This window comes from Gordonia sp. NPDC058843 (assembly GCF_042743165.1).
In the GTDB taxonomy this organism is placed as follows: Bacteria; Actinomycetota; Actinomycetes; order Mycobacteriales; family Mycobacteriaceae; genus Gordonia.
The window spans coordinates 6,344-56,542 of record NZ_JBHYNC010000030.1 but is presented as its reverse complement, the minus strand read 5'-3'; the positions used below and the strand labels follow the sequence as shown (position 1 = coordinate 56,542).

Sequence of the window (50,199 nt, the reverse complement as noted above, 5' to 3'; positions counted from 1 at the left end):
GCCACCACCCCGGCGTCGTAGTTGTAGTGGGTCAGCGTGCCCACCCCGCCGAGCGCGGCGATCGTCACCGTCCGCAACGGCGCCAACACACCGCGTCGCGTCGACAACCCGGTCACCCGCTTCACATAGGCCAGATCCGTGGCCAACGAACGTCCATCCCACTGCGCAACAGTCATCACGCTGTCCCTTCCTAATGACCCGGCAAGACCGACTGTCTCAACCAGAACTCACCCACAACACTAACCCCACCTACTGACAGTTTTCTAGCTGTCGCACAACGCAATACACCGGGCCGACCTCATACCGGGGTCAGCCCGGTATGACCGGGCGCCAGCACCCGAATGGGAGCGCTGGCGCCTGGTCCGGTGCGCCTTGTCGGTCAGGCGGTCTGACCTCATTCCGGTTAGGCCGGTGTGAGGTCAGCCGGACCGCGTCAGTTCAGTGCTGGGGGACCCCGTTGTCCCGCGCCCACGCCCGCAAGGCTCTCCCGTTGCGGCTCACCAGGTGCCCGAAGTGGATGCCCCCGTCGTGGGTGATCCAGTTGGGTTCGGTTACGCCGAAAGCCTGCACAAGCGGCAATGCGGCGTTATAGGCGACGGCGAGTAGATCCTGTGCGGCGGTGATCGAGGCGAGGTCGACCACGGTGGTCGCTTTCGGTAGTCGGCGGGTAGGCACCCTGCGGAGACCGAAGGCGTGGGTTCCACCGGTCTCGTTGAGGGTCACGGTCGCCTCGTAAGGAATCCCGGCGGCGGCAATGCCAGCAACGATCGACGCGTTGCCCCAACTTCCTGTGCGCTCACTCATCCAGTCGAGTGCGCACGTGGTGAGGCTGCGGATGTCGTCGATGAGGGAATCGATGCTGATGGCGTTTGTCTTATCCGACACCGATTCGAGCGCCAGCGCGGCAAACATCGACCCGTCCGCGTGAACTTCAAGGTAGGAGTCCGCTACCCCCGGGGCGAGGCCATCTCCGGTATCCACCAGGTGGGTGTAGACCACCCTGCCGGGCGCAGGGAAGGGGCGATTCAGGGCAGCCCCCCGCAACCCCAGGAGTGAGTCGGGGAACCGCCGCTCGTCCGCCCATTGCTCAATCTCGTTGCGCGCCTGAGGAGTCAGTCGACTGTCAGCAGCCGGGAGGTCCGGCGCCGCGGCGACCGCAATCCAGAGCCTCTCGCTGGATTCCAGTTCGTCGACACCGTCCTCCCACAGTTGCTCGAGGTGTTGTCGGCGTTGTTCGGCGCCTAGGGCGCGGGCTGCATATCTCTCGGCGACCTCGTATTCGGTGAGGGGCCGGATGTTGGTCTCGCCGGGTTGACGCAGGAAGTAGTACAGCGGTTTACGGCCATCCTTGACGGCCATGACGGCGTGGGGGGCCAGGGGGCTCGGTGCAATAACCACCACCAAATAGAACCCGCCGGCGGCGGCGTCGACGTAGATGACGTCGACGAGCGGCACAGGTGTCGCGTGCTCGCGGATCTCGCGGCGCAGATGATCGGCAATCGCGTGCCGGTCCTTGTCCGGGTTGTCTGGGATCGGCACCATCCGCTCGTCAATGACGGCGGTCTTCTTGTGGTCTTCGATGCCGTACACCAGGATCGCGCCACGGCTGTTCGCCGCTGCACACACATCGCGGGCATGTTCCTGCGCGCTCGTCCATCTCGGGTTCTGATCTGGCTCGATCAGGCCAATCCCGCTCTTGTAGTCAACGAACTCTGACTCGGCGGGCACCGCGGTGACCAGGTTCCGAAGGTCGTCCTCGGTGATGGCGTCTTGCTCGAGGGGGCCGCCGAGGATGGTCTCCAGCTCGGGGTTGCTCCATAGAGCCATGGGGTGGGCCTCGTGTCTGTAGGTGACGGCGTGGCGGACGTCGTAGGTGGTCAACGATATCGGGGCGACGTCCTGGGTAGTCGCGCGAGTTCTTCTCCGTGACAGCTAGATTGCGGGCTCCTCGTTGTCTGGTGCCGTAGCTGGTCGCACCACGGTTACCGGTGCGGGCAGCAGCCATTCCCACTGCGGGTTGTCTGAGGCTTGACCGGTCCAGTACTGCTCGGCTCGCATCGTCATGTCGATGAAGGTGCCCGCTCGCAGCAGGTTCATGTCCGCCCGGAAGGCCTGTGGGTGGGAGCGGCCGGTCACCGCCCAGATGTCGCCGGGGTCGTAGTCTGTGCAGAACTGGTGGGCATCGTCGTAGGTCTCCCAGGCGAATACAACCGCGAAGCGCGACAGCTTCTCGGGGTGGTTCGTCGCCCGGAACAGTTCCCAGAAGTTCTCTATCGCGTGACTGATGAACGGAGAAGGACCGGGGGTGCCGAGGACGTATCGCTCTCCGTGCCTCGACAGCGGGCCGATCTCGCCGATGAAGCGGGTACCCAGCGTCATGCCGGGGGTGAGTCCGCCGGTCCGATCGACGTGGAAGGCCTCATCAGGGACGGGGGCTGGGGCGCGTCGAAATCGCATGCGTTGCTCCATGTTCAGCGGTAGTCCCGTAATCGCGGTAGCGCTTCGGCGAGCCGGTGGTAGATCTCTGGCCAGCCGGCGGCCAGGCGAGTGATGTGGCCGTTATCGAGGCGGGTGGGGTCGACCATGGCGTTCACCCGAGCGGTGTGTGTGTCAGCGCCGAGGGATGTGAGTGTGGCGTAGAGCGGGTTCGGCGGGATGTCGCGGGCGGCGCTGTACTGCCACACCTGCTCGGTGCTCCAGTTCCAGATCGGCCCGAAGCTGATGGTGCCGTTCCCGCGGCGCACCATACCGCGCGGTATGTCGCCGTCGTGGCGGGCGGCTTGAGTGCGGTAGAGGTGGCGGCGGCCGGCGGATTCCTCGGCGCGTACGCCCCACAGGTTGGCCGGCCCGAACACGGCGTGCGCACGGTCGGCGGGGTCGGTGACCATCGCCTGGCGCATGTCGACCTCGAGGTGCCGGGTTGGTGCTGTCGGGTCGAGGTCGCCGGCCGCGATGAGCAGGGTGAGCAGATCGGGTTCAGTGGGCACCACGTGCAGGTTCAAGTTCCATGCGGCGGCGAGATCGGCTAGGTAGGTGCGGGTTTCGGGGAAGTCGACGCCGCAGTCGTAGAACACCACCGGCACTGCCGGGTCGACACGGCGAGCCATATCGACCACCACGGTGCTGTCTTTGCCACCGGACCAGGCCACCCACATCCCGCCGTGGCGGTCTCGGTACTCGGCGATCTGGGCGAGCACCGCAGTGGGGTCGAGGCGCGCACCACGCATCGCACGCAGCCGGGTGAGGTCCAACCCGGGATCGGTGCCGCCGGGCCCGCTCACCGTCTAGGTGCGCGGCCGGCGGCGCGAGGTGGCTGAGTTCGGTGTCGCAGTTTCGGGGGTTTGGTTGTCGGCGTCAGGGTCGCCGGGCTCGATCGAGCGGAAGTTGGTGACGCCGAACCGGATGTCGTCGTGCACACGGATCGGGTCGACCCAGCGGCCACTGCCAGCGGGCTCACCCTTCTTTTTGCGTGGCGGGAGCGGTGGGAGGCCCTTGGGTGGGCGGGTAGCAGACATGTCTAGGGCTCCTTGGTGTCTCGGGCCGCCGCGCGAGCGGCGGCGTCGGCTCTGCGGTCACGGAACAACCTGCGGCCGGTGACCGGCGGCTGATAGTCGGGGTCGCGGGCGGTGTCGCGCAGCTGCACCACCAGCGTGGAGTCGTGCCCGCCCGGTCGGGCGTAGTCGGCGTGCTCGTCGATGCCGGCCACCCGCATCCCCAATCCGCGGGGCAGCAGGTGGCTGGTGTCATCAAGGCTGTCCGAGCGGCCCAGATACATGCCACGAGAGGTTTCGATCTCCAGGATCACCGTCGACGCTCCAGACCCTTGTGCGCGACGATGCTCGGCGATGGCGGCGGCTTCGTGCAGGGTGTGGGTGGCCATCGTGTACTGGTCGAACGAGATCCGCGCCCCGGGCTGCAACGTCTCCGGGACATCACGCCGTCGGGTCACCGATGTGTCGGTGGGCAACTCGGCGACCGCGTACACCACATGCCCACGCCCACTGTCGCGTTCGTAGCTTTGGATCAACCGGTCCAGGCGCTGCACTGAGCGGCGATCACGCGCGGAGAGCTGCTGAGCGTTGCCCGTGGCCTCGCGCAGCGAACTGTTGAGATGACCCCATCGCTGCGGGTCGCCGGTGGCCCACCGCAATTCACCGACCTGGGTGCGGGGTGCACTGTCGAGGACACGACGTTTGGCCGCCGAGCGTTCCTTGCGTTGGCGTGACGACAGATCGGCACGGAACTCGCCGCGGTCCGGTAGCTGCCGGCGTTTGCGGTCATCGTCGACCGCCGAGGTGTCCCGGGGGAAGGCGCGATCACGATCGCGGGCCGCACGGTTGCGGGAGGTGTCGTCCTCGAGGACCCGGTCGGCCAGCTCGGCGCCGATGCGGGTCTGTTCCATCGCGTCGTAGAACTTCTCAGCCACCAGGCCTGCGGACTTGATCGCCGCATCGTCGACCGGCCCGGCCTCGAGGTCGATCACCCCGTGCCCGGTGTAGGCGCTACGCGTGGAACTCACGATGTTCAGCCTGGCAGATAGACCAGTCGCGCACCGTCAACTGTGGCCGCGGCGCGTGCCGCGCACACCTGGTGGGTCACCAACGGCAGCTGCGCATGCTGCGGCCATTGACGTTCCATCTGATCCTCAGTCGCGCAGACCCACACGATCGGATCGTCGCTGTCGACCCCAGCGGCCAACTCGTCGACGTGGGCGCGGGCGGCATCGGTAATCACCCGCAGCTCCGCGGCAATCCCCGGCGGCACCGGGCGGGTCCCGTTGAGCCAGTACTGGGTGGCCCGACGCGGCACGTTGAACCACTTCTGCATCTGCGCCTGCCCGACACCGAACGCCGCGCACACGCACGCCATCCAGGTCGAATGCTCCACACCGTCGTCATCGATACGGACCACACGAGCATCGGGTACCACCGTGGCCGCCCGGCCGGCGCAGACCCGGTGCACCCCCGCCAAGGCCAGCCGGCCCTCTGTCGCGCTCACCACATCGGCGTCGTCGAGGAACGTTCTGATCACGCCGGTCGTCGACGCATCCTCGATCAGCCGCACCGTCTCCCCCGCCGCTGCGGTCGTGAGGTCGGCGAGCAGCTCGGCAACCGCGGCGTCCACCGGCCGCCGGCGTTCCTCCCACGCCGCTACCGTGCCGCGATCCACCCCCAGCAGATCTTCCAGCTCGTACTCGCGCAACCCGATCGCCAACCGGGCGCAACGCACCTCAGCGGCATCAATTCTGTCCATGGTCATCAGCGCCATCATCGCGCATCCCCTTCATTTGTTCGGGCAAGACCGCATGTCTCAACCCTTCAACGTCGCCTACTGTACGCCGTCGGCTCGGAATCAGGCGATCCGTCAGGAAGACTCGTCATCGGCTGGCCCGCGCGGCGGTCGCGGAGCCGCAGTAGCTCGGCGAGCAAGTGCAGCGCCTGGATCGGTAGGTAGAGGGTGAAGTCCTCACGCGCAGACACGGTGTAGATCGGATGCTCTGGGGAACCTCCCGACCGGATGCGATCGGTGAACCCGAAGTGCGCCCACGGTCGGCCGTGAGCGAACCCCGAGGCGATCTGCCAGTCGGTGAAGACCGGTAGCTCGGTGAACTCGCCGCCGCCCTTGATCGGCGCTGTGGTGGCATATCCCTTCTGCGCCGCCGCAGCATCGATCCCACGGCCTTCGGCGATCACCGCGATACGTTGCATCTTCTCGTCGTGGGCGGCGCGGAACTGTTCGGTGTAGAGGCCACTGGCACGTGCATGTCCCGCCTGGTCGGCGTAGTTGCGAGAGTGCCACCGCAACGTCCGCAAGATTCTCTCGTTGCGTTGCTGCGGACCCAGAATCCATAACCCTGCTGCGGCGTTTTCCAATGCCGCACGGGCCAGCGTCGCGCTCACCGCGATGTGCATCTGCTCACCGTCATGAACTGCTGTTTTGACGCCGTGCAGCTGGTCGACTGTGGCGTTGATCAGATGGCGCAGAGTCTGACTGACCTCGAACGGGTGCGAGGCTCGATCGTCACCGGCAAGAGAGCTATCAGGTCGCACCTCAAAGTCGTTGGGGTCACCGATCCGCTCAGCCAGGCGCTCGATCGCCTCGGCGAACTCAGCCCACTTCGCCTGGATGGTCTCGCTCGAGGCCATCGGCGGCGTCGTTGAGGAATCGTCTACAGACGCTGCCACCACAGTTTCCCTTTCTGCCCGACCCCGGGGTTACGGCGCTCATTCGATCACACGCCACCGACGCCCTGAGTCCTTGAGCACCACGTGACTTAATGGGGTCAACCCGGTTGAGCGGGCGAGGGTGGAGGCGGGTGGTGATCGCCCGGCTGGGGTGTGGGGAAGGTAAGCGACGGGCTCGCTGAGTCGGGTATTGCGGGCCGGCTGTGTGGGTGGGCGCGCAGCGCCGTGGCTGCGGCCGCCAGCGGCGGCGACGCGGGGTCGTAGGCCTGTTGCTGGGTCACGGGTGTGCGTCCGTGGACCGGGATGAGGGTGTACCAGTTCTGCGCCTCGAGGTAGCGGGTGGCGAACAGGTACCACTGCCCCACCGTCAGCGGAGTGTCGCCGTTGACCGAGATGTAGACCCGGTCGGTGATCCCGCCCTGCTGGTTGACCACCACCTCCTCGGGTACGGAGCCTTTGATCGAGACGCCGGTGCGCACCAGGTACTGGGTTTCGGGGATCGAATCGAGCGCTGTGGTGCCGGCGCCGGATTCGACGCGGCCGGTGAACACGTGCGTGGAGATGGCCATCAGGTTGGCCAGGTCCGAGGTGTCGGTGACCGACGACGCCGACACCGTCGAGGTCGCCGTGGCGCCGTCAGGCACCTCGGTATTGGCTGTCGAAGACAACACCGACTCCGTGGCGGGGTCGACCTCCCAATCCGACCCACAACCGACCACAGCGGCAGCGATGACCGCGCACGCTGCGATACTCGCGGTGGTCCGCGGGGTTCGGCGGCCCCGTGTGCCGGTCACGATTGCGCCTCGTCGGGTGCGGGCAGGTACGCGGCGATCGCGTGGCGGCTGGGGTGGGCGTACGGCGCCCGGACCGCAACCCTCCCGCGGCCACCGTGAGCGATGTCCGGGTGGTCGATGAGGCATGGTGCCGGGGTGCTGCGGCCGAGGACGCCGGGGTGGTGTTCGTGACCGGCCGACCACACGTCGTCGCCGGGTGCCGCCTCGACAGACCAGCCGCTGACGCGACCTTCACCGCTGGTGCGGTACTTACCGATCTCGGTGACCTCGGCGAGCAGCCCGGCAATCTGCTCGGGGTCACCGACCGCCCGCCACGTCGCCATCGCAGTGACGGTCGAGACGGCGGGGATCAGCCGTTTGCGGTAGTGCCCGCGCGTATCGGAGACGGTGGAGGGTACCGAGGGTGCGAGGCGTTGCAGATCAGCGTGATCGGTGCGGCTCGACCTCATCCGCGCCTCCGGTTGGATGGTGGCGGGCGTGGTGTGGGCGAAGGTGCACATCCAGTGCCACGGCTGCCCGGCCTCGCAGCGGGCCAGGGGCAGTTCCAGGTCCTCCGGCACCGCGAGGGGGTCGTAGGTGAGTATCTCACCGCGGGCGGCGGCGGTGGCTTTGCGGCGGTGCCAGAGCACCGAGGCCAACAGACCGTCGAGGCTGATGCCCCACGGGGTGCCGACACACACCCCGTGCGGAAGGTCCGCGGTCACCCGTAGCGGCACCATTCCGGCGGCGGTCATGAGCGCGGGTGCCGGCGGCGGGCCGGGAGCCGGTCGGTGAAGTGCAGAACGACTCGCAGGGCAACGATCGCCAGGATCGCTATCCCGCACCCCAAGATCACGACGTCCCACACAGACCAGTCCCCGAAGAGGGCGGGCATGAGGACCGCGAGGAGCGCCAGCACAGCGCTGAGAGCGTCGCCGACATCCACGGCGTTGCGGTCGATCCGAAGCGAGGTCCACACCCCACCCAGGATGCCAACGCCGGGACGGGTCAGGCGAGCGCAGCCGAAGGGTGATCGGTTCGTGTCGTCGAGTACACGGCCGCAGCGACGGCGAACCCGCCGGCCAGCACCACCACTAGCGGCAGGCCCGGTCCCGCGATCGGGATCAGCACACCAAGGACCACCAGCGTGGCGATCGTGTTGGTGGTGGCGCGCAGGCGGGCTTGCTTGAGGGCCACCAGGACTGTGAGAGACGCGGCAGCCACCGCGAGGCCGGCCGGGATCAGCCACCGTCCGTAGGCGGCGCTCACGTCGAAGAGACCGCACAGGGTGATCACTGCCCCAACGAGCAGCGCGAGCGCACCGGAGGCCAGCGAGACGATCATGGCCAGGGTGAAACGGTCCTCCGGCGGCCCCAGATCTTCGCGCCGCCACAGGACCCCGATGACGACACCGATGACGGTTAGCGCCACGACCAGAGCAATCCCAGGGAACACGTATCCGATCCCGTCGGGGCACACCCACACCTGTTGCCCGTCGATGGTGTTCGATTCGCAGCCCAGGTGCAGCACGGATTCAGACACATGGATCAGCGGCCACGCGAGGGCGACGGCCAGCGGTATCGCGATCGCGACACTGACCAGGAGAAATCCGATCAATGTCGCGATCGCGCGCCGCAGTCCTGAATCCCTCACCAGATCAACCCTACGAGGTGATGATCGCATGGACGACGTTGTTTCCCATCGAACTATTTACCGCTGAGCGTGCAACATACCTGCGGTGCTTGCATTTTCAAACAAATCCGAGCGAGTCGAATCCTGAGATTGGTACGTACGTTCAGACCCAACGCCGTAGCCTCGGAGGCTGGTGACCGATTTGTGGGGTTCCGGGGGGGAAGGATGGAAGATCACTTGCTATGAGGGACGGAACACTGCGGACGTCTTCTACCAACCTGCCTGGACCGTCGCCCGATCATGGGCCTGGGGTCCTAAAGCCGTTCGGAACACGTCTCGATGGCGAGTTGATACGTCGTTTGAAGCTGCACTCAGCGTCGACGGGACGACCGGTCCAGAGCCTCGTGGATCAAGCCATAAGGCAACTGCTCGCCAGCACGCGCCAGCAGAACGGTCCGACGTAAGTCGTAAACCGCCTTCCGATTTTCGCCGCTTTTTTCGTTTTCGGGGCTTTCGTCGGGGATGTAATCCTGAGGGTGTAGACATGAGGCGTGGCGACATATAGTGACTACGCGTGGATCACTGAAGAGGCTTGGATTCAGGACGCGTACTGCCTCACTTTGATCAGTGCGATCCAGCCCGACGACGTTTTGGCGAGTCTGCACGCTGGCCATTCTCGTCCTGTCGCAGTGGGCGCTGACGATGCTCTGCTTGAGGGCGACGAGCTGGCCGAGGAGCAGCACCTGTCGGTGACTGATCACCAAGTCGTTGCTGTCGCAGACGCGGGGAACGGCTGGACGCTCATGATCCAGAGCAATGGCTACATCGGAACCACAGATTCTGTTATGGCCCCGCTAATCGCTGGCCACGAGGTCGTCGCGCATTCGCAGAATGTCAATGGCGACAACTATTTCGTGTGGTGGCGCGACGGTAGGAGGCAGGTCCTTTTCAGTCCATCCAATCCGGCCTGGGAGTTGGAGGGCGCAGGATCTGCGCACCAAGGATCTGCGGGCGCAGTAGCTCGCATCATCGAGTTGATACACGACGTCGGTGGTATCGAGCTCCGGGTCCCGCCCGAAGAACGCACCGAACACAAGCACATCGAGGGTGCATTCGCTCTCGCTGAGCAGCTCACGGGGGTCGCAGTCACGCCGCGTCTGCTCGCCACCTCAAGCTTCACCGTTGCCGTCGTACCGCTCAACCCAGCTACTGCGGGACACGACGACCCAGCAACTGACGAGCCTCCCCACGCCCTTGTCGACGAAGTCCCCACCTGGGAGCGGGTCGTGAAGCTACATGCCTCTTCGCATAAGTTGCCACTCCACGGGACGTTAATCGAGTCTGACCACGACATTGGAGAGACGAGATCAGTCGAGTTCTGGCGCAAACACAAACGTGCCTGGCGAATAGCTGACGAGGCGGGTGTACGCCGCATCGTGGGACGGCGCGGCGAGAACTGGTTTCGGGTTGACGGGGAGCTGACCGACGAGCCTGGCGATCGGTACACCGAAGGCCTGCACCCAATGCTCTTGCTGGAGATCTTCGACAACTGGACCTTCGGCCGCCACACCGCCCCGACCGTCCCGTGGGTGAAAGGAACCCCGGCGACCGTCGCGGGCAGGCCGGCATGGGAGTTCTCCGTCAAGGACGAGCACCGCAATCCCAGCGCGATTGCTTTTGATGCCGCCACGGGGGTAGCAGTCCGGTGGGCGCGAAACAGTGCAACCTATGAATTGACATCGTTGGAGGTGGGCATCAAGCTGCCCGACAGCCTCTTTGAAGGCCCCTAGTCCTAGCAAGGACCACCGATGACGGTCTCCGGCGCAATGGTGGGCGGATGGCTCTCAGCGAACCCGAGCCTCTCGCGTGGCGCTTGCTCGCTCTACGTGAGAGGCTCGGGGCCAGGGTGGAAACCTGGTTCTGCTTAGCGGATGCTGAAGGTGCCGATCCGCTGGTTACCCTCGCGGTTCCATAGCGTGATGTCGCGTTGGTCGGCAGCCTGCTTGGCGCTTTCCGGGTTCGCGGCTGGCGCCTTGTTCAGATCCGCGGTCTTGACGAATCCGACGGCTCCGTCGTTGCCGATGGCCAGGATGAGATCGAGATCGGCTTGCTCGTCGGCGTCAGCTGTCGCAGCTGACCCGAACTTCTGACCCCGGGCGTTCACTCCGGACTTGCGATCAGCATCGGTGATTATCGTCGGCGCTGATCGTGCCGACGACGCGGCCGGATCAGTCCAGTTCAGCGGATTCGACGGGAACGTCACGTACTCGTTGTAGGTGTTGGTGGATGCATTCCAGAGCGCAACGAACCCGTGGCTGTTGTATGAGCCGCTGCCACAGGTGTTCTCGGTCCCCGCGGTCAATTCTGTCGCGGTGTAGAAGTTGTACTGGTAGTCGCTCGCCTGACAGAGTGCTCCTGACTTGAACAAGCGGGGTCGAACTCCGAGCTTCCCGTCCGGTGAGGACTGGCCGAACGAGTGGTAGATCTTCGATTGGGCAGTCAGGTCCGGGGCGTTGATGATGGTGGAGGTGTGCAGATAGCCAGTGGTGCCGGCGGGGCCCACCCATCCGGTGACCGTTGCTGCAGAGGCACCACCAGTGCCGCCGAGTAACGCAGCCACGCCAATGGCGGCGGCGGCACACCCAGCTCCGAACCTCTGGATAGTACGATCCTTCTTCATTCTATTCTCCTTGACGGTTGATGTATTTCTGCGCTATCGCTGTGGATTCAGGGTTGAACGTAAAACCAGTCACCCACGAGAAGTCTGTTCGATGAATACCAGTTCCGTAGAACGGCGCCTTGACTGTCGTTCTCCCATTTGGGCACCCACTTGATGACACCGTCTGACCGGCCGCCGTCGGTGGTGCTCGCAAACGGGTATTCGTCGCACTCCCAGGGTTCCCCAGTGTCTGGGTTTGGAGCTGGCCTCGCACCGATCAGAGCGAGCGTGCGAGCATCACTACAACTGAACTGCTGGTTAGAGCCGTTGCGGCCACTATCGGCGCGGATCAGGGGCTGAACTCCAGGCGCTCCCAGGCCATTGAGCAGGCTCTGCCCGTTCACGATGTTTGCGCTGATGAACGGGTAGGTCGCCGCAGGGAAGGAGACCGTCGGCGTCCAGAACACATTGACACACCCAGGCAGGCGGTTCGAGGGCAGAGGGTCCGTATTGTCATCGCAACGTATCAGGGTTTGTTGCGTGCCGAACTCTTCGACTTCGGTCCCATGCTGGTAGGTGAAGTGAATTCCGGACACTTCATTATTTCCTTCGGATATCGGAGGCGTGACCGTCTTCGTTTTTGTCGATGTTCCTGTCGCAATTCTGAACGGGATGCTCTCGAAGTCCTTATCGCCAATGCCAATCCCGTCGGTGCGGCCGTCGAGGTAGATCAAGAGCCCGGCAGGGTTTGTTGAGTTTTCCTGAATAGGTACGAATGTGACCTCGAAACCAACCGTCGCAGTCGTCTTTGAACTGTCAAGCGTTCCCCTGACCTTGATCTCGACGCGCCACAAACCTCTGGATTGACCGTTGAAGGCCACCCCGGCCTCCTTGTAGAAGGTGCCTTCGCAGATACTGAACCGGCCGGTAGCGCAGCTAGTCGTGTTGCTTTGCATTCTCGCGGAGGGGGTTTCAGGTGTGTAGGCAGTCCACCCCCTGGCGTCGCTCACAGGCGGCTTACGAGAGCTGCTGGAGGACGGGGCGGCAGGGGGCTCGCTGCCGGGGGTCGAAGGTGAGGCAGAGTCGTCCGGCGACGCGCTGGAGGGGCCTGTGACCTCGGGAGTTTGAGAGACCGACGGCGTCGTCGATATAGAAGGCGTGGTCGACGTGGAGGGGGCCGCGGCCCCAGATCCCGCGGGGGCCGTTGCCAGCACGAGCGCAGCCGATATGACTACTAGTGCGGCCGCTCTTACACTACGCGCCATCGCGTTCCCCTATCTGACATGTGCATCTACACACGAATTATGAATCCAGCCGAGGTCGTACAGAAGCGCCGTGATGATCAACGCAGATCGGCGAATTTCACGGTGTGCACCACTGACACACCAGAGGTTAATCCGCCCATTGGGGTCACGCCCGGCGAAACGCGAACTGCGAGGGCATAAATGTACGTAGACCGAGGTCAGGGGCACACTCCTGATTGTTATTTTGTTAACTTCCTAGCAAATCATCGATATGCTTGCCCAGTTCTTTCGCAGGGGATTTTTTGTTTCGCGCGCCAGGCCGACAATTGCGCCGACAGCTTTTCTCGCTCCATCGATCGCGATCGACTACGGGCAGCGCCTACTCTCGCGCGAACCGGGCTTTTGCTCGTCGCGGTACCGTGCGGCCGGACGCGAAGTGCCCTTAGGTGAGGTTAGTGAGGGCGATGATCGCGGCGTCCCGCCTGGCGGCGACGGCGGCTCGCCAGTCGACGCCGCTAAGGGCTGTGCCGGAGGTGATGATCGGGTTGAGGGTGGCGTGGATGCGGCCGTGGCCGGCGGCGGTGCGGCCGCCGAGGTGGCCGTGGGTGGCGAAGTGCTCGAGGATGTCGGCCAGCAGGGCGTACTCAACCGGTGTGGCGTGGGTGAGGCGGATCTGTCCGGACAGGCGGGTGCCGGCGATGAGGGTTTCGGTGTCGAGGCGGATCGGGCTGAACCCCTCGCCGGTCTCACCATCAACGGTGGGATTGGTGTCGGACAGGTCGTTGCTGTGGCTGGTGGATTCCTGGCCGAGGACGGTGTGCACCGATGCTGGTATCGCCACGCCGTCCGGTGGCGGGGTGGGCAGCAGGTGCAGGGTGTCAGCGGTAACCGGGACGACCTTGGACACCACCAGTTTCCCGGACATGACCCGCCCGTTCGCCGCACCGCCGAACAGCCCGATCAACGGCACCAACGTCTTCAACTCGCGCTCTTGTTCGGGGGTCATCTCGCGGGTGGATTTGCGCAGGAACCCGCCGTTGCGCAGCAGGTGCGCAGCCGCGGGGGTCAGCTGGCCGTCGTAGTCGAGGACCTCGGCGAGCAGTGTTTCGCCGGTGCGGCGCAGGATGCCGCGCCAGGCGTTGCCGGAGATGATCGGCACCACCGCCACCTCCCCGGCCGGGGTCAGGACTTTCTCACGGCGGAACAGGCTCTGGATCGAGGCTGCGTTGCGGGTGTCGTCGCGGTGCACGATCGACGTCGTGGCGGTGATGTCGAGATCGAACACCGCGCTGATCAACGGCTCCCCCATCACTTCTCCCCTGCCCGTGCGGATTCGGTAGCTGCGCGGCGATTGTCGGCGACGGTTTCGGCGATGATCCGCACGCGCAGGATCAGGGCGGGTAGTTGGTCGCGGAGCAGGGTGAGGACCGGCGCCGACGGCTCGGTGAGGAGTTGGGCGACCTCGAGGCGCCGCGCCCGGTCGGTGACCGTGATGGGCAATGCCTGGGCCAGCAGAGACCACCAGGTGGCCAGGCTCTCAGCGCGGTAGGTCGCCGCCCGCACCCGGGCCGGGAGCAGCTCGTCCCAATACCGGTGACGGTGATCGCCGATCCAGGAGTCCCAGTCCAGGTCGTAGTGCACCAGCAGCAGCAACCGTTCGGCGCAGATGGCGGCCGGCTCGGTCAGGACGGGGAGTTCCGGGACGGCGGACCGCCATCGCATGGTCGGCGCCGACTCCTCGTCGTCGGTGGTGCTCACCCTGCCCGCCTCGTCGCCGTGGCCGGCGCCGTACCGCCCGGTGTGGACAGGGCGATCGCGGCGTCCCACCACGCACCGGGGTGGGTGCGCCACACCGTCAGGGCATCCCAGGCGGTGAGCAGCTGGGGCCACTGGTCGGCCGGCAGGGCGCGTATCAGCGTCATCGGTGGGACGGGGTCGGTGAGCATGGCCGCACGTACCCCGGGCAGGGTGCGTAGCCATCGCAGAGCGGTCAACAGCGCCACCGCGGCATCATCCCACCGGATGGCCGTGTCGTCGGTGCAGACATGCCCCCACCGTGCGGTCGGGAGGATGTGGCGGCGACCACGGACCGGCACCACCGCCATCCGGTCGACCGGTAGCGGGCCGGCGGCCAGCGACTCCCCCAGCTCGGTGCGCTCAACGATGGTGCGGGCGGGGCGGTGTTGGTCGACGAGGTAGACGCTGCGGCGCAGTTCGGCTGTGCTGTAGGCCCATCCGCACGCCGCGCACAACCAGTCCCCGCCATACACCCAGGATTCGGCGTCGGTGAACTTGCGGGAGACCACCGAAAGCGCGGCCACCAGCGGTAGGTCGGTGGCCCCGCAGCAGCAGCACCACTCCCCTTGCTCGGGTGTGTGCGCGGGCCGCGGGGTTGGTCGGCCGGCGGCGGTCCAGGCCGTGAACGCAGGAGACCCGGCAGCCGAACAGGTCTGGGACCTCCTCGGCTGCCGGGCCTGTCGGGAACGCGATACTACGGGCGAACCTGATATGTGAGAAGTACCGACCATTCTAGTGAGGCGAGATGCGTAGCGCAGCAACCAACTCGCCGCAGTCCAGGCATCGTGGGGTGCCGCACCACCCGGTCACCGCCCCGTCCGCGGACAAGGTGACCGCGCCGGCATCGCGGTCAAGCCCGGCGTCGCGGGCATCCAACTCGAACCACTCACCCCCACAGTTGGCGCACCCCAACACCTCCCCACCGCTACGAGCTGCCTGTGTTGCCACCCGGCGGGCAGCGAGGTCAACAACATCAGCCATGGGTGGTGTCCTTCATCGTGGCGGGAAAGCAACGCCGCAGGTATCGACGTCGAGGTAGTCATCGGCGTCGATGTCGACGTCGCTGCCGTCGTCGTGCAGGGCGATCAGACGCACGGTGGCGGTTCGTTCGGTGATGGTGAATGCGTCGCTGTCGCCGTAGACGTCGTAGTGGCGGGCGGTGATGCGTACATATCCCGCGCCGGTGGCGGTGTCGGTGAGTGTGTGGATGGCGGTGACGTGTGCTGGCTGCGGGCAGTCGAGGAGGATGTCGCCGACGGTCAGTTCATCGGCGCGGCACTCGAGTGCGTCAAGCGACGCCGCGGTCGTCATCGGTGATCCTGCCAGCGCGGTGTTGGCGTGAGGGGGGTGCGCTGATTGACCGACCGCAGAGCGCGGTCGGAGCCGACCAATCCGATGCCGACGGAGATGGCGGTTGCCGCGACGAGCACCACGGCCAGGGGGGCGGTCGCATGCTGCCAGTGCACGGCGCCGGTGGCGGTGTACACCGTGGCCATCGCGACGCCGGTGAGTAGCACCAGCATCCACCGGTAGTAGGTGCGCGGTGGTTCGACAGTGGCCATCAAGCCCAGGAGCAGACCGGCTGCGGCGACGACACCGGCCACCGACCATCCGATCGCTTCACCAACGGGTATCGGCAGACGGGACCAGACGCTGGTGGGGTCGATCTGGGCGAGTACGGAGTTGGTGCAGTACACCGTGAGCCAGACGGTGAGCGCGACTGCTACCGCGGTGACCGCGACGCCGGCGGCGAAGCTGGCCGGGTGTCCGATGAACAGACCGGGCCGTACCGGCGGTTCTGGTTCTGGGTCGGGGGTGAGCCATGGCGGGGCCGTCGGTGAGGCGCTGGTGGGATATGGGGCGGGTTTGTCGAACGCAGCGGTCGGCGGTTGGTGTCGGGTGGTCGGGTCTTGTTGTGGGAGTGCGGAGTAGGCGACGGGCTGACGACCGCGACTGGGTTCGTGGGGTGAGGCGGTCATCGCTGGTGAACCTCCGCAAGGGTGAGGATGCGGTCGGTGTTGTCCGGGTCGGTGATGTCGATGCCGGCGGCGGCGAGTTCGCGGGCCAGGCCGGCGAGGTCGACTTCGTGACCGTCGGGCAGGTCGAGCAGTTCAGCCAGCACACTGTGATCAGTAGTGGTGGTGGTCATTGGTGTCGCCCTCCCCTGGGGTCGCCGGTTGAGTGTGTGGGTTTGTGGGGCTCGGGTGGCTCCCGCCGCTCGTCCTGCGACGGGTGCACAGTGCGGGTCCGGTTGGCGGACGGGCCCGTCCTGTCGTCGATGCCAGGGCGGCGCGGGAGCCACCCGAGCTTCCTCGTCTCCGTTCCGCGTCGACCTAGTTGGGGGCCAGACCATGTCGCGGACCGGAGGGGTCTCTATGGGGTTATGCCGACCAGGGGCTGATGGCCCACCATTGGCCGTTGCCGGCGCGGTAGCAGGCCCCGAAGCGGGGACTGAACTTCTTGGCTCCGAAGCTGGTGAGCCGGTTGGCGGTCGGCGCGCATTCTGCGGCGCTGGCGTGCGGGCCGACTCCGAATGCGCGGTGTCCGTCGACGGTGCCGATCGGGGTGACCGCAGCCGACGCGGGTGCGGCGGCGAGGCCGAGACCGGTGGCGATCGAGCCGGCCAGCAGCGCCGCGGCTACGGCGCGGCGCAACGGTGTGTGATTGGTGGTCATTGTGGTCTCCTCGTGAGTTCGTGTGACCTGCTGGGGGTCAACAGGTTCGATGCGCGACAGCCTGATCGGCGGTGGTGATGGGCAGCTGGTATTTCACGGCGACGCGCAGGTAGGTGGCGATGTAAATGCAGGTGTAGGCGCGGTTGGGTGGCAACCAGTCGGCGATGCTCTTGGAGCCTTTGGCACTGTTGCGTGAGCCGTCGACGGCGAGGAGGTTGGCGGGATCGTTGGCGAAGCTGATCCGTGTGGCCAGCGGCCAGTCGTGGGCGCCGGCATGCCAGGCCGCCTCGAGCGGGAACACGTGGTCGATCTCGATGTCGCTGCTGGTGGTGCCTTTACGGAACTCAAGCACCGCGCCGGTGTAGGGGTCGGGGTCCAGGACACCGGAGAGGACTTTGCAGCCGCGGGTTTTCTGGTCGAGCTGCACGCGCGTGAGCTGTGACCTGAGGATGTCGTTGCGAGTGTCGCATCCGTTGTGCGACATCGCCGCTTCCGAGTCATCAGTCCAGGCCGGACCGAACACGCACGCCTTACCGCTGCGGCAGGACCGTTCGTACCCGGAGTGTTCGGGCAGCGAGCCCACCACCCGCACGGTGGCGAGTAGCTCGTCGACCTCGGCGCTGGTAGCTGGGTGGTGTGGTGCGGCGGTGACCGGTTGAGCTGTCACCGGCGGGGCGTGGGTTACGACGGTGTTGTCGATCCAGGAGGTGACGGTGTGTTTGGCGGCGTCGGTGGATTCGGTGCGGATCACCCCGCCGGCCACCCCGAGGCCTACGACAACGATCGCACCCACGAGTAGCGCCACCAGCCGACGCACGATCATCACGACGTCACCACCTCGGGCATGCGGTGCAGCTGGTGCCGTACCGCTCGCTGCGCGAGAACCAGGGTGGCCAGGGTGACGAGGATTGCGAAGTACAGCGCCCCTGAGACCGATACGACGGCGTTGACCCACACGGCCAGCGTCGCCAGCCACACGGTGGCCGGGCGCAGCAGATGTCGTTTGTCCCAGCCCACGGCAACGAGCAGCAGCACCGTCAGTGCCGTCCCGACGCCGATGAGCAGCATCGTCACAGCGCTCTGCCACGGCTCGGTGAACGACACCGCGGCGAAACCCACAAGCCCGCCCACCGTGACAACCGCGGCGATCGCGGCGTCCAGCCACGAATGCAGCTGCGGCAGCGACAGTTGGTCAGTCATGTGCAGGTCGGTCCTTTTCGGTGTCGACGGGGGCGGTTGGTGGGTTCGCGGTCAGTTGGCGGACGGAGCAGGCGTCGCGCTGCTGGTCGTGGGTTGTTCGCGCAAGGCTCCGTTGGCGTGGGCGCCGGCGGTGACACGCACCGTGACCGGGTCGGCCGCCGGGCCCGTGTTGTCGGTGCCGGCGGTGCCGAGGTGGGTGAGGGTGTAGACGCCTTCGGGTAACGCGAGGGCAATCGGTGCGTTGGCGGTGATCACATCCAGACTCGCCCCGACAGGGAAGGCGAGCTTGGCGCCAACTCCCCCGCCCTCGGCAGGTGTGGGAACCTGCGGGGACGTCGTCGTTCCAGTGCTCGGCGTCTGCTCGGTGCTCGACGATGCGGGCGTCGAGGGCTCAGCGGCATCGTCGCGGCGCTCGATGTGGATGACGGCGTTGGGCACCAGCCCCCCGGTCGCGTTGACATGGCTGATGGAGACCAGCCCGATCTTGTCGGTGGAGGCATCGGCGATCACCGCCGAGACATCAGCTGTCGAGCTGCTGGCACTGGTGCTCGGCGTGGTGGTTTCGTCGGCGTGAGCGAGCCCGACGGTTGTGGCCACAACCAGCCCACCGAGCAGCGCCGCGGTAGCACCCACGCCGATCCGGCGGCGCCAGGACTGGGTGGTGTGGGGGTGGTCGTAGAACTCGGCTTCGTGATCGTCTCTGGCAGAGCGCTTCATGAGAGGTCTCTTTCGCTGGTTCAGGCTTGTACGCGTTGGACTTTGAGGGTGATCCACTCGGCGAGCCATTCGATGGCTGAGCGCCCGGAGTTGTCGACTTTGTAGTTGCCGTAGGCGACGTGGTTGCGGGTGGCGCCACCGACGAATTGGGACACCTCGATACCGGCGTCGACGAGACCGGCGAGGTTGTTGGCGTCTTCCGAGGACACGAGCTGGATCATGGAGTTGGTCAGGCCCAGGAAGTCAGCGCCGGCGACCTGGTTGGACAGGGTCGTCCCGGCGACGAGGTTGGGTTGATATCCCGAGGCGGGGGTCTTGGTGCCGCCGTTGAGGACTCCGGAGGCCACGGTCGCCAAGTCAAGGCCGACCGGCACGAGGTCGGCCAAGCGTACGAGGTTGCGTTGCTCGAGGACGTCGAAGGCGATGCCCTCGATGCGCTGGACGTTGTTGACCAGCCGGATGATGTCGAGGTTGCCGACGAAATCCAGGACGGTCGCGGCGATCTGGGTGTACCCCGACGGGTCGGGAATCATTCGCAGGATGCTGGCGATCCATTTGAAATCGACCTGGGCGGCCATTTTCACCAGTGGTGCGATCGCTTCGTTGATCTCCTGTGCGCTCTTGCGCACCCCGGGCACGTCGAGGGCGACCGCGCGTTGCACGGTCATGCTCAGCCCGTTGACCATGCCGATCCAGTTCGTCGAACCCAGTCCCACAACGACGTTGAGGACTTGTTCGATGACCTTCTGCGGCGCCAGGACGCTGAGAACGTTGGATGCGGTGGCCATTGTCGGCGCGGGGGTGGCGGTCAGCGGGGCGGTCTGCTGGCCCAGCTGGTTCGACAGCGACGACAGCTGTTGTGCCTGAGCCGGGTCGAGGCTGCCCGACCCGGACTGCTGGGCCAGGGTGCCAGCGGTCGTGGCGAGCTGCTGGGAGGTCGTCACCGCTCCGGACAGGTCGGCCTTGTTCGCGTTGTTGAGGACTGTGAGAGCGGCGCGATCGGGTGAGCCCGCCGGCGCCGCGGACAGGTCTTTGGTGGTGGTCGGGTCCACGGTGCCCGAGCCGATGAGCTGCTGCAACGGTTGCAGGGTGTTGCTCACCGAGGACGCGGTGGTGGCGATCTGGCCGAGGTCGACGGCCCGTCCCCCGCTGGGGGTGTTGGCCAGCGATTGGGCCAGGGTGGACACATTCGAGCCGAGCTGCCCCAGATCCGCACTCGACCAGTCGGTGGTCATCGCCGAAGTGAGCTGCGACGGCGACTGCTGCCCGGTCGGTGACACACCCGTGGCGCCGGGCAGGCCGGCCATCTGCCGTTCGTTCTGCTGTTTGACCCCGGCTTCGGCCGGCGTGGTGGCCAGCATCTGCGAGATACTCGAGACCAGCGGGTACTTCTGCCGGTCGAGGTTGCAGTACATGTCGCCGGGCGTGGTCTTCGTGCCGGTGTCGCAGATCGTCGCGACCCGCCCGGACAGTGATCCCATCCCGCCGGGACGGTTACCGCCCATTCCCACACCACGATTGGCGTTGGGGCCCACGAGCGCTTCACCGGGGGTGCCGCGGCCGGGATCAGCCAAGAGCGCGACAGCGAGGACCTTGTCGGCCGGGATTGGGCCTCGGTTGTTGCCGATATCAGAGGCCACGTCACCGGCGATATCGGCGCCCTGGCTGTAGCCGCCGAGCACGATCTGGGTGTTGGGGCACTGACTGGCCTGGCTGGTCAGGGTGTGTTTGAGCGAGTCGATGCCGGTCTGCTTGGACTGAACGTAGTTGAGTCCCTTGTTGAATGCCGACGCCGAGTAGGCCGGGAAGATCACCGACACGTTGTCGCCGACAGAAGCTTTCACGCGATCGGTGACGCCCTTGAGCATCCCCACCGGCTGGTTCGGGTTCGCCGCGGCGTGAGTCTCCCCGGTACCGGCCATCATCACGATCGTCACCGGCGCACACCCCGCCGGAGCAGCGGATGCGGCCGGCACAGTCACCAGGGATGAACCCGCAACCGCCGCGACGACAGCACCCGCAGAGACAACCTTTGTGAACCGTTGCCGGAGAAAGACTCCCACCCTCGTGACCCCTCGCTGTCCGGATCGTCACGCGACGTGCCGATCGACCTATACAGCGAGTGTCACCCGGATTCTCGCGATTTCAACGCACGACTAGGACCCAGTTCCGCGCTGGGCCGAGGTGCAATTAGCGGTTGCAGGTCCGCTAGTGAGCGGAGACAGCAATACAGGTCAGCAGAGGCCTCGGGTGACTTCAGTGGGCAGCGTGCCGTTCATGACCACCGACGTCCCGTCCCAGTGGAAAGAGACAGATGCTTCACCCTGCGGGGTGGCGTTCGGGTCGCCAGGCGTGAGGTAACGGTAGGTGACGAACACAGTGTCGTCGGTAGCGTTGGTGACCGACTGGAACGCGGTGTTGCACTTGATACCGGTACCAACGAACTTCCCCTTATGGAACAACAGCAGTTGTTCCGGCGAGGAGGCGGTGGCGTGATCGACCGTAATCTCGGCGTAGCTCAAGGCCGCGCACGCGTTGTAGTTGGCCTGGTAGGGCCGCGGCGCCCAGGGTATGTCCGCGTTCGGCGACCCATCCGGGAACGGCGGGGCGATGAGGCTGATCCCGCGCGCGACTTCCGCCCGCCCGTTAGTCGAACATTCAACACGCGACGTCGACGGTTGTTGCACGGATGCTGGCGCGGGCGCAGGCCCAGATGACTGACCCGGAAACGAGGACGACCCGATGGTCCCCTGTATTGAGCCCGACGACAACGACTCTCGCGCTGTGCTGTCACCGTCGCCGCACGCTGTGGCCACCACAGCAATCAGCGCGACACCAGCGGCTACGAGGCCTCCTCGCAACCGTCGGCCCTGCTGAGCGTTCTCGCGCATGCCCGCACTCTAGCGCGACGTACCTCAAATCTCGTGGTGTGGAAGTGGCGTGTGGTCGAACCTCAGAGGGAGGCTAGTTCCAGTCAATGCGGAACTCGCGGACGCCGTCGAAGTGGAATCCGGTGTCGTCGTCGAAGTCGTCGAAAGCGGCGAAGTTGACCGAGGCATGTTCCTCGAGGATGGCCGCGACTCGTGCGTGATCGTCGCGGGCCAACGCGTCGCCGAGGGCGGCGATCTGTTGACGACTCATCTGGGTGTGGTCGAGACCCTGGGGTCCGCCGAAGTCGAAGGATTTGGCCATGCGGTAGTCGTAGTTGCCGCCGTCGGTGCGGGCGTGGACGTCGGCGGTGAAGTGGATGGTCGGTCGCATGCGGGAGACGTCGACGCCGCTGTCGATGAGGCGTTGGGCGACCTGGGCGTCGACGAGGCGGCCCTGGGCGTCGGGGCGCAAGCTCTTGGTGCGCCCAGCCCGCCAGTCGTAGACGGCACTCGGTGATCGGCCGAGCTGTTGTGCTGCACCGTCGACGCCGCCCATCCGGGTGATCTCGGCGCGGCGAGCGACGAGGTCGGCGGTGCGGTCATCGGGAATGCGTCCCTGCTGCTTCCAACGGCGGAAGGTTCGACGCGAGGGTGGGCGACGGCCAGCGTCTTGGGCGGCTTTACAGGTGGCGTCGTAGCCGATGGTGCCGAGGTGATCGGTAGGGGTGCGCTCCCCCACCAGACCGGCATCGGCACGAGCGAGATCAGCCGCGGTCCCAGCAGCGACCGAGACCTGCCGGCCGGCCGCCGCAGTGGTGGTCGCGGTGGGTTCGTCGCGCCGTTCGCGCCGACGTGGCCGGAACTGGGCCATTAGCTCACCACCCCTTCGCTAGTCACCGTAGCGTCATCAGGAGTGAGATCAACTGCGCCGGAGTCAATTACATTGTTGTCGATGTTTTCGTTGCCGTCTGCGTCGTCGTCTGGTTGGCCGGAGGCGGTGTAGGCGGTGTTGATGGCTTTGCGAACCTCGGTGGGTGTGGTCGCCGAGAGTAGAGCCAGGATGACGTCGTCGTCGAGCGGTCGTCGCTTTTCGACCACGAACTTGCCAAGGTAGGCCAGTTCGTCGGCGAGATTAGCATCTGCGGGCGCGAGATAGGTCCAGGCGTCGGTGAGGCCCTTGATGGGCCAGATGTTGTGTTCGCGTGCAAGTTTCATCGCTTTGGCGCGGGAACGGTGGCGGGCGTGAGCCTTAATGGCCGCGGCCCAGATCGGCTGGTAGTGGTGACGCATGTGCGAATCCCAGTTGCGATCACCGGCGATGCGACCGAGGTACCCCTTGTAGATGTCGGTGACCATCGACTTGAGGATCGGGTCATCGGCCTCCACGGCGGCTTTGCGGGCGCCAGCAAGGAGTTCCTTCCACCGCTTGAGCACCTGCCCTTGATCGGTGGTGGTCCAGGCCTCGGTGATCGCCAAATCCGCCATATCGAGGCCCGCTCCCCCATCCGGGATGGGCGCGGTCAGGCTGATGATCGTTTCGGTCGTCACCCAGGTCGTCACGGGCCGGTCGGTGCGCATCCGCGGGTGCGGGAGCGGCAGCTTGTCCGGCAGGGCCAGGGTGTCGGCGGCCGGAAGCGTGATCTGCCAGACCCCGAACGGCAGAACGGTGCTGGTGTGGGCGAGTTCCTCGGCGCCGGACCCGTGGTGGACGAGTTCGCCGTAGCCCAGGTTGATCATGCCGGCACTGGCCAGATAGGAGGCGCGTTGGTCGATCGTCACCAGCTCGTCAGCGCCGTCGACTTCGTCGGTGTCGATCCAACCCCGCGACCACACGATAACCGGTTCGAGTTCGTCGGCATCTTTTATGTCAATGGGCGGCAACGGAACTGGCGCATCGACCACGATGCCGCGCCCGGTCTTGCGGCGGTCCCGGAAGACGCGATCGAGGATGACCGCCCCAGTGCGCGCCGGGGTGATCCCAGGCAGGACGCCGAGATGGTCGACATGCCAGCACAATCGGCGGGCCAGTTCGCGGGCGGTATCCATCTCATCCTCGAAATCGATAAGGGTACCGGCGGTTTCGGAGCCGAGGATGCCCATACGGTCGTGGTTGATGCGTGCGGTCCACGCCCAGCCTTCGAGGATCACATCGACCATCAGCTTGCGGTTCCCGGCCGTGTGGGACAGGTGCAAGCGGTATCCGATCTCCTCCCCCGGCTGGTACAGATGCCACCCGTCCTCGCCCTGTGGCGCCAGGAAGGGGCCCAACAGCTCGCGGGTGGCGTCATCAAGCCGTGCGATCACGTCGGTCTTCATTCGGCCTTCGCGCAGTTCCTCATCGGAGTAGTCCGCCTCGTCGCCGGGGTCAACATCGTCCGGGCCCCAGCCGAGCTGGGCGCACGCGGCGTCGACGATCCACACCTGCGCCGGTAGGCCGGCCGGGGACAGTCGCTGCCTGCGCTGGCGCCACTCCAGCACCTTGAGGAGCTTGTCGACCGAATCAACGGGCTTGTCCACCAACACAATCCCCGATGGGGATAGCACCTTGTCCGACGTGATGATCATGGCGTGATCGTCGGCCGTTTTGCCGCTCACGGGTCACCTCTGCGTTCGCATGGTCGCTTTAGTCTGGCTCTCTTTACCGCGGTAAACCGATTCGGCCGCTTTACCGCGGTAAAGAACGCCTCAGGTGCGGTCTTGGAGCTGTTTGATGAGTGCGTCGATATCTTCGGGCGGCCAGACCTCGCGGATTGCGATCGCCACGGTGCTCGGTTCGGCCTTGAACCTCTTCAAAGCGCGTTTCATTGCAGCAGAGGAGTGTTCCGGGGTTCGCGCTTGTTTACCGCCCTCTCCTGCGCCTGTGGGCTTTTCACGCTTCTCATTCGCGGCCTGCCAAGCGGCGACCTGCTCCTCCATCGGGACCTTTGCAAGAGTGCGCGCATGCCGCACCGCTAGTTCCCCACTTCGCAGCTTCGCTTGGAGTTCTGGGTCCAACTGGAGAAGGGTCCGCCGCTGCGACACCCAGCCCTCGGTGCGATTGAGACGTTCGGCGGCCGCTTTGGCGCTACCCAGCTCGGCAACCATCGCCTCCACCGCATTCGCTTCTTCGATGACGTCGAAGTCCTGGCGCTCCAGGTTCTCAGCGATCGCGGCCCACAGCAGCGTCGCCTTGTCCGCTGCAAGCCCGTCACGAATCACCATGTCGAGGCCTTCGCGCCCAAACTGTCGAGCGGCGGCGAGACGCCGGCACCCATTGATGATCACGTACTGCGCGTCGCGGATCGCGTCCTGATCCTCGGGATACAGCCGGAGCCAAGCTGAACGAGAGATTGCTGTCGCCGGCTGGAGCTGGCGATCGCGAATGCTCTCCAGATCGGCGAGATCCCCCAGATCAGACCGGGGGTTACGAGGATTTGGTGCCAGTTCGTCGATACGAACGTTCGACCGATAGATGCCGTCCACCGCCGCGGTGGGGTCCACAGTCGAATTGACACCGACTGAGGATGCGAGCGAACTCAGATCGACTCGTCCTCCATTCTTGCGTGCCATCAGCGGGCCCCCACATTCAGCTCAAGGCACAGGCGTTGGAAGTCTTCCCGGGCCTGTAGCGCCACCCTGTTCGTCGGGTACTCAGTGACCACCTTCCCGTCCGCGGCCGCGCGAGTGTGGAGCTTGTACCGGCGTATGACGGTGTTCGCCAAAGGCCACCCCATCGATCGGGCAAATTGCTGCGTTTCCTCTAAGTCCGCTCGGCCGTCTCGTGGATCCCAGTTGTTAATCACGACCTTGAAAGCCACCCCACGAGGCTTGAGTACCTTTTCAATCGTCCGGGCTGTTGGGTCGAACGCAAGCACTTCCGGAGTAAGTGGAACTACCGCAAGGTCCGTGACAGAGAGCAGCGCATCCAGAACCAGCCCGGTGTTTCCGTTCTCAGTCGTCCCAGGGTCATCGCCCAACCATCCTGGGGTATCCACGAACACGTGCTCGACGCCGGGCAAGTCGCCGAGTGAACGTAGTAGCTCGGGATTGCCATCGACTTGGGTGATGCGGAAGGGGAGATCGTCAACCCTGTCTGCCCACCACACAGCCGATCCCTGGGGGTCGGTAGAGACGGCGAGGACCGGGGAGTCCTGCTCTTGCGACTCTGACGTGGGGTCGTTAATCACATCGGCTGTGACTGCGGCGCAGTTGACTGTGGCGGTGGACTTTCCCACGCCACCTTTCTGATTAATGAAGGTGTAGACGGTCATTCTGGGTGAGCCTCCGTGTGCTTCGTCGATTGACTACTTCGGTGGGCGAGGGCGGTTGAGTCTTTACCGCGGTAAAGACGATGACGCCTCGGATCAAAGGATACACCCCTTCGGGCGTATTTCAATACAGGGGCGAGGTCCCTCGTGATGAGGTTTGGTGCGGATTGCCTGACGCGGACCTACGGCGTCCATGGTCATGTTCCACTGATGGGGCCATCCTCGCCAAGGCGACAGGCCGAGCGACGCGCACTTTACCGCGGTAAAGACTCGCCGTCTGGGACCGGTTGTCGGTCGCGAATCCACTCGTCCACGGTCGATTCCTTCCAGCCCCTTGTTGAGCCGGTGAGCGCATCGTAGGGCGGAAGCATCCTCTTGCGGTCGTAACTCTTGAGCGTATTCACGGACAGGTTCGCCTTCACGGCAAACTCGCTCAGAGATAGGTACCGTTCCATGACTCGTGCAGTCTATCCCTGGACGGCCCGAGTAGGCATTCATGCAGAAACCGCGACATGGTCGCGCTGGCCGGCGCCGAGTGCCTTTATCCGATCGGGCCGAAAGCCGGACCAGTGTTCTGCGCCGGCCACGACGACCGGGGCCTGTAGATAGCCCAGCTCCATCACGAAATCGCGCGCCGCGGCGTCTTCAGAGATGTCGACGATCTCGTAGGTGAGGCCTTGCTTGTCGAGAGCTTTGTAGGTGGCGTTGCATTGGACACAGGCTGGCTTGGTGTAGACGGTGACGTTCATTTGATGCTCCTTGGGTTGACTGTCGATGGGTTTGTGTTGTGGCGGTGGGGGAGTGGACTAGTCGTTGCCACCTCCCGATGCTTTGTTCCATCCGCAGGCGGCGGCCGCGATCTCGTAGGCGTGGGCGCGTAGCGCGCTGTCGGCCGCGGGTTGGTGGGCTGTGGAGGATCGGCGACCGCTCTCATCGACTCGCGGGGTCTGGGCGGGGGTAGAGCTCGGTGTGGCCCAGTCGATTTGCCCGAGGCGCCACCGCAGGTAGGCCGCGGGATTGTCGATGGTGTTCGGCCAGGTCAGGTTGGCGTTGCGGCCGTGGTCGTTGAGTCGTGCGACTACCGCTGCCGGGGTCCAGGTGGTCGGGTCAATGCCGACGTCGGTGAGGACGTCGCAGATCCGGCCGAGGTGGTGTTTGCGCTGGAAATCGGGGCGACGCCACGACTCCGGTACGACCCTGCGGGGTGAGGCGAGTGCGTCGGTATCGGGGTCGAGCCCGCGGCAGCGGGCCACGATCCCGGCTGCGAGCTTCTGGAGCGGCAACGAGCGGCCTCGCGCCCGGTTCTTCGACGGGAATGTCCGTTTTTCTCTTGAAAAAGTAGAACTTTTAGAAAGAGAAAAAGCTCTACTTGACCCCTGACGGGATAGGGGTGGGCAACCCTTCGGCTGCTGGTGACGTCCCTGGTCCGTCCCCTGTGATGGCTGGTTGGGCGCGGGTCTCGGCTCGGGGACGGCAACAGCTGCGACAGCGTCCTTGGGCATGGTGAGGGAGATCTGTGAGGCCACGCGGAGCTGCGTGCCGCCGTGGTGGGCGCGGGCGGCCATGATCTCGATCCCCGTGAGCCGCTGTCCGTAGGCCACGTCGACGAGCAGGCCAAGGGTGCGCAGTACGCGGCGGCCGTCCTTGATCTGGTCGAGGCTGAGCCCCGCCTTACCTGCGAGCTTTCTCAACGAGGCCGTCATGTATCGACCAGTGCTGGTCTCGGCGTAGTGGGCGTGTGCCGCCGCTGCGGCCATGACGGTCGCCGCAGCCACGCGGTGATGACGTCGGCGAGCAGCTGTGCCCTCGGCTGTTGCGAGGAGGGCCGCTACCGCTTTAAGCCAGGCCTCTCTGCTCGTCCAGCACGGCACCTGCGCCGGGGCCCGGCCGTCGGTTGTGCGTTCGGGGGTAGGTCGTTGCCACGTCCGCCTGCCTCGTTGCTCGGCGTTGAGGTCTTCAATCTCGTTGCGCTGCCGTGTTTCTACCGCGTCGAGTAGTCGACAGGTGACCGCGAACGCGAGAGACACCCGGGCAGTCAGGCACAAGGGCTCGAGCAGCGCGGCCATGGCTGCGGTGAACGGCCCCGCCGGTTGTTGCTCGGCCGCAATCAGTCCCGGCGCGGTCACCGGATCACCACCCCGGCCCGTGTGGCACCAGATCCGGTGCGATCACCGTGGCCGTCCAGGAGGCCGACGACGAGGTGGGTGTCGACGTGATGGCTCCACAGATCGGCTGAGCCGGCCTCGACAAGCCCGAGTACGGCGTCGATCACCACCGATGGTGGTGCGTCAACAGCTGCGATCAGCTGAGCCAGGCTCAGCGTGCAGCACCGGGCGAGGATGTCGGCAATTACGCGCTCGGCGCGCGCGATCGCCGCTCGAGGTGTGGTGTGTGCGCCCCCGTGCAGCTGAGCTGAACGGTTACTCCCGCATGTCGCCGCACACGATGGTGCGGCGACATAGGGGGTGTCGAAGACAACGCTGGTAGGGGCATTCGCCCCGACAGTCACCGCAACGGTGGTCGGAGCGTTCCCGCACTGAACTCACCCAACGCCCCAATAGGCGTTGCGAACTGCGGTGATGTCTCTGCGGGAGGTGCGTATGGCGCGACACAGGGCAGGTAGTTGCCCGTGTCGAGGGTGTGCTTTACCATCAGAAGTGCCTAGGGCGGCAATTCCTTCCTGTTTGGGAGGCTTCCGGGGTCTAGCTGGTAACTAGATTCCGACCCGTTTCTCGGGGTGAAGCGAAGCTGGTAACTTCGCTCCCCACTCGAAAATCCGTGTACTCCCCTTCGGGGGGACCGGTGTCTCCGTCGCTGTGTAGTTGTTTCGTTCGCTTGTGTCCTACGGCGGCTCCCATTCCGCCCCGGTACGGGCAAAACGGCTGCGACGCAAGACATTCGCGTGTTGTTCGCTACATGACAGGGGCCTCCTCGCTAGGTGTAGACACAGGTCCAAGCGTGATCGTTTCACGTTCGTTACCTGCCCCATCGGAGGCGCGCCGCCGCCCTTCGATGGAGGTCGGCGGGGCAGGTCGGATGCCGCATGACGTTCGGTCACGATGCGACGGCCGTCTGCGGCGAGTCGGAGACGGGGCGGCCGGGACTCTCTCGGAGTAGCCGGCGCTGTTCGCGATTGCGGGCGGCGTGAGCAAGTCGTGCAGAGTGCGCGACGTCGGTTATCCAGGGCTCGCCGCGCTGTCCCCACACCAGGCCGCCCCAGATGACCGATCGAGGAGCGCTACTTTCGCGCTCGCCACGCCGCAGGGCGCCTTCCCGGCAGGCAGTGAAGACGGGGCATCGCTCGCATAGGGCGACCGCCCGATTGATAGCAGCGACATCATGAAGGACCACGTCGAGGTCCCAGCCGTACGGATCTCGAGTGCAGGGCTCTTCGCTGAGAACGCCCGTCGTCTGGGTAGCGGTGTCGGTGAGCGCTTTACGGCCACGACGGGCGGCGGGGGACTGGGTAGTGGCGGGGGAGGCGTGAAGGTCACTCAGGGACCTCTCGCGCGGTGGAGTAGATGCGACGAGCGTGTTGCGGCTACCGCCAGAACTCGAGTCGGCGGGTTGCGGATGGTTCACATTTGCCCCCAAGGGTCGACGATGAACGAATACGTTTCGGTGTCGACAGGCCGCTTGTCGTGGCCACTGACCTGTGGGAGCGCGTAAAGTCACGCACGTCCGTCGGTTCGTGCCTTTGCTTAAGGGCCGGTCGGACTATCGGGCTCGCGGTCCCGGGGTGTGGATCGCCAAATCAACTTCCCCGGGCCGCGAGATTCCTCATGTTCGGTCTCGAATCACTTCGCTGTGACAGCACGCCTCCTCTCTGAACCGGCTGACAACGGACGGTGAGAGCGCATCTATATTCCTCTTATAAAATACTCTCAGGTCCGAATCGTACGGCGGAGGTGCCAGAGTGTCTAGCGATGAGCCGAGACTTTCCGATCGAATGAGCCGCAGCGTCCTCCGGGGATTCGCGCCTGCGGAGTTCCGTCGGGCCCGTGAGCGCGCCGGCATGAGCCGCAGCGACTTGGCTCGACTGTCGGGGATCAAAACCGCCGAGACGATCCGCAGGTGGGAACTGGGGCTGGCATCTCCGCAGGTGGATATCCTCGCCGGAGCGATCCGCGCTCTGGCGATCGCCGCGGACGAGGTCATCATTACCCAGCCGACCACGCGATCCCTTGCGGACTGGCGCCACCTGCGACTGCTGACCCAGCCCCAGCTTGCGTCTGCCGCCAACATGTCCACGAGCCTGGTGCAGCAACTCGAGTCGGGGCTCGGGACGCTCACGACTGAGCGCGCGGAGCGCCTCGCCATTGCGTTGGAGCTGGACGTGGGTGAAGTGCAGAGAGCCCATGAAAGAGCGCGACGCCGACCTCCAGGGGCTCCGGCGTAGCGCGACCGCGCTAACCGGGCATCTGGAACGCAAGAGGGGGCTGCGACAGAGCGGGTCTGTGCGAGCGGTGATGAAAACACGAAAACCCTCCCCGGGTGGCTGGAATCTGCGAACGAGTCAGTAAGAAAGCCCTCGGGCATTGCCCGGTTGCCTAGATAAAACTGCACTCTGTGTTCGCGACCAGACCCGAAAAGGGTTCGTCAGGGACTGGGAAACTTCCACCGGTGAGGGTGCGCGTTGTAGCTCGGAGCATAACACCGGATCGAGGAGCTGCACTAGTTTGCGGGCCTCGTGGCGTCGCCGCGGCCCGGGGTTAGGAGGCCATGACTTCTGGCAGTGGTTCGACCGTCAGGAACCCCAGGCCGTCTTCGCCCTGCTTGTCGGGTGTGATCGTGATCTGGGCCATGTGCCACAGGTCAGGCGGGCTGCCGGCGAATCTGACCCGAGCGCGATAGGTTGCTCGCTCTTGGCGACGGGTGAGCAGTGCAAGCTGTGCCGCCGCGATCTCTTCCCGATCGTCCTCATGGAAGATAGGGCTGTCGGTGAGCCACGAGTCGAGTGGTGGCGGAGGTGTCCGCAGCCAGTCAGTCACCAATCCGGTAGCGAAATCGATTCGCCCCAAGCCGGATTCGCGCTCCTCGAGGTTGGCGATGACACGGGCGGTGTGCCGGTTGAAAGCAATGAACTCGGCGGGTTCGACATCGTTGATGTCGTGCACAACACCACGCAGGGCCCATCGCGAGGACAGGTGTACAGCTCGCATCGTCATGTAGCAGCGGTAGCGCAGCTGGTCGTCTCTGTCGCGCGCATGTCGAACGGTGAGTGGGGAGTCGAAAGTAGCTCCGTTGTCCAGGCGTCCGGTGTTCATATCGCGGACGAAGGGCCCGATGTCTGATTCTCGGGGGAAGTCGTAGAAGTACTGGAAGACCTCGGGCGCAACGCGGATGACCTCTCCAGGAGAGTCGTCCATGCCAAGGATGTCGCGTTCGATGTTCGGGCCGTCGTGGATGTGGGCAACATCGCGGTCTTCGTCATAGATGAACTCGAAAGCCCCGACGAGGCGCCGCGGAGGGGGAGTGGTGTCGGCATCGCCGATCCACAGCTGCACCGCGAAGACCACCTGGCTGGGCCCGAACACCGGCTCGGCGATGATCCGCACCTGCGAGACCACCACCGACTGCGGGCGCCCGGTCGCGGCGGCCTTGCCCAGCACATCAAGGACTCGTGCGTAGACGGCGTAGTCGCCGTTGGGCACCTCCTGCCGCAACCTCTGTACAGAGGTGTATTGGGAGCGTCGGCCGTCCTTGAAGACCACCGAGGGTTCCACCTCGCCGCGGGCGCCGATTCCCATCGTCTCGACAACAATCCAATGTGACATCAAACAACCCCCCGAGCCCACTGCTTCTTAGCGGCTCTGTGCATGATCCTGAATCAACAATTTACTCCATGTGTCTGGTGTCTATCGGCGCGGGTTCCCGGCGGCCGCTAGGTGCTCGTACTGGCCGCGATCGTGCGAACAGATGACGAGATGTCCCTGGTCGGCTGCGGTGCGGAGTGCCGCGTGGTTGTGCGCGAGGTTACTGGGGTCCATCGCGAGCATTCTTTCGACCCTGTCCATGGAGGCGTCAGACGCTGACGTGAGCGCGGTGTGGTGCAGGAAGGCGTCGCCTGCATGGATTAGCCACCGGCCCCTCTGGTTCGGGTCTCGGATCGCGACGGCGGCGTGTCCGGCTGTGTGACCGGGCAGCGGGATTAGGAACAGATCGTCGGCGTCGGTGAGCGGGTGTCCGTGGAAGTTCATGATCGGGATTGCGTCATCGGGGGCGTAAGTGTGTGCACGACTAGTGATCGAGGTGAGGTGGTGCGGGCGGTAGCGGATGCGGCCGCGGATGCCTGGACGGCGCGCGGCGGCGAACAGTTCAGTCACGGTGAGGTGGACAGGGGCGGTGGGGAAGTCGAGCGCGCCGCTGATGTGGTCGTAGTCCAGGTGAGTAGCGATGATGCCCACGACATCGCCGGCGGCAAAACCGAGGCCGGCGAGTTGCTGGATGGCGGTGTCGGTGCCCCTCAAACGGGGCCGTACCGCTCGCAGTGCTTGTCCCAGACCTCGGATGGGGTGGGCGACGTCTTGCTGTCCGAGACCGACATCGACGAGGACCAGGCCGTGATCGAACTCGATGGCGAGGATGTGGGTGACGCACTCAGGAATGCCCACAGGTGTGAAGGTTCCGCAGTTGAGGTGGTGAACATGACGAATCGATCCGATCTGGGGGAGCACCGCCGTAAACCCATCCTTCAAGACGACATTTGCAACCGGCCAGGCGATCTACCTGCTTAAACTGCTCTGCGCGCCGAGGGCCGAAAGTGAGAGCCTGCGATCAGTTCAGCGAGTCCGCCGGCAGGCTGGTCACCCGATGCGGCCTGGGTGAGGTAGCCGCGAAGTGCGGCGATGCGCACGATCTGGTCGTCAACCTCATCCCGTCTGCCGGGGGCAGGTGTGCCGAGGATGTTGACGACCCTGCGGGCGCTGCGCAGCAAGGTCGCGCCGATCTCGCTCAGGATGGCATCGAGGTCACGGCGAACCTGATCGCGCTCGGCAGCTGTTGACCACACATCCAAGTCGTCGATCTGGCCGGCCACTTCTCCGGCTACCTCCATGACGGCCCAACAGCGCAGAGCGCGTTGAGGATCGACGGTTGGCAGCCAACTACCGCGCGAGGCGTTGCGCCATTCCTTGCACACCGACGCATCGGACACGTGGGTACCTAGAGCGGCTGCCACAACTCTCGCTGCGTGGCGAGGTGGCATCGCGGCCAGCATCGCGCCGGACCATCGGGCTTCGAGGGCAGCGACATCGCATCGGATCGATTCGGTGAGGTCCTCGGTACGGGTTTCCTGCGCGACATTTGACATGGCAACCACCTTGATGACGAGACGGGTAGATAGTCGCGGCGTGACACCTCAGTGGACTGAGGGCGCGCGCGACTCGTAGTCGTCATCCAGTGCCGAAAAAAGCATCGAGGCCCGGAGAGGTCACCACGGTAACACGCGTGCGACTCCGAGATCCGACCAGCGCGAACCGTCGAGCCCTGGTTGTTCGACCTACTGGGGCCCGTCTGTGTCCAACTCGTGCCCATTCACGACGCCATCCCAGCGGACCGCCATGTGTTTGTTCAACGCGGCAATCGTTGCGGCCGGAATGCCGGTGGTGGTAGCCATCTGCTCGAGATCGGCTCGCCGCCAGGTCCTTCGGCTCTTGCGGGCGCCGGTCACAATCGCGACAAACACCTCGGGGTCGACCGCGGAGGCCTGGAAGAACAGGTCCGCGCGTACCCCAATGCCCACCGAGGTCAAGACCGGTCGCCACACCACATCCAGGGTGTGGGCCAGCGCCCACGCACGCTGATCGTCGTAGAGCAACGGCTCCAACCGGAAATCGATCGGGGTCGGGCTGCTGACTTTCGGCGGCGGCTGGGTCAGATCCACACTGCTGGCCCGTGTGATCACGCTGCTGCATCTCGCCTGTTCGGCAGAACGTGCATCGTTCCTGCCCGGGACTCTCGTAAAGGACTCCGCAATTTCGTGCAGCCATTTCACCACCACGCTGACCCCCTAAGTCGTTGTCGATGTGTGCTGCCCCACACGCTGCGCTCCCACCATCATGTAAGTCGTACGGAATGCAAGGACCTTGCATGTGCCGACACGACAACCTACCTGGTGTCGATTCGAACCATCGATTGCAGGCGGCGCAGCTAACGTGCGACGGGGCGATTGACCTGGCGACACCCGATTCGTTTGAGTCGCCTAGGCCGAATCACTCACCGCCGCCACAATTGATATGCATGTCCATTTTGAACTCAGGGGTCTGGTCCCACTCTGGGGGAAGTTTGTCCTCGTGCACGGTGATGTCCACGTCGACGTGTCCAGAACTGGGGTAGTCCCAGTTGATACCTGTCACGATTCCGACTTCCTCCAGATACTCGTTAGTCGACTGAGGAGGGATCGTGATTGGGCCGGCGGGAAATTCGATATTGGGGTTTTCAGCGGTGAAGGTCTGCGAGCCGCGAGTGAGCTCGATCTTCCATCCGTCTGTCGTGACGACGGTGACAGATTTCGGTGGCGTCCCCTTCGCTCCGTGACAGGTGGCTGCGACCTTGCTTCCTGCGGTGATCGTGAGGTAAGGCGGGGGGAGATGGCTGTCATCACCTACACCGACGAGAACCTGGTCCCGGTCATCAGGGTCAAGTGTCGACACGACCCCGGCGTAGCTGTCCCCGTTCCCGCTGTTTCCACCGATTCCTCCATCTGAGTTAGAGGTTCCACATCCGGTGAGGGCGAGAGCGACCGTGGCGGTCGCCACGGCCGCCCAGGTGATGGCACGCACGGGCCTAGGTGATGGGTGTGAGGGTGTCGAGGCGGTAACCCATGCCGTCGACGACGGTGAGGGTCGCTGAGACGGCGATGGTGTCGAGGGTGGTTCCGGGTGCGTCATTGTCTGCTCCAACGGGCACCGCCTTCCTGCTGATTTGGTAGTAGGTCGACTGGTTCTCGGCTTGGATCGTAACGGTGGCCACGACTCGTTTGCGGGAGGCCTTCAAGTTGGCCCATTCGGTGTTCTGGGAGCCCTTGGTGGGGGCGACGATTCGGCCGATCATCGCGGAGGAGAGCAGCGGCACCGCGCGCAGGACGGCGTCCTGGCTGGAGGTGTCGCGGGTGGGGTTGGTCGAGTACATGGTGCGTAGCGCTGTCAGCGCGACGGCTTCCTCATTGCAAGCATCGACATCGGTGAACGGTTCAGGCAGTTTCGCGCACGAGTCGGGCTTCGCGGCTGGAGGTTTCTGCCCTGCGGAGGGCGTGACACCGCCCTCGACCTGCACCTGGGTGGAGGTCACAACTGAGGGGTACTGATCGGTGTCGTCGCTGCCGGCGCCGCAGCCGGCGAGGAGTGCGGCCGCGGCTGCGGCGGCCGCCACCATCTGGGTGATGCGGGTACGGGTGCGGATCATGAGAGCGGTGTCCTTTCTCGAAACATGTTGCTAGGCAGCGTCTTGGTGTCCGGCGTTGGTGCCGGCGCCGACGTAGCGGCGGCCGACGCCGCCGGGACGCAGTGGGGAGACCTTGATGAGCGTCCCGGATTGTTGGGCTTCGACCATGGTCTTGCCGTCGCCGCGGGCGATCGCGACGTGCCCGGGCCAGAGGATGAGGTCGCCAGCTTGGAGCTGGTCGAGGGGAACGGGGGTGCCGCCGGCCTCTTGGGCGCTGGTGTGGCGGCCAATCTCGATCTTTCCGCGTGAACCTTGGTAGATGGCATAGCGACTCAGTCCGGAGCAGTCGAATCCGATCTTGTTGTAGTCGCCGAAGCTGTCGGCGGTGCCTCCGTCGGTGATCCCTTTCGACGGTCCGGTCAGCGAGCCGCCTCCCCAGGCGTAGGGCAAGCCGATCTGGGACATGGCGGCCAAGACGACGTTCTGCCCGGGTGTCTTCGACTGGTCGTAGCGGAACGGGCCGCGGGGGCTGCCGGTTTCGGCGTTGCCGGTGAGTCCGCCGTCGGCGGCGGTGAACTCTTCGACGTAGGCCAGGATGCGGGGGACGTAGATCTCGGTTTCGCCGTTGGCCGGCACTTCGCATCCGGAGACACCGCCGGGGCCGGCGTTGTACATGGCGAGCATGACCTTGACCGCGGCCTCACCGGTGCAGCCGCGGTCGGCGGCGATCTTGAGCATGGCGCAGTCGTATTTGGCCTGGGCTTTCACCGCGTCGCGGGGGTTGTTCGGATCCCCACCGTCGCCGTAGGCCGCCCAGGTGCCGGGCATGAACTGTGTGTATCCCATTGCCCCAGCGGGAGATACGGCGCCTTTGCGGAAGCCGGACTCGGCTTTGATCTGCGCGGCCAGCAGGGGCGGGCTGATGCCCTCGCACATGGAACCGAACTCGGTCAGCGGTCCGACGAACTCGGCGGGCACCGCCGCGGTGTTCAGCCCGCCGCCAGCACCACCACCGTTGCCCTCGGCGTTGTCCCGGATGACGACCACACCGCTGGTGCAGCCGGCCAGGATCAGCACCGCACACAGCGCGGCGAGTAGCTGCGCGAGGCGGGTGGCGCGCGAGGGTCGGGACAAGTGGGTCATCGCAGCGCCAGCACCAGCGTGATGTAGCGGTCGGTTTCGCCGTTGGCCGGGACCGTGCAGCCGCGTACCGCGGCCTCACCAGCGTTGTACATGGCCAGCATCACCCGGACGGCATCCTCGCCGAGGCATCCACGTGCGTGGGCGACGGCCAGCAGCGAGCAGTCCAGCTCGGCGAGCGCCCGCACGGCATCACGCGGATTGTTGGGGTCACCGCCGTGGCCGTACTGTGCCCAGTCCCGCGGCAGCATCTGTGCGTAACCCGTGGCGCCGGCTGCCGACACGTGACCTTTCTCGAACTTGCTCTCGATGTGCACTTGGGCGCCCAGGAGTGCCGGATCAACACCGTCGCAGAGTGTTCCGTACTCGGTCAGTGGTGCGGTGAACGCGGCCGGGACATCGAGTCGTGGTTCGGCGTCGGCGGGACTCTTCGTGGTCGTCAGAACCAGCACGGCCGCGAGAGCGGCGAGGACCAGTACCGCGGAGGCCGCCGTGGTGTAGATCCACCGCAGCAGACGCCGGGCCGGGGGCGTGGCGGAGGGGGTGGCCATGTCGGCTCCTTTGCTCAACGGGGTGGTGTTCAGCGGCGCCCGGGCAATGGGCCTTCGAGCTGTGGGATGGGGATGGGCCCGCTTTGCGGGGTGGGATCAGCTGGGCGGGCCGGCGCGGTGGACGTGACCGCCGGCGGCGGTGTGGCCGGTGTTGAGGGCGGCGGCTCGGCCGAGGAGGTGGTCGTGGGCGCCTCGGTGGTCTCGGGGACGGCGTCCTCAGTGGTGGTCGGTGTGTACTCAGGGAGGTCGAGTTGGGGCAATGGGGTGGTGACTTGCCAACCTGCGGCGGTGGATTCGAGATTGACGGTGAGCTGGCCGGCACTGGTGGGCACGATGACCAGTTCGCCGCGTGAGTTGCTCGAGGTGGGTCCGGAGATGGCGATCGGGACGACGGGTCGTGCGGCGACGACTTCCCCGGCCACCGCGCCCGGTGCCGCGAACGCCGACAGCGCGGTGATCCATTCGCCGGTGGTGGCGTCGAGGTCGGTGTAGGCGATCGCGTACTTCATCGCGACGATCTGGGGGCTCTTGCGTGCCTGGGTGTCGTCGGTGACGGCGGCCGCATCGTCGCGGGTCACCTCATCACCGGCTTTGAGGACCTGCCGGGTGGCGGTGGTGCTCGTAGTCGCCCCGCCGGCTGCGGTCGCGCTGCTGAGAGCGCCGGGCGCGGGGTCGGGCATGAGCTGGCCGATGAGGATGCATACCCCGATGAGGCCGGCGGCGAGACCGATCAGGCGTTTTGGGGAGTAGAGCACCCAGCGCCGGAGCGGGGTCAGGATCGCGTGCGAGCCGCTGTGGGTGCGGCGGCTGCTACCCATCGAGGTGTCCTCGATCGGTCAGCGACGAGTTGTCCCAGACGTGCGGCCGGGGGGCCGAGGCCTCCCGTGCGGGGCGGTTGATGGAGATGGTGGGCAGCAGCCGTGCCGGTGGCGTTGCCGACGAGCTGGCGCCCGACGGGGCCGAACTGCCGGCCGGGAGTTGTAGCTGGTCCTGGGACGGTCGGTAGAGGCGCATCGGGGCGATGGGGGAGTCGTCGCCGCCGTCCCACACATCCGGTGCCCGCACGGGTGCTGGTGTGTGGGTGTCGATGCGGTCGCGGTGGGGGACTGCGGTGTTGGTGAACCCGCCGGCATGTTCGTCGGCCGACATCCCCCCTGATCCGCTGAGGTGGGAGGAGAGCACTTCGCCGTCGACGATGACCGGGTCGTCGATCCGCGGCCCACTACGGCCGGTCTTGTTCCAGACCGAGTCGGGGTTGTTGACCGAGTTGATGTAGCCCTGGTTGGACTCGCCCTGGGACAGGCGCATCCGATCGAATTGGCCTTCGGGGCGCCATGTCGACGGCGCTGACGGCTGGTAGCCGCCCATGACCTTGAAACCTTGTTTCACGTTGCCGACTTCGTCGCCGATCGCGTTGCCGAGGCCTTCGGCGGCGCCCTGGATCGGGCCGCCGGCCCATTGAGCGCCCTTCCATAGCTTGCTGCCGGCGCCGCGGCCGCGGCGCAACGTCTTCTGGGTGATGGAGGTGGCGTCGCTGCGGGCGACGGTGGAGATCCGTTTGAATGGCCGCATGATCGACCAGGCGATGACGGTCATGATCAGCAGGAACCACAGCCGCCATGCGCCGTCGATACCTGGGGTGACTCCGGAGTACAGGCGCACCAGCGCGACCAGGTAGATACCGAGGATGCCGGCGGCGGCGATCGCCCACAGCCAGGCGCCCATGATGATGCGGAACGCCCGCTCGAGCAGCCCACCCGACATCGCTACCCAGGGCACCCAGATCGGGGCGAACAGGATCGCGAACCGGATCACCAGCAGGCCCAGGATCTTCAGCAGTGATCCGCCGGCCCACACCAGCGACGGCATGCCGGTCTTGACCATCGCCATAAACCCGGTGCTGGTGCGCCCGGAATCTTTGCCCTGAAACTGCCGGTACGCGCCAGTGTCCCTCTCGCCCAGCGTCGTAGCGATCTTGCCGAAGTCTTCGGCCTTCTTATTTGCCTTTTCGTTCGCTTTCTCACCGTCGATGGAGTTGGTGCCCGGTTTCAGCACGTCGCGCTGCTCGTCGTAGCTGAACGCCAACGACTCGCGTAACGCCTTATCGATGGCCTGTCCCTCGGTGGAGGAGGGGTCGTGGTTGGGGCCGAACCAGCCTTTGTAGTAGTCGGGGAGTAGGACGTTTTCGATCATCACGTTGCGGGGGTCGTCGGCGGTGATGCCGCCGCCGACCTGCAAGATCGTGGATTGGGTGTCGGTGATCAGGGATGCGAAGGTGTCATCGGCGACGCTGATGGCTTTCTGGGGTGCGCCGATCATGAGCCCGCCGAGCAGCATCGTCGCACCGCACAGCATGACGACCTTCATCACCGCTGCGGTGTTTTGTTGCAGCGCACGGTATCCGGCGACACAGGCGGCGACCATGAACGCCAGCCCCACCCACGGGGTGAACACCCGGTCTTTCAACGTGGTGGCTACGGCGGTGACGATGTTGTCGAAGTTCTTCCACATCGGGGTGATCCCGCGGGCCTGGGCCTCGGCGGGGGTGGCGGCTTGGTCGTCGAGCCAGAACGCCATCGCCATCAGGTGCTTACCGATCGACAGGAAGGCGTTACCGACCTTGGTGTCGGCCACGGCATCCGGTGCGCGGGTGGGATCGGGTCCGCATCCGAGGTCGTAGGTGTGCCAGCTCAGCCCGGCCCATCCGTACACCTCGTAGGGATGGGCCGGGTCGCCGTTGCCGGAGTTGTTGCGCGACTTGGATTGTTCGTCGAACCACGCCTCATTGGGTTCGCGCGGCATCTGCGGCCGCGGGGACTCTTTGCACTCATACCCCGACTTCAACGCGTCGAGTGGATTCGGGATCGCGTTCGCCGAGGCCTGGGGGCCGAACACCGTCATCGCCAGAATCCCGACCACCAGCACCAGCCGCACCCACCGCGACGTCCGTTGCGCCACGGGTACTCGGCGGCCCATGCGGGGCGTGACGGGGGTGGGGTGTGTCCGGATCTGGCGGCGTGGCATCAGGCGACTCCCCGCGCGGTGGTGGGTCGTGCGGTGCGCGACGCGGTGGGGTCCGAGCGCAGGATGTCGAAGACGTGGGCGAGGTGGGTGAAGTTGGACCAGTCGGCGGTGATCAGCTCGATATCGTCGCCCATCTTCACCACGAACTGGCGTGGCCGGTCGCCCTGGCGGCGGGCGGCGCGCACATCCTCGTCGTGGGTTTGGTCCTCACTGCCACCGATCCCGCGTAGCACCGCTTCATAGCCTTGCCCGACAGGCAGACCGAGGAGTTTGAGGGCGCCGGCGATCGCGGTCTCGCTGGAGCCGACGTCGCCGACGAACACCTCGTAGGCCAGGGCGGATTGGTCGTCGCCGCCGTCGGTGAGGCCGAGGAAGTCATCGGCGAGCTGGGAACCGACGAAGGCGCGGACGTTGAACTTGCGGGTGTCGCGGTTGATGCGCTGGTTGAGGGTGGCCCCGGCGCCGGTCTCTTTGAGGTACTTGTTCTCATCGAGGAACAGCACTTTGCGCACCCAGCGCGGCATGTCGTAGATCATCCGGTTGGCCAGCCACGCCGCCAGGTGCATCAGCGGCCCGGCCATACGCTGCTCGGGTGACCACTGCTCCTCGGGGATGCGGTCCGAGGGCAGCTGCAAACCCGGCATCGTCAGGATGGTCAGACGGTCGCTGTCGTGGGCCTGGGGAACGCGACCGGTCGAGCCAGTCGGCGGGAACAGCACTCGGGCCGACGGCAACTGACGCATCGCTTCGAGCTCGTCGAAGATCGCGCGGGCGGCCTCCCGAAATTCCTCACTCGTCGATCCACTGAGGTCCTGGGTGTAGCGCCCGATCATCTCCAAGGGTTCGAGCGCGGAGTGATCGATGCTGCCGCCGACCTCGGTCGCAGCACGCTGCAACACCTGGTTAGTGGTGCGCAGTCCCCGGGTTTGGGGGGTGAGCATCATCCGGAACACGGTGACGACAGTGGAGATGCGTTCGGATTCGGCGGCGTGACGGTCGGCGGCCAGGCGGTTACGTGCGGCGGCCACCCGGGAATCCCAGTCGGGTTCGGTGCCGAAGTTCTCGTCGTTGTCGGGGTTGTAGTCCCAGTCCTCGGGATTGGGGTCGCGGATGACGTGATACGGGTTGAGCGCACCCGGCTGGGAGCGGGCGCCGGTGAGTTCGTAGACGCGGGTGAACGGTGTGAGTTCGGGAATGAGTTTGAGTCGCGACAGCGGCCCGGAGGGGTCGAGGATGACACCGTGCGCCCCGGCCCGAACCATCTGGTAGACGCAGATCGCGGCCATGAACGTCTTACCCGAGCCGAGGCCGCCGACGATCGGGGTCAGACCGGACTTCTGGATCAGGGGATCTTCCATCGCGGCGAACGAGTTCCAGGCGACCGGCCGTGCCGCGATCGATGCGGTGCGGCCGAGGATGATGCCGGTACGGTCACCGACCCGATCACCCACGGCGGCCATCCCGGAGGCGGCGGTGCGGACCGGCATGCGGCGCTGGTGAGCGGTGTTGGCCTGGGGTTCGCACGGCAAGAACTCGCGCAGCAGCTGCACCTGGCCGTGCTCAACGTGCAGCTCGATCGTCGGTTCGTACACTTCCCGCAAACGGGCGACCTTGTTGCGCACCTCTTCTGGGGAGGAACCCACAACAGCGATGCGCCACCAGCCGTGCACCCGGGTGACGAACCCGGTGTGATCGTGATCGGCCTCTTCGATGACCTGCTTGCTCATCTGATACTGCTCCCGCAATGCCTGCGGGGGGTCTTCGTCGTGTTCGACGGTGTAGTGATCGAACTGGGCTTTGATCTTGTCGGCTTGGCGCTGCATGACCTTTCGGGCCTCACCGGCATCGAGCAACCGCACCCGCTCGGACCATTCCAGGGTGGCGTCGACTCCATCGCCGAGAACCTGCCAGGGCAGCATGCGTTCAGGGATGGGCAGCGCACCCATGCGGCCGACGGTGACCACGATGACAAACCCGGTGTGGCGCCGGCCGTTGACCGTTCCACTGACCTGCACGTAGTCGTCACCGGGCACGATCGCGAGATCGGCCAGATCAGCGAGCGCGGCGACGTCGTTGACCGACCAATCCCCGGCGGTGCCAGCCGACCGGCTCGGCGGCGCTTCCAGGGGCAGCCCGAGACTCGCCGAGCGGCGGAGCAGGTAGTCGAGCTGCCCGGGCTGGGCGGGGCGTGCACCGAACCCGCTGGCAGCCATGACGCGTTCGATCTCGGCGAGGTATTCGCGCCGAGACTGCAACTCAGTGTCGGCGACGCTGTCAGCGAAACGCCGCAGCCAGGCGAACGCCCCGAAACCGTGCCGTTGTCCGGTTGCTGCGGCGGCGCGTTCGACTAGCCGTGACGTCGCCGGTCGGGTGGGTAGGTAGATCCCCCAGAACCGCAGCTTGACCGTGGGGTGTTCATACAGCAACGCGGTCTGCTGACCGGCGAGGTACTCATCCCACGAGAGGGCGCCGGGGACATCGGGCAGCGGCGAGGACAGTTCCTGGCTCCCGGGCTCACCGGCATCGGCGTGCGGGTCGCGGCCGTAGGCCCAGTTGTTGTGCTGACGCGCCCACTGCTGCACCGGCCAGGTGGTGCGCACGGTCCGGCGGTGCAACTGCTCGACGCCGAGGTCGGCCAGGCGTGCCATCACCCGCGCTTCGGTGTCGATCATCTGACGCTGACGGGCGTTCTCACGCATCGTCCACGCCCCCGGGGGTTGGACGAACCAGGCGATCGCTTCGGTCTTGGAGAACGTGACGTGCCCCAGGGTGCCGGTCATCTTCGGCTTCAACGCCCGACGACCCGCGGCCACCTGGTAGTCGCTCGCCGCCTGGACATCGGCCTGACGGCGCTTACGCACTGCGCCCGAGGACTTCTCCGTCGTCTTGCGCGACCCGCCTCGTCGACCCCACCGGCGTCGGCGAGGCGACGCCTCATCGGCCTCGCTGTCGGGGACCTCGTCGTACCTCTCGACGTCGTCACCGGCGTACACGTCCTCGGCGCCAACATGGCCGGCGGTCGTCCACTCCCCGACGACGGTCACCGGATGCTGCTCGGCCGGTTCGTCTGCCGAATGCCGCGGCGCCGCAGGCGCGGTCGGCGGCTGCATGGCCGCAGCCTGCTCTTGTTCGCGTTCCTGGGCGCGTTTGCGCTTCTCTGCATCGCGCCATGACGGCGGAAGCGTGACCGCCAGCTCGCGAGGCGGCAGACCACTCGGTGGCGCCGGCCGCCGGCGCGCGGGGTCGAAGAGATCGGCGAAATCGTCACTCACGCGGCATCACTCCACAAATCGGCAGGTGCGTTGGGGTCGTCGGTGCCGAAATGGCGCATCCGATGGGCAGGTAGTGGCGCCACCGGCACTGCCGTTCCGGTCTTGGGTGGGCGCGGCGCGACGAGGTCGTTGAAGGCGGCGGTCAGAACCGAGCGCACGGTCACATCGCCGGTGATGAAGCGCATCAACCGGGCGGTGATGAAGATCGTGATTCCGAACAGGATCAGCGTCGAACTCGACGACCACGGGATCGACAGCAAACCGCGGAGGATAACGGTGGTCGTCACGAACACCAGAGCGCCGACACCGTAGGCGGTGTAGCGAATCTTGACCGGCGCGGTCTTGCCGGGCGGGCCAAGGTAGATGCGATCGACCCGGTGCAGCAGGTCATCGGTGTGATACATCGCGCAGCGCCTGGCCTCAGAGTCCGATCAGGCTCAGCGCCCACTGCTGGACCGTCTGCTGGGTCGCGGCGCTGCCGGCGATGCCGACGATCATCAACACGATCACGCTCAGCACGAAGACGGTGATCACTTTCGACGCGTTCTGCCGCAGGGCACCCATACCGGCGACGCAGGCAATGCCCAAGATGATCACGGCGAACACGTTGTCTTTGATCCACGACGTCAGCGTCTGCGTTCCGACCTCGTTCTCGGCCGCCAGCAGGAGCGAGTCGGTGCTGTGCACCGCCAGACCGCCGCCACCGGAAGGGGTGTGCGCAGAGGCGAGCAAAACCATTGCATCGGGAAGCGTTTCGATCATCTCAGTCCAATCAGAGTGGGGTCTCGGTGAAGAGGGCGATCCAAACATCGCTGCCTTGAGTTGGACGCTACTGCCAGTTTTTGCCGATGCAACGCACGACTGCGAACAAGCCGAAAATGCCGCTCCGCGGAACGCTCTGAGGCACAACCCCTTCGGGGATCAGGCCCGCCCCCCGTAGGGGGGCGGGCCTGCGTCTAGGAGAAATCCGCGGCTCAACCACCTTTGATCCAGCCGCTGATCTTGATGCTCAAACAGCTTCCTGCGCAGCGCTATGCGGAGGCCTGTGGCTGCCGCACCGGGAGCGTCCAAATTGGTCGGCAGTCGTGCGTTGCGCGGCGCGAAATCGGGGTTACGTTCGACTCACTGGACCGATCCGATGAGGAGTGGGTGTGACCGATCCGTTGTCGCGTGAAATAGAAGCGACTGTGCGCGACATGTTCTCGGCTGGGCCCTCGTCGTCGAAGGCTCCGAAGAACGCTGGAAACGATAGCCAAAACGGCGTCGACAACGCACGCTTCATCCCGCTCTCGGTGGTCCCGGCGGTCGTGTTCGGGCTGCTCTGCTACACCGCTGGAATCAGCGCTCCGATCCCCGTGCTGGCGAGCGTTCTCGCCCATCCGGCGGTGGTGTGGGTGCTCACTCATCAACCGTTGGTGATCGTTGCGCTCGTTGCGATAGCGATCATCGATGGGTTGCGGTTCAACGCGTTCCGTCATCGCCGCGCGGTGTGCCGCATGGTGTGGCAGGCCACTCGTCAGCAGCCGGTGTGGGTGCGGGTGCCGTGGTGGGTACGACCCGGGCGGTTGGTGTCGGCGCGAATCAAGCTCGTCTCCGGCTCGGTGATCGACGACGCCCCCATGGGCAGGCTCACCGCGGCGGTCAAACACCGCTACGAGAACCATCGATGGGAGTACACCGTCACCCATCGCGGCGATCGGTTGTTCATCACGCGTACGCCGGTGGTGCCCGATACCCGGTCGCAGCGGCATCGCACGTTGCAGGCAGCGTTGGACGCGAACTCGATCCTGCCCGATGCCGCGGTCACGGTCCTGGGCCATGACGAGGCCGGGCATGAGAGTGGGTATCGGATCGGGTTCACTCCGAACCTCAAGACGGGCAACGAGTCCTACCAGAACACAGTCGCCGACGCGTTGGTGACCCTGGCCGGTGTGCACGAGTCCGGGCACCTGTGGGATGTGGCGTGGCGGGTCGACCGCGGCTATGTCGACCTCGGCCTGAAAGCGCCGCTGCCCACCCGGGTGGACCATCCCCTCGACATCGCCGATGATGAGCGGCTGCACGTGCCGTACGCCACCGGTGAGGCTGGCCAGCTGGCGGTGTGGAACATCTCCACCTCATCCTCGGCCCCGCACATGCTCGTCATCGGCCCGACCGGTGGCGGTAAGACCACCCTGATCCTGTCGGTCATCACCGAACTCGTCCGCCGCAACGTGCCCGTCATCGGGGTCGATCCGAAGAAGATCGAACTCGACGGCATCCATGACCATCCCGGCGTCGCCGCGGTCATCATCAACCCGGTCCGGGCGGCGATGCTGGTGCGGGCGTTGTGCACCGAGATGCACGCGCGCATGGACTACGTGCGCATCAACAAGATGGAAGCCAAAGAGCTACCGATGCTCGTGGTGGTCCTCGACGAGTTCTTCATCCTGTCCGCGGCCTGGCAGCGGATGCTCAAGTCCGGCGACGAGGACACCAAGGACCTCCTCAAGAGCCTCGACCCGTTGGGGGCGATCGCCGAACTGGGAGCGCTTTCGCGGTCCTCGGGTATCCGCATGCTCGTCGGGGTGCAGCGTCCCGACGCCCAGATCTTCGGCGCCAACTCGGGTTCGGTGCGCGACAACTTCAAGACCCGCGCCTCGTTGGCATCGCTGTCCCAAGACGGCGCGATGATGCTGTGGGGCGACGCGCAGGTCGGCCGCAACGTCGACGCCTCGGTCCCCGGTCGCGCGACCGCCACCAAACTCGACGGCAACCCGATGGATGCGCAGGTGTGGTGGACGCCCAACCTTGACCGCCACCCCAACAAATGGAACCGCATGAGCGCGAAAGACCAGGCGCTCATCACCAGCCTCACCCCCGACGAAGGCCCCTCGGTCACCTGCTACTCGAGCGAACTCGCCGAGCTCCTGCGCGACGAGCAACAGATGTCGATGCAGAAAGAGTTTGCACCGGAACCGATGCTGATCGGCGGCCGCTCGCTGGACACCACGCCCGACGATCTGCCCGATGCGCTCCCGGCAAATCAGCTCACCGAGGGCACGGCGATCCTCGTCGACATCGACGGCCAGCTCACCGAGGCCACCGTGCTGACTGTCACCACCACCGACAGCGGCGCCACCGAAATCCGCGCCCAGATCGCCGGCACCCGCCAGATCGTGACCGAACGCTACCGCCCACACGAACCGGCGTTCCTCGCCGCCGCCGACACCACCGCCACCGTCCCCGCATAGCTGCCGAGCTGACCACCGCTTTCCGTCCAACCAACCCCTAAAGAGAGAGGCACGTGAATGTCTGAACGTCTGAACCTCACCATCAACCCCACCGAGCAGGAGTGGGAGGCCATGGAGACCCCGTTCCGCCGCCAGGGCGCCAAGGACCCGCTGATCTCCGAGCTACGCGACGTGCTGTACGCGGGCCCGGCCTGGATCGGCAAAGCCCGCGACGGCGGCGGGATCGCCGCCGACCGCCTCCAGGAGATCATCGACGCCGCCGAGACCAAGGCCGCCACCCTCGCCCATCTGCCAGAAGGGGAGCACCGCAACAAGGCCCACGCCGCGGCGACCGACGCCGCCGACGCCGCCAAAAAGCTCCTCGCGGAGTTGAACTTCGGCCCCGGCGAGCGCGGTGCTCACCAAGCGGGCGAACACCACCAGCACAACGGCGTCACCGTCTGACCGGCGCCGGCACAGACAACGACCACGGAAAGGAGGCACGTAGGCGATGGCCACCCCCACGATCGATGTCGTCATCCACGACGATCTGAGCGCCGATGTGCTTACTCCGCAAGGCCGCGTGGTGAGGAAGCTGACCGTCACCACTGACGGCGATCTCGGAGCAGCCGTCGGTGATTACGTCGCCGAGCAAGCGCGTCTGTTCGAGACACCGGTGCTGGTGCGTACCAGCCGCGGCGACGGTGACGCCGGCAGTCTTCTGCTCGTCGATGGCGACCGGCAAGCCACCGAGATGGTCCTCACCGATGACGGCACCGTCGTGCCCGCCACCGAGCTACGGGAGGACGGCTTCCTGACCGAGACCACCGAACCGGTCGTCGACGACGTCGAAACGCTCCTCGAGGATGTGGTCGACGAGGCCTCCCACAACGACGCCATCCACGACGAGGTCACCCAGACCGCTGACTTCACCGTCAACGAGCCCATCCTCAACGAGCCCATCCTCACCGAGCCCATCCTCACCGAGCCCATCCCCACCCAGCCCATTGCCCCCGAACCAGTCGCACCGCCACCGGCCCCTCAGGCATCGCCGCGCCCCCGGCCCGCCACCACACCGACCGGACCGGTACAGGTGCCTACCGGTGGCGCCGCAGAAGTTCCCGGCGAGCACGGGTTCGGCGCGCCGCAGGCCCGTCCCGAACCCACACAAGCCCCCCGCCCACCGCGCCCCAAGCCCGCCGGGAAACGCAGTGCGGGTCCGCACGTGCCTCGCCCACCGCGATCCGCTCCCGCGCCGGCCGAGCACGACGCGGGACGGGCCGGTCGGCTGGGTCAGGTGTGGGCCAACCACCGCCGACCGATCCTGGTGATCGCCGGCGCGGTGCTGGCCCTCGCCGTGGCCGCAGGGCTACTGGCCGGTGGCCTGTTCTCCAGCGGCGACTCCACCGCCCCGACCGATCCGGTCGAGGCGATGGCCACCCCCGACCCCACCTCCGACGCCGTCGAATGCCCCACCCGCACAGAGGGCGCCACCACCACCGGCCGCGACCCCGGCAATCAGACCTCAGGCGCCAACGTCATCAAGGCCTTCGACTACGCCTACTACACCTGGCGCTCGGGCACCGCCGCGCGGGCGATGGTGTCCTCGGACGGCAAAGTCGCCCCCGCCATCCAGATCCAGTCCGCGATCGACGTCCTCGACCAGGACCTGCGCTACTGCCTGTCCATCACCGACCGCGGGAAAGGCGTCTACGGCGTCGAACTCACCGAAATCCCGCCCATCGGGGAGCCCCGGGTGATCAACCAGAAGATCACCACCACCGAAATCGGCGGCAAATTCTGGATCTCCGCCATCGAAAAAGACACCCCCAAACCCTGAAACCGTCCCTCAGACACTCCATTCCCGCGAAAGGAAACCCCACCGATGATGAACACCCTGACCGAGGACCGCGCCGCGGCGCGCGCCCACGCAGCACCACCGCCGCGTGCCGCGCGGCGGGCACTGCGCACCACGATCGCCTCCACCGCAGTCGCCGCGTCGTTGGCCGGCGCCGTGCTCTCGGCCGCACCCGCGCTGGCCGATCCCGAACAGGGCGGCGTGATCCCGGAATCCACGCCCGACCAGGGTGGGGTCACCCCCGAAGCGCCGCCGGCCACACCGCCCCCGGTGTCGCCGCCGCCGCAAGCCCCGCCCACCTACAACCCAGGCCCGGGTGTGATCCCCGCGCCCCCGCAGGAAGCGCCGTACCAGCCCTACGTCGAACCGCAGGTCTACAACGAGCCCACCTACGACCAGGCCTACAACCCGGCCCCGCCGCGGGCCTACACCCTGCCACGCCCGGTCGCGCCGGTCCGCCCGATCGCCCCACCGCCCAAGACGCTGCGCGTGGGCAACATCGTTGTCGAGGAAGATCAACTCAAGCGCGACGCACCGTGGCTGACCAACGCCCAGCGCAACTCGATCAACGCCTGGGCGGCCTACGGCGAAGCCAAGATCGCCCAAGGATTGATCTCGGTCGGCGTCCCGGAGGATGAGGCGTCCCGCCAGGCCGCGGCCACCATCATCGGCGTCGCGCTCGGCGGTACCGCCGGTGCAGCAGCCGCGGGCATCCCGGCCGCGGTCGTAGGCGGTCTCGGTGGCGCCGCGATCGGCGCCGGCATCGGTTTCGCTGTCGGCTCTGTCCCCGTACCGGGTCCGCAGACCGGCGTCAGTACCGCTGCGGGCGCGGGTATCGGCGCTGCGGCCGGTGCTGCGCTGCTGGGCATCCCCGCAGCGATCGCCGGTGGTGTGGTCGGAGGTGTCGCCGGCGGCGTGATCGCACACGCCCTGGGCGCTGGTGACCCCGGTGCACGCCCGGACCGCCCTCGACTCCCGGGGGAGCCCGAACCGGCCCGCCCTCAGCCGCGCAAGCCGCAGCAGCAGGTTGTGATCGACAACCCCGGCGCCAACCAGTACGAGGTGCATCTGCCCGCCGACCAGGCGGCCAAAGCCGGTCTGCCGGCCGTGCATTACCAGGTCAACATGCGCGGAGATGTCAACGCGCAGGTCAACGTTGGTGGCCGCAACCTGGAAGCGAACTGGAGCGGCGAGCAGGCCCGCGCCCCGTATGCCGCGCTCGGTGCGGCGAAGGACCAGGCCGAGAAGACGGTCAACCAGTGGACCCGCCAGGCCAGTGACCAGCTCAAGCAGGTCGTGCCCGGCATCGACGTCGCCTGGCCCCAGGAAAAGAAGCCGGCCAACCCCGGTCCCAGACACGCCCGCCAGTAATCGAGGGGTGCGGGCGCACCACGGATGCCGGGGAACCTGAGCCGCCACCTGCGGCTCGGGCCTCGGCATCCACTCGTTCCCCTCCGCGACGAAAGACGCCCACCCCCACAGTGTTTGCACACGAAAGGACATGACGACGTGCCAACCATGAGGCGAGTACACACCGCCACACTCGGCGCCGCTGCTGCGGTGGCGATAGTGCTGGTGGCCGGATGCGGCGACGACGCGCCAGACAGCCGCAGCGCCAAGGCGATCAGCCCGTCGACGGTGCCCTCAACTGAGGCCGATCTGGACGCGATCGTGCTCGGCTGGGGCCAGAAACTCGACCCGAACGAGATCACCCACCCCACACCCGAGGACCTCGAGGTGACCTGCACCGGCCGCGACG

General features: G+C 66.0%; 53 protein-coding genes and 1 pseudogene. 7 read left to right on the top strand and 47 right to left on the bottom strand.

Features of this window, described 5'->3' with window-relative positions; genetic code table 11:
- Positions 1 to 438: 438 nt before the first annotated feature.
- From ACFW3F_RS18330 to ACFW3F_RS18280, 11 genes are all read right to left on the bottom strand, one after another.
- Positions 439 to 1,881, bottom strand: coding sequence for a helix-turn-helix domain-containing protein (locus ACFW3F_RS18330; RefSeq protein ID WP_388059853.1), 1,443 nt, complete (start codon positions 1,879 to 1,881; stop codon positions 439 to 441).
- A 51-nt stretch (positions 1,882 to 1,932) separates the two neighbouring features.
- Complete coding sequence (locus ACFW3F_RS18325) at positions 1,933 to 2,457, bottom strand: hypothetical protein (RefSeq protein ID WP_388059851.1); 525 nt, start codon at positions 2,455 to 2,457, stop codon at positions 1,933 to 1,935.
- Between the two features lie 14 nt (positions 2,458 to 2,471).
- Positions 2,472 to 3,281: a phosphoadenosine phosphosulfate reductase family protein gene (locus ACFW3F_RS18320; RefSeq protein WP_388059849.1), complete on the bottom strand. Its 810-nt coding sequence runs from the start codon at positions 3,279 to 3,281 to the stop codon at positions 2,472 to 2,474.
- A 3-nt stretch (positions 3,282 to 3,284) separates the two neighbouring features.
- A complete protein-coding gene (locus ACFW3F_RS18315; RefSeq protein WP_388059847.1) occupies positions 3,285 to 3,515 on the bottom strand; it encodes a hypothetical protein in 231 nt (76 codons plus the stop codon).
- A 2-nt stretch (positions 3,516 to 3,517) separates the two neighbouring features.
- Positions 3,518 to 4,519, bottom strand: coding sequence for a hypothetical protein (locus ACFW3F_RS18310; RefSeq protein WP_388059845.1), 1,002 nt, complete (start codon positions 4,517 to 4,519; stop codon positions 3,518 to 3,520).
- 5 nt (positions 4,520 to 4,524) lie between these two features.
- Entirely contained in the window at positions 4,525 to 5,271 is a 747-nt protein-coding gene (locus tag ACFW3F_RS18305) for a helix-turn-helix domain-containing protein (protein WP_388059843.1), read from the bottom strand.
- A 47-nt stretch (positions 5,272 to 5,318) separates the two neighbouring features.
- Positions 5,319 to 6,146: a hypothetical protein gene (locus ACFW3F_RS18300; RefSeq protein ID WP_388059841.1), complete on the bottom strand. Its 828-nt coding sequence runs from the start codon at positions 6,144 to 6,146 to the stop codon at positions 5,319 to 5,321.
- Between the two features lie 137 nt (positions 6,147 to 6,283).
- Positions 6,284 to 6,979, bottom strand: coding sequence for a hypothetical protein (locus ACFW3F_RS18295; protein ID WP_388059839.1), 696 nt, complete (start codon positions 6,977 to 6,979; stop codon positions 6,284 to 6,286).
- Entirely contained in the window at positions 6,976 to 7,713 is a 738-nt protein-coding gene (locus ACFW3F_RS18290; RefSeq protein ID WP_388059837.1) for a hypothetical protein, read from the bottom strand. Before ACFW3F_RS18290 ends, ACFW3F_RS18295 begins: the two co-directional genes overlap by 4 nt.
- Positions 7,710 to 7,937 (bottom strand): hypothetical protein, encoded by a 228-nt coding sequence (locus tag ACFW3F_RS18285; RefSeq protein WP_388059835.1) that lies wholly within the window; start codon positions 7,935 to 7,937, stop codon positions 7,710 to 7,712. The genes ACFW3F_RS18290 and ACFW3F_RS18285 overlap by 4 nt, the downstream gene beginning before the upstream one ends.
- A 29-nt stretch (positions 7,938 to 7,966) precedes the next feature.
- Complete coding sequence (locus tag ACFW3F_RS18280; protein WP_388059834.1) at positions 7,967 to 8,611, bottom strand: hypothetical protein; 645 nt, start codon at positions 8,609 to 8,611, stop codon at positions 7,967 to 7,969.
- Positions 8,612 to 9,141: 530 nt separating this feature from the next.
- Here ACFW3F_RS18280 and ACFW3F_RS18275 point away from each other — a divergent pair.
- On the top strand, positions 9,142 to 10,380 hold the full coding sequence (locus ACFW3F_RS18275; protein WP_388059832.1) for a DUF6461 domain-containing protein: 1,239 nt from the start codon (positions 9,142 to 9,144) through the stop codon (positions 10,378 to 10,380).
- 134 nt (positions 10,381 to 10,514) lie between these two features.
- Here the strand turns inward: ACFW3F_RS18275 and ACFW3F_RS18270 are convergent, their stop codons facing one another.
- The 23 genes from ACFW3F_RS18270 to ACFW3F_RS18160 all read right to left on the bottom strand — a co-directional run bounded on the left by ACFW3F_RS18270 (position 10,515) and on the right by ACFW3F_RS18160 (position 29,350).
- Positions 10,515 to 11,270 carry a hypothetical protein gene (locus tag ACFW3F_RS18270; RefSeq protein ID WP_388059831.1) on the bottom strand — a complete coding sequence of 252 codons (756 nt, stop codon included), beginning with the start codon at positions 11,268 to 11,270 and terminating at the stop codon, positions 10,515 to 10,517.
- A 47-nt stretch (positions 11,271 to 11,317) separates the two neighbouring features.
- Positions 11,318 to 12,130, bottom strand: a complete 813-nt coding sequence (locus ACFW3F_RS18265; RefSeq protein ID WP_388059829.1) for a NucA/NucB deoxyribonuclease domain-containing protein — start codon at positions 12,128 to 12,130, stop codon at positions 11,318 to 11,320.
- An 805-nt stretch (positions 12,131 to 12,935) separates the two neighbouring features.
- On the bottom strand, positions 12,936 to 13,802 hold the full coding sequence (locus tag ACFW3F_RS18260) for an RAMP superfamily CRISPR-associated protein (RefSeq protein WP_388059827.1): 867 nt from the start codon (positions 13,800 to 13,802) through the stop codon (positions 12,936 to 12,938).
- Positions 13,802 to 14,215, bottom strand: coding sequence for a hypothetical protein (locus ACFW3F_RS18255; RefSeq protein WP_388059867.1), 414 nt, complete (start codon positions 14,213 to 14,215; stop codon positions 13,802 to 13,804). Before ACFW3F_RS18255 ends, ACFW3F_RS18260 begins: the two co-directional genes overlap by 1 nt.
- A gap of 32 nt (positions 14,216 to 14,247) precedes the next feature.
- The gene (locus ACFW3F_RS18250; protein WP_388059825.1) at positions 14,248 to 14,814 is read right to left on the bottom strand and encodes a hypothetical protein; all 567 of its coding nucleotides are present in this window, start codon (positions 14,812 to 14,814) and stop codon (positions 14,248 to 14,250) included.
- A 208-nt stretch (positions 14,815 to 15,022) separates the two neighbouring features.
- On the bottom strand, positions 15,023 to 15,271 hold the full coding sequence (locus ACFW3F_RS18245; RefSeq protein ID WP_388059824.1) for a hypothetical protein: 249 nt from the start codon (positions 15,269 to 15,271) through the stop codon (positions 15,023 to 15,025).
- A gap of 12 nt (positions 15,272 to 15,283) precedes the next feature.
- On the bottom strand, positions 15,284 to 15,601 hold the full coding sequence (locus ACFW3F_RS18240; RefSeq protein WP_388059822.1) for a hypothetical protein: 318 nt from the start codon (positions 15,599 to 15,601) through the stop codon (positions 15,284 to 15,286).
- Positions 15,598 to 16,269, bottom strand: a complete 672-nt coding sequence (locus tag ACFW3F_RS18235) for a hypothetical protein (protein ID WP_388059820.1) — start codon at positions 16,267 to 16,269, stop codon at positions 15,598 to 15,600. The genes ACFW3F_RS18240 and ACFW3F_RS18235 overlap by 4 nt, the downstream gene beginning before the upstream one ends.
- A complete protein-coding gene (locus tag ACFW3F_RS18230; protein ID WP_388059818.1) occupies positions 16,266 to 16,439 on the bottom strand; it encodes a hypothetical protein in 174 nt (57 codons plus the stop codon). The genes ACFW3F_RS18235 and ACFW3F_RS18230 overlap by 4 nt, the downstream gene beginning before the upstream one ends.
- 232 nt (positions 16,440 to 16,671) lie before the next feature.
- A complete protein-coding gene (locus ACFW3F_RS18225; RefSeq protein WP_388059816.1) occupies positions 16,672 to 16,965 on the bottom strand; it encodes a hypothetical protein in 294 nt (97 codons plus the stop codon).
- A gap of 37 nt (positions 16,966 to 17,002) precedes the next feature.
- Positions 17,003 to 17,788 (bottom strand): HNH endonuclease family protein, encoded by a 786-nt coding sequence (locus ACFW3F_RS18220; protein WP_388059866.1) that lies wholly within the window; start codon positions 17,786 to 17,788, stop codon positions 17,003 to 17,005.
- On the bottom strand, positions 17,788 to 18,165 hold the full coding sequence (locus tag ACFW3F_RS18215; protein WP_388059814.1) for a hypothetical protein: 378 nt from the start codon (positions 18,163 to 18,165) through the stop codon (positions 17,788 to 17,790). Before ACFW3F_RS18215 ends, ACFW3F_RS18220 begins: the two co-directional genes overlap by 1 nt.
- A gap of 51 nt (positions 18,166 to 18,216) precedes the next feature.
- Positions 18,217 to 18,882: a hypothetical protein gene (locus ACFW3F_RS18210; protein WP_388059812.1), complete on the bottom strand. Its 666-nt coding sequence runs from the start codon at positions 18,880 to 18,882 to the stop codon at positions 18,217 to 18,219.
- A 20-nt stretch (positions 18,883 to 18,902) separates the two neighbouring features.
- Entirely contained in the window at positions 18,903 to 20,819 is a 1,917-nt protein-coding gene (locus tag ACFW3F_RS18205) for a cutinase family protein (protein WP_388059810.1), read from the bottom strand.
- 297 nt (positions 20,820 to 21,116) lie between these two features.
- Complete coding sequence (locus ACFW3F_RS18200; RefSeq protein WP_388059808.1) at positions 21,117 to 21,773, bottom strand: LppP/LprE family lipoprotein; 657 nt, start codon at positions 21,771 to 21,773, stop codon at positions 21,117 to 21,119.
- 73 nt (positions 21,774 to 21,846) lie between these two features.
- On the bottom strand, positions 21,847 to 22,623 hold the full coding sequence (locus ACFW3F_RS18195; protein WP_388059806.1) for a hypothetical protein: 777 nt from the start codon (positions 22,621 to 22,623) through the stop codon (positions 21,847 to 21,849).
- A complete protein-coding gene (locus ACFW3F_RS18190; RefSeq protein WP_388059804.1) occupies positions 22,623 to 24,347 on the bottom strand; it encodes a hypothetical protein in 1,725 nt (574 codons plus the stop codon). Before ACFW3F_RS18190 ends, ACFW3F_RS18195 begins: the two co-directional genes overlap by 1 nt.
- Before the next feature lie 90 nt (positions 24,348 to 24,437).
- A complete protein-coding gene (locus tag ACFW3F_RS18185; protein WP_388059802.1) occupies positions 24,438 to 25,301 on the bottom strand; it encodes a ParB/RepB/Spo0J family partition protein in 864 nt (287 codons plus the stop codon).
- Entirely contained in the window at positions 25,301 to 26,002 is a 702-nt protein-coding gene (locus ACFW3F_RS18180; RefSeq protein WP_388059800.1) for a ParA family protein, read from the bottom strand. The genes ACFW3F_RS18185 and ACFW3F_RS18180 overlap by 1 nt, the downstream gene beginning before the upstream one ends.
- A gap of 491 nt (positions 26,003 to 26,493) precedes the next feature.
- Positions 26,494 to 26,748, bottom strand: a complete 255-nt coding sequence (gene nrdH / locus ACFW3F_RS18175) for a glutaredoxin-like protein NrdH (protein ID WP_388059798.1) — start codon at positions 26,746 to 26,748, stop codon at positions 26,494 to 26,496.
- Between the two features lie 57 nt (positions 26,749 to 26,805).
- Positions 26,806 to 28,125: a hypothetical protein gene (locus tag ACFW3F_RS18170; protein WP_388059796.1), complete on the bottom strand. Its 1,320-nt coding sequence runs from the start codon at positions 28,123 to 28,125 to the stop codon at positions 26,806 to 26,808.
- Positions 28,122 to 28,508 (bottom strand): hypothetical protein, encoded by a 387-nt coding sequence (locus tag ACFW3F_RS18165; RefSeq protein ID WP_388059794.1) that lies wholly within the window; start codon positions 28,506 to 28,508, stop codon positions 28,122 to 28,124. Before ACFW3F_RS18165 ends, ACFW3F_RS18170 begins: the two co-directional genes overlap by 4 nt.
- A 545-nt stretch (positions 28,509 to 29,053) precedes the next feature.
- Positions 29,054 to 29,350, bottom strand: a complete 297-nt coding sequence (locus tag ACFW3F_RS18160) for a WhiB family transcriptional regulator (RefSeq protein ID WP_388059792.1) — start codon at positions 29,348 to 29,350, stop codon at positions 29,054 to 29,056.
- Between the two features lie 598 nt (positions 29,351 to 29,948).
- Between ACFW3F_RS18160 and ACFW3F_RS18155 the strand changes: the two genes are divergently transcribed.
- Positions 29,949 to 30,398 carry a helix-turn-helix domain-containing protein gene (locus tag ACFW3F_RS18155; protein ID WP_388059790.1) on the top strand — a complete coding sequence of 150 codons (450 nt, stop codon included), beginning with the start codon at positions 29,949 to 29,951 and terminating at the stop codon, positions 30,396 to 30,398.
- 313 nt (positions 30,399 to 30,711) lie between these two features.
- Here ACFW3F_RS18155 and ACFW3F_RS18150 read toward each other — a convergent pair whose 3' ends face one another.
- The 13 genes from ACFW3F_RS18150 to ACFW3F_RS18090 all read right to left on the bottom strand — a co-directional run bounded on the left by ACFW3F_RS18150 (position 30,712) and on the right by ACFW3F_RS18090 (position 44,132).
- Positions 30,712 to 31,776, bottom strand: coding sequence for a GAF domain-containing protein (locus ACFW3F_RS18150; protein ID WP_388059788.1), 1,065 nt, complete (start codon positions 31,774 to 31,776; stop codon positions 30,712 to 30,714).
- A gap of 81 nt (positions 31,777 to 31,857) precedes the next feature.
- Entirely contained in the window at positions 31,858 to 32,613 is a 756-nt protein-coding gene (locus ACFW3F_RS18145) for an MBL fold metallo-hydrolase (protein ID WP_388059786.1), read from the bottom strand.
- Between the two features lie 119 nt (positions 32,614 to 32,732).
- Positions 32,733 to 33,155 carry a hypothetical protein gene (locus ACFW3F_RS18140; RefSeq protein ID WP_388059784.1) on the bottom strand — a complete coding sequence of 141 codons (423 nt, stop codon included), beginning with the start codon at positions 33,153 to 33,155 and terminating at the stop codon, positions 32,733 to 32,735.
- A 345-nt stretch (positions 33,156 to 33,500) separates the two neighbouring features.
- Positions 33,501 to 33,905, bottom strand: a complete 405-nt coding sequence (locus ACFW3F_RS18135; RefSeq protein ID WP_388059783.1) for a hypothetical protein — start codon at positions 33,903 to 33,905, stop codon at positions 33,501 to 33,503.
- A gap of 307 nt (positions 33,906 to 34,212) precedes the next feature.
- The gene (locus tag ACFW3F_RS18130; RefSeq protein WP_388059781.1) at positions 34,213 to 34,782 is read right to left on the bottom strand and encodes a hypothetical protein; all 570 of its coding nucleotides are present in this window, start codon (positions 34,780 to 34,782) and stop codon (positions 34,213 to 34,215) included.
- A gap of 4 nt (positions 34,783 to 34,786) precedes the next feature.
- Positions 34,787 to 35,404 (bottom strand): hypothetical protein, encoded by a 618-nt coding sequence (locus ACFW3F_RS18125; RefSeq protein WP_388059779.1) that lies wholly within the window; start codon positions 35,402 to 35,404, stop codon positions 34,787 to 34,789.
- A gap of 30 nt (positions 35,405 to 35,434) precedes the next feature.
- The gene (locus tag ACFW3F_RS18120) at positions 35,435 to 36,526 is read right to left on the bottom strand and encodes an NlpC/P60 family protein (RefSeq protein WP_388059778.1); all 1,092 of its coding nucleotides are present in this window, start codon (positions 36,524 to 36,526) and stop codon (positions 35,435 to 35,437) included.
- Positions 36,523 to 37,074 (bottom strand): lytic transglycosylase domain-containing protein, encoded by a 552-nt coding sequence (locus tag ACFW3F_RS18115; RefSeq protein WP_388059776.1) that lies wholly within the window; start codon positions 37,072 to 37,074, stop codon positions 36,523 to 36,525. Before ACFW3F_RS18115 ends, ACFW3F_RS18120 begins: the two co-directional genes overlap by 4 nt.
- Before the next feature lie 29 nt (positions 37,075 to 37,103).
- The gene (locus tag ACFW3F_RS18110; protein ID WP_388059774.1) at positions 37,104 to 37,892 is read right to left on the bottom strand and encodes a hypothetical protein; all 789 of its coding nucleotides are present in this window, start codon (positions 37,890 to 37,892) and stop codon (positions 37,104 to 37,106) included.
- Complete coding sequence (locus ACFW3F_RS18105; RefSeq protein WP_388059772.1) at positions 37,885 to 40,098, bottom strand: hypothetical protein; 2,214 nt, start codon at positions 40,096 to 40,098, stop codon at positions 37,885 to 37,887. The genes ACFW3F_RS18110 and ACFW3F_RS18105 overlap by 8 nt, the downstream gene beginning before the upstream one ends.
- Positions 40,098 to 43,370 carry an ATP-binding protein gene (locus ACFW3F_RS18100; RefSeq protein ID WP_388059770.1) on the bottom strand — a complete coding sequence of 1,091 codons (3,273 nt, stop codon included), beginning with the start codon at positions 43,368 to 43,370 and terminating at the stop codon, positions 40,098 to 40,100. Before ACFW3F_RS18100 ends, ACFW3F_RS18105 begins: the two co-directional genes overlap by 1 nt.
- On the bottom strand, positions 43,367 to 43,774 hold the full coding sequence (locus tag ACFW3F_RS18095; RefSeq protein WP_388059769.1) for a hypothetical protein: 408 nt from the start codon (positions 43,772 to 43,774) through the stop codon (positions 43,367 to 43,369). The genes ACFW3F_RS18100 and ACFW3F_RS18095 overlap by 4 nt, the downstream gene beginning before the upstream one ends.
- A gap of 16 nt (positions 43,775 to 43,790) precedes the next feature.
- Positions 43,791 to 44,132 carry a hypothetical protein gene (locus ACFW3F_RS18090; RefSeq protein WP_388059768.1) on the bottom strand — a complete coding sequence of 114 codons (342 nt, stop codon included), beginning with the start codon at positions 44,130 to 44,132 and terminating at the stop codon, positions 43,791 to 43,793.
- A 434-nt stretch (positions 44,133 to 44,566) separates the two neighbouring features.
- Between ACFW3F_RS18090 and ACFW3F_RS18085 the strand changes: the two genes are divergently transcribed.
- The 5 genes and pseudogenes from ACFW3F_RS18085 to ACFW3F_RS18065 form a co-directional block, all read left to right on the top strand.
- Positions 44,567 to 46,603, top strand: a complete 2,037-nt coding sequence (locus ACFW3F_RS18085; protein WP_388059767.1) for an FtsK/SpoIIIE domain-containing protein — start codon at positions 44,567 to 44,569, stop codon at positions 46,601 to 46,603.
- Positions 46,604 to 46,660: 57 nt separating this feature from the next.
- Positions 46,661 to 47,047 (top strand): hypothetical protein, encoded by a 387-nt coding sequence (locus tag ACFW3F_RS18080; protein ID WP_388059765.1) that lies wholly within the window; start codon positions 46,661 to 46,663, stop codon positions 47,045 to 47,047.
- 46 nt (positions 47,048 to 47,093) lie between these two features.
- A complete protein-coding gene (locus ACFW3F_RS18075; RefSeq protein WP_388059763.1) occupies positions 47,094 to 48,422 on the top strand; it encodes a hypothetical protein in 1,329 nt (442 codons plus the stop codon).
- A gap of 45 nt (positions 48,423 to 48,467) precedes the next feature.
- Positions 48,468 to 49,811, top strand: a complete 1,344-nt coding sequence (locus ACFW3F_RS18070) for a hypothetical protein (RefSeq protein ID WP_388059762.1) — start codon at positions 48,468 to 48,470, stop codon at positions 49,809 to 49,811.
- A 147-nt stretch (positions 49,812 to 49,958) separates the two neighbouring features.
- Positions 49,959 to 50,199: pseudogene (locus ACFW3F_RS18065) on the top strand (hypothetical protein); the annotation flags it as partial.

Bases quoted from the DNA above. Each gene is read 5' to 3' on its own strand.
- ACFW3F_RS18220 (WP_388059866.1), bottom strand. From the start codon at position 17,788: ATGATCGTGCGTCGGCTGGTGGCGCTACTCGTGGGTGCGATCGTTGTC.
- ACFW3F_RS18235 (WP_388059820.1), bottom strand. From the start codon at position 16,269: ATGACCGCCTCACCCCACGAACCCAGTCGCGGTCGTCAGCCCGTCGCC.
- ACFW3F_RS18230 (WP_388059818.1), bottom strand. From the start codon at position 16,439: ATGACCACCACCACTACTGATCACAGTGTGCTGGCTGAACTGCTCGAC.
- ACFW3F_RS18270 (WP_388059831.1), bottom strand. From the start codon at position 11,270: ATGAAGAAGGATCGTACTATCCAGAGGTTCGGAGCTGGGTGTGCCGCC.
- ACFW3F_RS18210 (WP_388059812.1), bottom strand. From the start codon at position 18,882: ATGAAGCGCTCTGCCAGAGACGATCACGAAGCCGAGTTCTACGACCAC.
- ACFW3F_RS18195 (WP_388059806.1), bottom strand. From the start codon at position 22,623: ATGGCCCAGTTCCGGCCACGTCGGCGCGAACGGCGCGACGAACCCACC.
- ACFW3F_RS18315 (WP_388059847.1), bottom strand. From the start codon at position 3,515: ATGTCTGCTACCCGCCCACCCAAGGGCCTCCCACCGCTCCCGCCACGC.
- ACFW3F_RS18075 (WP_388059763.1), top strand. From the start codon at position 47,094: ATGGCCACCCCCACGATCGATGTCGTCATCCACGACGATCTGAGCGCC.
- ACFW3F_RS18120 (WP_388059778.1), bottom strand. From the start codon at position 36,526: ATGACCCACTTGTCCCGACCCTCGCGCGCCACCCGCCTCGCGCAGCTA.
- ACFW3F_RS18070 (WP_388059762.1), top strand. From the start codon at position 48,468: ATGATGAACACCCTGACCGAGGACCGCGCCGCGGCGCGCGCCCACGCA.
- ACFW3F_RS18150 (WP_388059788.1), bottom strand. From the start codon at position 31,776: ATGTCACATTGGATTGTTGTCGAGACGATGGGAATCGGCGCCCGCGGC.
- ACFW3F_RS18200 (WP_388059808.1), bottom strand. From the start codon at position 21,773: ATGCGCGAGAACGCTCAGCAGGGCCGACGGTTGCGAGGAGGCCTCGTA.
- ACFW3F_RS18260 (WP_388059827.1), bottom strand. From the start codon at position 13,802: ATGGGGGAGCCGTTGATCAGCGCGGTGTTCGATCTCGACATCACCGCC.
- ACFW3F_RS18115 (WP_388059776.1), bottom strand. From the start codon at position 37,074: ATGGCCACCCCCTCCGCCACGCCCCCGGCCCGGCGTCTGCTGCGGTGG.
- ACFW3F_RS18290 (WP_388059837.1), bottom strand. From the start codon at position 7,713: ATGACCGCCGCCGGAATGGTGCCGCTACGGGTGACCGCGGACCTTCCG.
- ACFW3F_RS18155 (WP_388059790.1), top strand. From the start codon at position 29,949: ATGAGCCGCAGCGTCCTCCGGGGATTCGCGCCTGCGGAGTTCCGTCGG.
- ACFW3F_RS18125 (WP_388059779.1), bottom strand. From the start codon at position 35,404: ATGATCCGCACCCGTACCCGCATCACCCAGATGGTGGCGGCCGCCGCA.
- ACFW3F_RS18325 (WP_388059851.1), bottom strand. From the start codon at position 2,457: ATGCGATTTCGACGCGCCCCAGCCCCCGTCCCTGATGAGGCCTTCCAC.
- ACFW3F_RS18300 (WP_388059841.1), bottom strand. From the start codon at position 6,146: ATGGCCTCGAGCGAGACCATCCAGGCGAAGTGGGCTGAGTTCGCCGAG.
- ACFW3F_RS18240 (WP_388059822.1), bottom strand. From the start codon at position 15,601: ATGACGACCGCGGCGTCGCTTGACGCACTCGAGTGCCGCGCCGATGAA.
- ACFW3F_RS18185 (WP_388059802.1), bottom strand. From the start codon at position 25,301: ATGGCACGCAAGAATGGAGGACGAGTCGATCTGAGTTCGCTCGCATCC.
- ACFW3F_RS18105 (WP_388059772.1), bottom strand. From the start codon at position 40,098: ATGCCACGCCGCCAGATCCGGACACACCCCACCCCCGTCACGCCCCGC.
- ACFW3F_RS18305 (WP_388059843.1), bottom strand. From the start codon at position 5,271: ATGATGGCGCTGATGACCATGGACAGAATTGATGCCGCTGAGGTGCGT.
- nrdH (WP_388059798.1), bottom strand. From the start codon at position 26,748: ATGAACGTCACCGTCTACACCAAGCCAGCCTGTGTCCAATGCAACGCC.
- ACFW3F_RS18090 (WP_388059768.1), bottom strand. From the start codon at position 44,132: ATGATCGAAACGCTTCCCGATGCAATGGTTTTGCTCGCCTCTGCGCAC.
- ACFW3F_RS18095 (WP_388059769.1), bottom strand. From the start codon at position 43,774: ATGTATCACACCGATGACCTGCTGCACCGGGTCGATCGCATCTACCTT.
- ACFW3F_RS18225 (WP_388059816.1), bottom strand. From the start codon at position 16,965: ATGACCACCAATCACACACCGTTGCGCCGCGCCGTAGCCGCGGCGCTG.
- ACFW3F_RS18085 (WP_388059767.1), top strand. From the start codon at position 44,567: ATGTTCTCGGCTGGGCCCTCGTCGTCGAAGGCTCCGAAGAACGCTGGA.
- ACFW3F_RS18110 (WP_388059774.1), bottom strand. From the start codon at position 37,892: ATGGGTAGCAGCCGCCGCACCCACAGCGGCTCGCACGCGATCCTGACC.
- ACFW3F_RS18255 (WP_388059867.1), bottom strand. From the start codon at position 14,215: ATGCGATGGCGGTCCGCCGTCCCGGAACTCCCCGTCCTGACCGAGCCG.
- ACFW3F_RS18180 (WP_388059800.1), bottom strand. From the start codon at position 26,002: ATGACCGTCTACACCTTCATTAATCAGAAAGGTGGCGTGGGAAAGTCC.
- ACFW3F_RS18215 (WP_388059814.1), bottom strand. From the start codon at position 18,165: ATGACTGACCAACTGTCGCTGCCGCAGCTGCATTCGTGGCTGGACGCC.
- ACFW3F_RS18080 (WP_388059765.1), top strand. From the start codon at position 46,661: ATGTCTGAACGTCTGAACCTCACCATCAACCCCACCGAGCAGGAGTGG.
- ACFW3F_RS18245 (WP_388059824.1), bottom strand. From the start codon at position 15,271: ATGGCTGATGTTGTTGACCTCGCTGCCCGCCGGGTGGCAACACAGGCA.